This is a genomic window from Nocardiopsis sp. SBT366, assembly GCF_001083815.1.
Classification (GTDB): domain Bacteria; phylum Actinomycetota; class Actinomycetes; order Streptosporangiales; family Streptosporangiaceae; genus Nocardiopsis; species Nocardiopsis prasina.
In genome coordinates, this window is record NZ_LAVM01000031.1 from 1 (window position 1) to 57,671 (window position 57,671).

43 protein-coding genes and 1 tRNA gene (1 of these 44 running past the window's edge) are annotated in these 57,671 nt (G+C 71.0%); 19 read left to right on the plus strand and 25 right to left on the minus strand.

The features are described 5' to 3' along the window. The first annotated feature begins 167 nt into the window (after positions 1 to 167). The 5 genes from ADX84_RS11565 to ADX84_RS11585 all read left to right on the plus strand — a co-directional run bounded on the left by ADX84_RS11565 (position 168) and on the right by ADX84_RS11585 (position 18,497). A complete protein-coding gene (locus ADX84_RS11565) occupies positions 168 to 554 on the plus strand; it encodes a YbaB/EbfC family nucleoid-associated protein (RefSeq protein ID WP_234003932.1) in 387 nt (128 codons plus the stop codon). Between the two features lie 87 nt (positions 555 to 641). Then, positions 642 to 998: a hypothetical protein gene (locus ADX84_RS11570; RefSeq protein ID WP_049572024.1), complete on the plus strand. Its 357-nt coding sequence runs from the start codon at positions 642 to 644 to the stop codon at positions 996 to 998. Between the two features lie 5 nt (positions 999 to 1,003). Beyond that, a complete protein-coding gene (locus tag ADX84_RS11575) occupies positions 1,004 to 13,390 on the plus strand; it encodes a hypothetical protein (RefSeq protein ID WP_199776556.1) in 12,387 nt (4,128 codons plus the stop codon). 92 nt (positions 13,391 to 13,482) lie between these two features. Beyond that, positions 13,483 to 15,120: a hypothetical protein gene (locus ADX84_RS11580; RefSeq protein ID WP_049572032.1), complete on the plus strand. Its 1,638-nt coding sequence runs from the start codon at positions 13,483 to 13,485 to the stop codon at positions 15,118 to 15,120. Between the two features lie 92 nt (positions 15,121 to 15,212). Next, positions 15,213 to 18,497 carry a right-handed parallel beta-helix repeat-containing protein gene (locus ADX84_RS11585; RefSeq protein WP_049572035.1) on the plus strand — a complete coding sequence of 1,095 codons (3,285 nt, stop codon included), beginning with the start codon at positions 15,213 to 15,215 and terminating at the stop codon, positions 18,495 to 18,497. Between the two features lie 356 nt (positions 18,498 to 18,853). On the opposite strand, the gene ADX84_RS11590 is transcribed toward ADX84_RS11585, so the two are convergent. Beyond that, positions 18,854 to 19,903: an acetylserotonin O-methyltransferase gene (locus ADX84_RS11590; RefSeq protein WP_234003933.1), complete on the minus strand. Its 1,050-nt coding sequence runs from the start codon at positions 19,901 to 19,903 to the stop codon at positions 18,854 to 18,856. A gap of 124 nt (positions 19,904 to 20,027) precedes the next feature. Between ADX84_RS11590 and ADX84_RS11595 the strand changes: the two genes are divergently transcribed. The 3 genes from ADX84_RS11595 to ADX84_RS11605 are packed head-to-tail and all read left to right on the plus strand — an operon-like array spanning position 20,028 to position 21,595. Beyond that, complete coding sequence (locus ADX84_RS11595) at positions 20,028 to 20,585, plus strand: nitroreductase family protein (RefSeq protein WP_049572039.1); 558 nt, start codon at positions 20,028 to 20,030, stop codon at positions 20,583 to 20,585. Continuing rightward, the gene (locus ADX84_RS11600) at positions 20,566 to 20,883 is read left to right on the plus strand and encodes a DUF6092 family protein (protein ID WP_049572043.1); all 318 of its coding nucleotides are present in this window, start codon (positions 20,566 to 20,568) and stop codon (positions 20,881 to 20,883) included. Before ADX84_RS11595 ends, ADX84_RS11600 begins: the two co-directional genes overlap by 20 nt. Continuing rightward, entirely contained in the window at positions 20,867 to 21,595 is a 729-nt protein-coding gene (locus ADX84_RS11605) for a tRNA-dependent cyclodipeptide synthase (RefSeq protein WP_234003934.1), read from the plus strand. The genes ADX84_RS11600 and ADX84_RS11605 overlap by 17 nt, the downstream gene beginning before the upstream one ends. Positions 21,596 to 21,629: 34 nt before the next feature. On the opposite strand, the gene ADX84_RS11610 is transcribed toward ADX84_RS11605, so the two are convergent. From ADX84_RS11610 to ADX84_RS11625, 4 genes are all read right to left on the minus strand, one after another. Further along, positions 21,630 to 22,688: a methyltransferase gene (locus ADX84_RS11610; RefSeq protein ID WP_369801072.1), complete on the minus strand. Its 1,059-nt coding sequence runs from the start codon at positions 22,686 to 22,688 to the stop codon at positions 21,630 to 21,632. A gap of 253 nt (positions 22,689 to 22,941) precedes the next feature. After that, positions 22,942 to 24,324 (minus strand): NAD-dependent succinate-semialdehyde dehydrogenase, encoded by a 1,383-nt coding sequence (locus tag ADX84_RS11615; protein ID WP_049572046.1) that lies wholly within the window; start codon positions 24,322 to 24,324, stop codon positions 22,942 to 22,944. A 174-nt stretch (positions 24,325 to 24,498) separates the two neighbouring features. After that, the gene (locus ADX84_RS11620; RefSeq protein WP_017544378.1) at positions 24,499 to 24,888 is read right to left on the minus strand and encodes a DUF2267 domain-containing protein; all 390 of its coding nucleotides are present in this window, start codon (positions 24,886 to 24,888) and stop codon (positions 24,499 to 24,501) included. A gap of 108 nt (positions 24,889 to 24,996) precedes the next feature. Then, positions 24,997 to 26,391, minus strand: coding sequence for a hypothetical protein (locus ADX84_RS11625; RefSeq protein WP_049572050.1), 1,395 nt, complete (start codon positions 26,389 to 26,391; stop codon positions 24,997 to 24,999). A 189-nt stretch (positions 26,392 to 26,580) separates the two neighbouring features. On the opposite strand from ADX84_RS11625, the gene ADX84_RS11630 reads away from it, so the two are divergent. Together ADX84_RS11630 and ADX84_RS11635 are read left to right on the plus strand one after the other, a co-directional pair. Then, positions 26,581 to 27,966 (plus strand): molybdopterin-dependent oxidoreductase, encoded by a 1,386-nt coding sequence (locus ADX84_RS11630; protein WP_049572052.1) that lies wholly within the window; start codon positions 26,581 to 26,583, stop codon positions 27,964 to 27,966. Beyond that, on the plus strand, positions 27,963 to 28,463 hold the full coding sequence (locus ADX84_RS11635) for a hypothetical protein (protein WP_199776557.1): 501 nt from the start codon (positions 27,963 to 27,965) through the stop codon (positions 28,461 to 28,463). The genes ADX84_RS11630 and ADX84_RS11635 overlap by 4 nt, the downstream gene beginning before the upstream one ends. A 51-nt stretch (positions 28,464 to 28,514) precedes the next feature. Here ADX84_RS11635 and ADX84_RS11640 read toward each other — a convergent pair whose 3' ends face one another. From ADX84_RS11640 to ADX84_RS11665, 6 genes are all read right to left on the minus strand, one after another. Continuing rightward, positions 28,515 to 29,186: a bifunctional 2-polyprenyl-6-hydroxyphenol methylase/3-demethylubiquinol 3-O-methyltransferase UbiG gene (locus ADX84_RS11640; protein WP_049572055.1), complete on the minus strand. Its 672-nt coding sequence runs from the start codon at positions 29,184 to 29,186 to the stop codon at positions 28,515 to 28,517. After that, positions 29,183 to 29,854, minus strand: coding sequence for a DUF2064 domain-containing protein (locus tag ADX84_RS11645; protein ID WP_049572060.1), 672 nt, complete (start codon positions 29,852 to 29,854; stop codon positions 29,183 to 29,185). The genes ADX84_RS11640 and ADX84_RS11645 overlap by 4 nt, the downstream gene beginning before the upstream one ends. Then, a complete protein-coding gene (locus ADX84_RS11650) occupies positions 29,851 to 30,618 on the minus strand; it encodes a glycosyltransferase family 2 protein (protein WP_049572063.1) in 768 nt (255 codons plus the stop codon). Before ADX84_RS11650 ends, ADX84_RS11645 begins: the two co-directional genes overlap by 4 nt. Positions 30,619 to 30,688: 70 nt before the next feature. Next, positions 30,689 to 31,762 (minus strand): NAD(P)-dependent oxidoreductase, encoded by a 1,074-nt coding sequence (locus tag ADX84_RS11655; protein WP_049572065.1) that lies wholly within the window; start codon positions 31,760 to 31,762, stop codon positions 30,689 to 30,691. A 138-nt stretch (positions 31,763 to 31,900) separates the two neighbouring features. After that, a complete protein-coding gene (locus ADX84_RS11660; protein WP_199776558.1) occupies positions 31,901 to 32,605 on the minus strand; it encodes a GPP34 family phosphoprotein in 705 nt (234 codons plus the stop codon). 57 nt (positions 32,606 to 32,662) lie between these two features. Further along, positions 32,663 to 34,549 carry a S9 family peptidase gene (locus ADX84_RS11665; protein ID WP_049572066.1) on the minus strand — a complete coding sequence of 629 codons (1,887 nt, stop codon included), beginning with the start codon at positions 34,547 to 34,549 and terminating at the stop codon, positions 32,663 to 32,665. Positions 34,550 to 34,963: 414 nt separating this feature from the next. Between ADX84_RS11665 and ADX84_RS11670 the strand changes: the two genes are divergently transcribed. Continuing rightward, entirely contained in the window at positions 34,964 to 35,818 is an 855-nt protein-coding gene (locus ADX84_RS11670) for an NmrA/HSCARG family protein (RefSeq protein WP_049572071.1), read from the plus strand. Between the two features lie 243 nt (positions 35,819 to 36,061). On the opposite strand, the gene ADX84_RS11675 is transcribed toward ADX84_RS11670, so the two are convergent. Together ADX84_RS11675 and ADX84_RS11680 are read right to left on the minus strand one after the other, a co-directional pair. Then, complete coding sequence (locus ADX84_RS11675) at positions 36,062 to 36,985, minus strand: LysR family transcriptional regulator (protein WP_049572074.1); 924 nt, start codon at positions 36,983 to 36,985, stop codon at positions 36,062 to 36,064. Positions 36,986 to 37,191: 206 nt separating this feature from the next. Next, positions 37,192 to 38,424: an MFS transporter gene (locus tag ADX84_RS11680; RefSeq protein ID WP_199776559.1), complete on the minus strand. Its 1,233-nt coding sequence runs from the start codon at positions 38,422 to 38,424 to the stop codon at positions 37,192 to 37,194. A gap of 353 nt (positions 38,425 to 38,777) precedes the next feature. Here ADX84_RS11680 and ADX84_RS11685 point away from each other — a divergent pair, with 353 nt between their 5' ends. Then, positions 38,778 to 39,218, plus strand: coding sequence for a GNAT family N-acetyltransferase (locus tag ADX84_RS11685; RefSeq protein ID WP_049572077.1), 441 nt, complete (start codon positions 38,778 to 38,780; stop codon positions 39,216 to 39,218). A gap of 173 nt (positions 39,219 to 39,391) precedes the next feature. Here the strand turns inward: ADX84_RS11685 and ADX84_RS11690 are convergent. Together ADX84_RS11690 and ADX84_RS11695 are read right to left on the minus strand one after the other, a co-directional pair. Beyond that, positions 39,392 to 39,478: transfer RNA gene (locus ADX84_RS11690), tRNA-Ser, on the minus strand. Between the two features lie 503 nt (positions 39,479 to 39,981). Next, on the minus strand, positions 39,982 to 40,509 hold the full coding sequence (locus ADX84_RS11695; protein ID WP_156208063.1) for a SigE family RNA polymerase sigma factor: 528 nt from the start codon (positions 40,507 to 40,509) through the stop codon (positions 39,982 to 39,984). A 458-nt stretch (positions 40,510 to 40,967) separates the two neighbouring features. On the opposite strand from ADX84_RS11695, the gene ADX84_RS11700 reads away from it, so the two are divergent. Beyond that, positions 40,968 to 41,930 (plus strand): hypothetical protein, encoded by a 963-nt coding sequence (locus ADX84_RS11700; RefSeq protein WP_199776561.1) that lies wholly within the window; start codon positions 40,968 to 40,970, stop codon positions 41,928 to 41,930. 3 nt (positions 41,931 to 41,933) lie between these two features. Next, a complete protein-coding gene (locus tag ADX84_RS11705; protein WP_049572081.1) occupies positions 41,934 to 42,923 on the plus strand; it encodes a MauE/DoxX family redox-associated membrane protein in 990 nt (329 codons plus the stop codon). Here ADX84_RS11705 and ADX84_RS11710 read toward each other — a convergent pair. Then, positions 42,898 to 43,617, minus strand: a complete 720-nt coding sequence (locus ADX84_RS11710; protein ID WP_049572084.1) for a hypothetical protein — start codon at positions 43,615 to 43,617, stop codon at positions 42,898 to 42,900. The genes ADX84_RS11705 and ADX84_RS11710 overlap by 26 nt on opposite strands. Positions 43,618 to 43,725: 108 nt before the next feature. On the opposite strand from ADX84_RS11710, the gene hisC reads away from it, so the two are divergent. Beyond that, positions 43,726 to 44,808, plus strand: a complete 1,083-nt coding sequence (gene hisC / locus ADX84_RS11715) for a histidinol-phosphate transaminase (protein ID WP_049572087.1) — start codon at positions 43,726 to 43,728, stop codon at positions 44,806 to 44,808. A 114-nt stretch (positions 44,809 to 44,922) separates the two neighbouring features. Here hisC and ADX84_RS11720 read toward each other — a convergent pair whose 3' ends face one another. From ADX84_RS11720 to fbaA, 7 genes are all read right to left on the minus strand, one after another. Then, complete coding sequence (locus ADX84_RS11720) at positions 44,923 to 46,188, minus strand: hypothetical protein (RefSeq protein ID WP_017544398.1); 1,266 nt, start codon at positions 46,186 to 46,188, stop codon at positions 44,923 to 44,925. A gap of 250 nt (positions 46,189 to 46,438) precedes the next feature. After that, entirely contained in the window at positions 46,439 to 47,734 is a 1,296-nt protein-coding gene (gene murA / locus ADX84_RS11725; RefSeq protein WP_017544399.1) for a UDP-N-acetylglucosamine 1-carboxyvinyltransferase, read from the minus strand. 372 nt (positions 47,735 to 48,106) lie between these two features. Next, positions 48,107 to 49,012, minus strand: a complete 906-nt coding sequence (locus ADX84_RS11730; RefSeq protein WP_049572090.1) for a phosphoribosylaminoimidazolesuccinocarboxamide synthase — start codon at positions 49,010 to 49,012, stop codon at positions 48,107 to 48,109. Positions 49,013 to 49,536: 524 nt separating this feature from the next. After that, positions 49,537 to 50,787 carry a phosphoribosylamine--glycine ligase gene (purD, locus tag ADX84_RS11735; RefSeq protein ID WP_017544401.1) on the minus strand — a complete coding sequence of 417 codons (1,251 nt, stop codon included), beginning with the start codon at positions 50,785 to 50,787 and terminating at the stop codon, positions 49,537 to 49,539. 47 nt (positions 50,788 to 50,834) lie between these two features. Further along, positions 50,835 to 52,118, minus strand: a complete 1,284-nt coding sequence (locus ADX84_RS11740) for an adenylosuccinate synthase (RefSeq protein ID WP_049572093.1) — start codon at positions 52,116 to 52,118, stop codon at positions 50,835 to 50,837. A 346-nt stretch (positions 52,119 to 52,464) separates the two neighbouring features. Further along, on the minus strand, positions 52,465 to 52,881 hold the full coding sequence (locus tag ADX84_RS11745; RefSeq protein WP_049572139.1) for a DUF3151 domain-containing protein: 417 nt from the start codon (positions 52,879 to 52,881) through the stop codon (positions 52,465 to 52,467). A 415-nt stretch (positions 52,882 to 53,296) separates the two neighbouring features. Continuing rightward, positions 53,297 to 54,319 carry a class II fructose-bisphosphate aldolase gene (gene fbaA, locus ADX84_RS11750; RefSeq protein WP_017544404.1) on the minus strand — a complete coding sequence of 341 codons (1,023 nt, stop codon included), beginning with the start codon at positions 54,317 to 54,319 and terminating at the stop codon, positions 53,297 to 53,299. A 421-nt stretch (positions 54,320 to 54,740) separates the two neighbouring features. Between fbaA and ADX84_RS11755 the strand changes: the two genes are divergently transcribed. Next, entirely contained in the window at positions 54,741 to 55,124 is a 384-nt protein-coding gene (locus ADX84_RS11755; RefSeq protein ID WP_017544405.1) for a RodZ domain-containing protein, read from the plus strand. Between the two features lie 48 nt (positions 55,125 to 55,172). Here the strand turns inward: ADX84_RS11755 and pyrE are convergent, their stop codons facing one another. After that, on the minus strand, positions 55,173 to 55,706 hold the full coding sequence (pyrE, locus tag ADX84_RS11760; RefSeq protein WP_049572096.1) for an orotate phosphoribosyltransferase: 534 nt from the start codon (positions 55,704 to 55,706) through the stop codon (positions 55,173 to 55,175). A 69-nt stretch (positions 55,707 to 55,775) separates the two neighbouring features. Here pyrE and cutA point away from each other — a divergent pair, with 69 nt between their 5' ends. From cutA to ADX84_RS11775, 3 genes are read left to right on the plus strand one after another with little or no spacing between them, the layout of a single operon-like run. Further along, positions 55,776 to 56,117 carry a divalent-cation tolerance protein CutA gene (gene cutA, locus ADX84_RS11765; RefSeq protein WP_049572099.1) on the plus strand — a complete coding sequence of 114 codons (342 nt, stop codon included), beginning with the start codon at positions 55,776 to 55,778 and terminating at the stop codon, positions 56,115 to 56,117. After that, positions 56,114 to 56,680, plus strand: a complete 567-nt coding sequence (locus ADX84_RS11770; protein ID WP_049572102.1) for a hypothetical protein — start codon at positions 56,114 to 56,116, stop codon at positions 56,678 to 56,680. The genes cutA and ADX84_RS11770 overlap by 4 nt, the downstream gene beginning before the upstream one ends. Before the next feature lie 42 nt (positions 56,681 to 56,722). Beyond that, positions 56,723 to 57,379, plus strand: a complete 657-nt coding sequence (locus ADX84_RS11775) for a GNAT family N-acetyltransferase (protein WP_049572105.1) — start codon at positions 56,723 to 56,725, stop codon at positions 57,377 to 57,379. 1 nt (position 57,380) lies between these two features. Here the strand turns inward: ADX84_RS11775 and ADX84_RS11780 are convergent, their stop codons facing one another. Further along, positions 57,381 to 57,671, minus strand: the 3' portion of a protein-coding gene (locus tag ADX84_RS11780; protein WP_049572108.1) for a hypothetical protein. 252 nt of this gene lie beyond the right edge of the window; 291 of the gene's 543 nt are visible here — the last part of the coding sequence; its start codon lies beyond the right edge, outside the window — the gene reads right to left on this strand; its stop codon occupies positions 57,381 to 57,383.

Genomic DNA, 57,671 nt, shown 5'->3' on the forward strand with positions numbered 1-57,671 from the left:
GCATGCCGGGGGTGCCAGGACCTCCGCCCGTGGCGGAGGCCAGGAACGCAGCCGCACCACGTGGCTCTCGGAGGACGAGAAGGTGTGGGGCACCACCGCACGGGGCGGCCCCGCCTCACTCGGACGCCCCGGAACACGAAAAGACAAGGGAGTGAGCAGCGTTGGACATGTCCCTGCAGGGTCAGATGGAGAGGTCACTCGAACAACTTCGCCAGAGCCAGGAGCGGCTGGCGGAGGCAAGCGCAAACCTGGAGTCGGTTACCGCCGAAGCGGCGTCCAAGGACCGGATGCTCAGCGTGACGGTGAACGCGAGAGGCGAGATCGCTGAGATGCGGTTCCACACCGAGAAGTACCGGATGATGGCACCCGCCGAACTCGCCGCCGCGATCATCGAGGTCGTCGAACGAGCCCGGCGCGACGTGGCCCAGCAGGTCTCCACGGCCATGGGCACACTGGTGCCGGGCGACTCGGCGGCACGGGAGCAGGCGGTGGCGGGCGACCCGACCGCTCTGCTGGAGGAACTGGGTCTGGGCAACGTGCGGTCGCCCAAGTGACGGTCGGCCGGGAGCGGGGGAGGAACGTGCCTCCCCCGCTCCGGGCCATGACGACGGAGACGGGACAGGACGAGCAAGGAGGGGAACATGTCGGAACGCATCTCGATCGACCCTGAGGCGGTAGCCAGGGACGGGGCCGAGATCCACCAGCTCGCCGCCATGGTGGGGGCGATCGACCAGTCTCACACCACCTCCGCCGACGCCCTGGGCGAGTGCTGGGGTGAGGGAGACGCCGTCGCCAAGTCGTTCGAGGCGAACTACCTCCCGGCGCGTGACGAGTTCGCGGTCTTCCTGAAGACACTCCGTACGGCGTTCGAGGACACCGCCGAGGCCACCATCGACACGGCCAAGCAGTTCGGCCGCTCCGAGCAGTACGGCATCGACACCGCGGCGCGCCTGGGCGGGATCCAGGGCGGTACCGGTGGTACCAGCGGGAGGCACTGACCCCCATGGGAATGGAACTGCCCGCCGAACTCCGCAACCTGTTCTCGGTCCTGACAGGTTCGGAGTGGCCCACCGCCGACGAGACGCGGCTGTGGGAGCTCGCCCAGGTCTACGGCACCACCGCTGACCATTTGGAGGTCGAGCTCCCCCAGCTCGTCATCCGGATCAAGAACAAGGTGCGGGAGAACTTCGACGCCACGGCGGCGGACTTCTTCGACCAGTCGGTGGACGAGTTCACGGCGGGGCAGAACAACTACCTCGGTGAGGGGACGAAGGTCGCCCGGGGTCTCCAGGAGTACGTCCACAACGCGGGCACACAGGTGCAGTACGCGAAGTGGATGATCATCGGTCAGCTCGTCCAGCTGGCAGTGGAGATCGCCTGGGCGATCGCCATGGCGCCCTACACCTTCGGCGCCTCCCTGGCCAAGATCCCGATCTTCCAGGCGATCGCCCGCACCGTCATCGGGCGGGTCATGTTCCGGCTGCTCTCCACGCTGCTCCAGCAGATGGCGATCAGCCAGTTCTTCGCCCTCACGCTGGACGCGCTGATCCAGCGCATCCAGATCGACCAGGGCAACCGCAACGGGTGGGACCACAAGCTCACCGAGGACGCGGCCAAGGGCGCCATGCTGGACGGCCTGTTCGGCACCGCCGCCGTCTTCGGCGGCAGCGCTCTGTCCAATCAGTTCAACAAGCTGCTCGGCAACACCACCGGGCCCTCCATCACCAAACAGCTCGACGACAACTTCCCCACGGGCAGCGTCGGCGGCGGCCCCGGCGGACTGCCCGATGGGATCGGCGGCGTGATGGGCCGTAACAGCGACGAGTTGCTGCGGCCGTACGGCATGGACAACCGGCCCGGGTGGAACCGCCCGATCGACGGCGAACGCTTCCGCACTGACATGGGAGACCAGTTCGCCAACTCCCTGGGCGGCTCGATGGGCAAGGACCAGGCCCGCGACTTCGGTGAGCGCTACGCCGACGCCTTCACCCGGAACTGGGGCAGGGACGGACTCAACGACGCCCTGAACGACGTCGTGAGCAAGTACGGGCGGGGCCTGGACCCCAACATGCGCGACTTCCTGACCACGGGGGTGCCCACCGGGGTGCGCGACGGGCTCTCCGACGTCGGCTCCCACTGGAAGAACTTCCTGTCGCAGCTCGGCGGCCAGGGCATCGCCAACGCCGCCCAGGGCACTCTCAGCGAGGGTTTCTTCAACCTGCTCTTCAGCGACCAGAAGACCTTCACCGTCACCTGGCTGTCCGGGGTCTCCGGACTCGTCTCCGGTATGGTGCAGCAGAGTCTCACGACGGGCGGATTGCTGCTGCTCGACCACCTCAAGAACGCCGGTCTGCCCCCGGGCGTCCCTCCGCCCGCCCCGCAGCCCGGCCCTTCCGACGACGGTGTCAACGACAACCGCAGCGTCGGTGGCGATGTCGGCGGTTCCCCGGACGGGAACGGGAACGTCAGCACGTCGGATTCCGGATCCTCTTCGGGCGACTCCGCGTCGGACGCGTCCTCCTCGAACGGCTCCTCCCTGTCAGGGGAGGGCGATCGCTCGCGCGGACAGGGCAACGACTCGACCAACGACCCCACACGGGGCTCGACCCCACCGCCTCCCCCACCGCCCCAGCAGGTCACCACCGAGTCCTCCGACACGAACGGTCGGTCCGAGAACGGTTCCTCCCTGCCCGAGACACCGACCAACGAGAACGACGCCTCGAACGGGACGCCCACGACGCAGGACTCCTTCGGGCAGGGTTCCGAACGGCCCGTCAATCCCTCGAACGAGAACGAGAGCGGCAACGACTCCGACCACCTGAACCGGGGTGGACCGGAGAACACGTCCGTGGAGGACGACGGGGCCGGGGACGGGGCCGGGGACGGGCCCGTCCCCGGTGGCCAGGACCAGAACACCGGGGGCCAGGACCGCTCCCCCGAGGAGACCGGTGACGGCCAGGGCCCGGCGGTGGTGGACGGGCCCGAGACGACGACCGGGAGCCAGGACGGGTCCGAGAACCCGCCTGTCCGGGAGACTCCGAACCAGGAGCAGCCGCCGGTTCAGGGGAGCCCCGACCAGAACCCGCCTGCCGGGCAGACGCCGAACCAGGACCAGCCGCCTGTCCAGGGGAACCCTGACCAGAACCCGCCTGTCCAGGGGAACCCTGACCAGAACCAGCCCGTGCAGGAGGCCCCGCCCCAGGGGGCCCCGAACCCGAACCCTCCCGTCCAGGGGAACCCTGACCAGAGCTCGCCGGTTCAGGAGTCTCCGGTGCAGGGTGAGCCCTCCGGTGACGGTGTGGTGCGGGACGGGGGTGGTCCCGCGCAGGAGAATGGTGGGAACTCCCCGGTGCGGGAGACGCCGGTCGGGGAGCAGCCGCCCGTTCAGGCGGGTCCGGACCCGAATTCCCCTGTCCAGGAGTCTCCTGTGCGGGATGAGTCCTCCGGCGATGGTGTGGTGCGGGACGGGGGTGGTCCCGCGCAGGAGAATGGTGGGAACTCCCCGGTGCGGGAGACGCCGGTCGGGGAGCAGCCGCCCGTTCAGGAGAATCCTGACCAGAACCCGCCTGTCCAGGAGGCCCCGACCCAGGGATCCCCGAACCCGAATTCTCCTGTCCAGGGGAGCGCTGACCAGAACTCACCGGTGCGGAACCCGCCTGTGCAGGGCGATTCCTCCGGTGACGGTGTGGTGCGTGACGGGGATGGCCCCGTGCGTGAGAACACCGCTGAGGACACCCCCGTTCGGGACCAGCCGACCCAGGAGACCCCAGCTCAGAATCAGCCGATCCAGGACGCTCCGAACCAGGGTGAGCAGGTTCGGGAGACCCCGAACCAGAACTCCCCGGTGCAGGGTGAGTCCACTGGTGACGGTGTGGTGCGGGAGACCGGTGGTCCTGAACGTGAGAACGGGCCTGAGGACACCCCTGCCCGGGACACCCCTGTCCGGGAGACCCCGAACCCGGGGGAGTCGGACCAGAGCCCTCCGGCCCGGGAGGTCCCGAACCAGGAGTCGGACACTGACGGATCCGCCCGACCGATCGACAACCAGGTCCAGTCCTCCGACCAGAGCCCCCCGGCTCAGGGGCCAACGGACAACACCAGTACCAACGGGCAGCCCCCGCCCGGCTCGACCCCGAACGCGACCGGGCAGGGTTCGAGCGACGGCAACACGAACACCCACCGCCCGAACGGACGCGAGGGCGACTCCGAGACCGCCCCGGACAACGAGTCCGGACCCAACGACACCCGCACCACCCAGGACGACACCGGTTCCGACGTCCGGTCTCCCGGAGACGAGCGCTCCGGTGAGCAGGACCCCGGTGCGACCGTGCACCAGAACGGTGACCAGCAGGGACCGCTGAACGAGGACGGCTCCCAGGGCTCCACACGCGACGAGGACGGTTCCGGGGCGCCCGTCCGCCAGGACGACGGCTCGAACGAGGCGACCGCGCGACCCGACGGCACCCCCGTGCCCGTCGTGATGGCCCCGCCGCACAACCCCGCCGCGCAGGGCGGCCAGGAGTCCACGGGGGACGGGCGCCGCAACCAGACCAACACCCCACCGGTGTCCCGCCCGCGCCCCAATCCCGACGACCCGGCCCCCGTCTCCGACCGGACGCGTCCGCCCACGGACTGGCAGGACACGCGCGACAGCGTCGAACCCACGCGAGTGGGCGGCAACCGCGACCGCTCAGGTGTCGACACCGACGGCGTCGAGATCCTGCACGGATCCACCAAGGACAACCCGATCACCTCGATCGCGGAACGCGGCTTCGACATCCGTCGCGTCCCCCTGCCGGATCCCGGCCCCGACGGGCCGACGCACGTCACCGAACTCACGGTCCGGATGAACTTCGAGGCAGGCCCCGACGTCAGCCGGTCGGACGCGAACACGGCCCAACAGGTCTTCCTGAACCGGCTGAACGACGTCGTGAACGAGCGCTACCGTCTGCCCGACAGCGGGGACCAGCTCCACGTCCGTGTGGAGCCGGTCGGTCCCGACGGTCGTCCGCACGCCGACGTCACGTGGGTCCACGACAACCCGGACCTGCCCGGACGCAGCGACACCTCCAACTGGCGCCTGGACGACGGAGCCGACGTCTGGCTGCACGAGACCCTGCACCAGCTCGGCCTCAACGACGAGTCCCAGGACCGTTCCCAGGACGGGTCCGGCCGCCCTCGTGCCGTGCTCCGTGACTCACCGGACTCCACCGCCGTCCACGAGGCCGGCGGCTACATGGACTCTCCCGGCGGGCGCGACAACCGGCCCCCGCAGATCCTCAACCACTACCTGGAGCAGATCGAGACCCAGGCGAACGGGGCGTCGCGCTACGACCCGCCCGCCCGCGTGGGAGACCTTCCCGACTCCGTGCACCAGGATCTGTCCCAGGTGCTCGACCCCGACGGGAACCGCGACCACTCCGACAACGTGGCCCTGTTCGGTGCCGCGTACGACAGCCGTGTACGCGGTCGCGACAACGACCAGGTCCGCGCCGATCTCCCGCCCCGGCTGCGGGACGATTTCGACCGTACGGTCCAGGAGTGGACCACTGACGGGCGTTGGGACCAGGCCCTCGACACCGCACGCGACGCGGGCATGGACGCGCCGTTGTCGCAGATGCCGAGCGGACCCACGCCGGTGGCCACACAAGGCGGCGGAGACCACCGGGCCGCGTCACCCTTCTACAACCCGTTCAAGTCCAAGAGCGGGAGCAAAGACGGCAACAGCGGAGGCAGTGGCCGCAACAACGGGGGGAGCAGCCGGAACAACGGAGGCAGCAGCCGCGACGGCGGAGGCAGTGGACGGGACCGCCGAAGGCCCGAGAGCCACCGGATGCAGGACCTCACCAACCAGCGGGACAACGAGGGTGACCGTGGGGACCGTCGGCGGCCTCGTCGGCCCAGGGTCACCGACGACGGGGGCGAGGGATCCTCCCGTGCACCGCGCGGGAACAACCCGACCACCACGGGCGAGACGCCCCCGCCACCGCCACGGGTCCAGGACGGGACAGTGGCGCCCACCGACACCCAGCAACAGGTCGACGGTGACGACACGCGCCAGGACCCGCCGCAGATCGTGGTCACGCAGACCGACCTGACACCGCCGGACCCGCCGCCCGTGACCAGGCCGGTCACGCAGGAGACGACGGCGGTGCTCGACGCTCTCGCCGACGTCGGTCCCAACGTGGACTACGGCGGCTACTCCGGCATGCGGATGAACCCCGTCGCCGACGTCGACGGGTTGGAGCAGCGTCTGCTCGGCCAGATCACGCAGCACGGCGTGGAGCCGCACGGCCGGGCCTTCACGGAGGCCATCGAGCGCATCAGCGGAGGCCGCACTGTTCCGGGTGAGGCGATCGACGTCCCCGTGCACGTTCCCAACCCCAACCGGGACGGCGACGGCAACGACCAGAATCCTCCGCCCCCGCGAGGGAACGTGCGGTTGACGGTGGACCGCACGTGGCGCGACATCACGGACTCCCCCGACCACCGCGTCAACGCCGGGGACGCGACCGAGAACCGTGCCAAGACGGTGGGCAGCGGATCCCAGCAGAGCCGCAAGAGCGTCAACGTGGCGGCTCCCGTAACCATCATCGGCAAGGCCCTCGCCAAGCCGGCGTTGATCACCACCCGTTTGAAGGGGTCGTTCGCGGTCCGACAGCGCGGCACCGAGTACCAGACCAGCTCGGAACGCCGACACAAGAGCAAGGTCGACGTGGACGGGGACGGCCCCGCCCACTTCGCCGGCGATCTCGTCGTGAACGCGACCCTGGACGTCACGCCGTTGCCGCAGCCGCCCAGACCGGCCGGGGGGCAACAGGATACGGGCGGGCAGCAGCATACGGGTGGGCAGCGGCAACCGGGCGGACAACAGCAGCAGCCCACCGGACAGCAGGGCACCGGCGTGCAGCAGCCCGCCGGACAGCAGGGCACCGGCGTGCAGCAGCCCGCCGGGCCGCCGGTCCGGGTCAGCTTCTCCGACCGCTTGAACGACGCGTTCGACTTGGTCCTGGCGGGTCATCTGAGTGACAACAACGGTGACGGGGGCACCACCACCGACCGTGCGCCCCAACAGTTCCGCACCGACGATCCGGCCTCACGCGACGGTGACGGGGACGGGATCCCGATCCGCGCCCCGCGGTTCTCACACACACTGGCCGTCGTCGACAGCACACTGCCCGACAGGTTCCCGGTCGACATGCGGACGCTGCGTGACCACCTGGGACGCGCGGACGACGGGGAGGTACTGCGGTTCCCCTACCAGGACGACGCCGGGAACGCGCAGTTCGTCGAGCTCAGCGGCGGCCCCGTCAACTACACGAGGATCGGACCGGAGCTGAAGGACTCGTCCTTCTCCGACACCAACAAGTCGTCCGGCAACGCGCAGTTCAGTGCGGGGCGCACCAACAAGCAGGAGATCCGAGCAGGCATCGGATTCATCGGCACCATCATCCCCGCTGTGGGGGCGGCGCTTCGGGCCGGTACCGAGGTGGGTGGTGGAGTCAAGGGCGCACAGAAGCACACGCGCAGCATCGAATACGGCAGCGAGCGCGTGTTCGGGCCCGGCACCAAGGGTGACTCCGCCTTCTATCAGGTGGAACGCATCTACCGGGTCACGACCACCGAGCAGCAGCCCACCCCGCCCAGGACGGAGAACTCCACCGACACGGGGAACACCGGCAACAACAACACCGGTAACAACAACACGGGCAACACCGGTAACAACAACCAGGAGCGCGGTGGTCGCTCGTCCAAGCCCCAGCCCCAGCCACGAGTGCTGGAGGGAATCCTGGACCTGATCACCCTCGACCAGGTCTCGACATCCGACGCCGTCTCCCTGGCTGCGGGTGGCAACAACCGCGGCACACAGACTCCCCCGGCCGCGCCCACCACTCCCGGTCTCCAGAACGACCGCGTGCAGCACCTGGGTGAGGCGGTTCCGGTGCGGGCCGAGTGGGGAGACGGGCGTCTGAGGGACGGCAACGGCGACTCGCCCATGACCGTCGCGGCCAAGCTCATCCACCAGCAGGTCTTCAACCTTCACCCCGAACTGGTCAACGACCCCTCCGGGGCCCCCGGAGACCGTCGAGGATTCTTGGGGAGTGTGTGGAAGGGGCCGGACCTTCGGGCACAGAACACCTTGGAGATCTACGAGCAGGCCGGGAGGGCGATCGCCGAGTCCGATGGCCTGACAACCGGGGGCGTCGACATCATCCTGCGTACCGGCGGTCTGGGCAACGCGCTGACGCCCGCCCCTGGGAAGCTCCGCGACGCGCTCGGTGTCTTCCTGCCGTCGGTACGCACCGACGACCGGGACGGCGCCGACTTCCTCACCGTTCGGCTGGACGGGCGGTTCGGCGATGCCCGGTTCGAGGGCACGCGAGGCGGCGGCTCCCTGAGTTCAGCGCTCAGCGCCTCGACCGCCCAGGGGTCTGGCGAACAGAACTCGATCGCCTACGGCGCGGAGGTCACGGCCATGATCCAGGCCCGGTTCGGGGCGACGGCCGGCGGTCTGCCCAAGGGCGTCCTCGAAGTGGGTGCCGGATACACCTACGAGCACGAGAACGCGAAGCCGTTCTCCGGCACCCGCAAGGGCGGGGTCGAAGCCTCCTCCAGCGCCAAGGGTGACCTGGAGACCTGGTCCTACGCGCTCGACCTTCGGGCCTCGATCGGGAGCCACGCGCCCATCTCCGTCACCCCGCAGGGCTCGGGCCCCGACGCCCAGCGCCCCCGTGTCGTGGTGGAGGGCCCCAGGACGACACCGGTGCCGGGCGAACTCGACAGTCCCGGCCCGAACACCGACCGCTCGGCTGACCAGAGAGCAGCCCGCGACGCCGCCCAACGGGCGCTCGATCAGGCCCGACGGCACCATGAGGCGGCTACCGCTGCCGAGACCGCGCGAGACGGTCTGAAAGCTCTCGCCGACGCCCTCACGAACAACCAGGACACGCTGGACGCCGCCGAGAAGACGCTGGAGACCAGGAACGAGACACTCGCTCAGGACCGGGAGGTCCTCACGCAGAAGAATCTTGAGCTGTCCCAGGTACAGCAGGCGGTTCAGGACCGCTTGGATGCTGCTCACGCCCAGCAGGCGGCGGCTGATCGCAACGCGAACGCCGTCCAGAGGATGTGGGACTACGTCAAGGCGCTCCGAGAGGCGACCGGCGCCACGACACCAACGGTGCCTGCAGCATCCGACCTCATCACGCCGTTGGGTACGCCCACGCCCGAGACGACGAATCTGTCCACCGCCAACCGCCTCTGGGAAGCGGCTGCCGCCAACTGGGACCGCACTGTCGAGACCAGAGAGGACGCCCGCAGGGCGCTGGAGGACGCTGAGGCGGCTTACAACAAGGCCACACAACCGACTCCCTCGGACGCCAGCGATCCGGCTCGTACCCCGCCGCGGCCGGAGACGCCCCAGGCCATCAGCGAGAAGCGTGAAGGGGCCCTGAGAGCCGTCCGGGAGGCGGGTGACCTCGACACCAGGGCCGATCAGCTGGACAAGAAGGCCGACAAGTCCGAGGGGGAGATCGGCAAGAAGCCCATCGAGTCCGCGGGGGAGAGCGGCACGAAGCCCGTCGAGTCTGCCAGGGACCCGGAGAACGTGGCCCGCTTGAGCAAGCAGACCCCCTCCGAGCTGAGTGCGGAAGTCACCCGGGCAGAGACACAGGTGGACAATTCCCAGACCCTGGTGAACGAGGCTCAGGAGGCCGTGCAAACCGCCACGGGGGCCCGGAACGCATCGACGAACGCCCGAGACGCTCTTCCCGCCAGCGAGCGCGAGCTCACCGAGGCGCGCAATACTGAGCGGCGCACGCACGGCGACGCCGCCACGGCACGCGGGCTGGGGGAGGACCACCGGTTCGCCGTGGAGCGTGACGCGCGTCTGCGCCCACCGAACCCGACGAACAACCCCCCCGCGGCACCGGTTCAGGGGGACCAGGGCAATCAGCAGGCCCAGGGGAACAACCAGGCCCAGGGTGACAACCAGGTCCAAGGCAACCAGCAGAACCAGGATGGTCGGGCTGCCGACAACCGGGACGGAACGCCACGTCCTCGGCCGGACCTCGATCTCGACAGCTTGCCGCACGCGCCCAAGCACTCCGAGTCTCCCGGCCTGTGGGACAACCTCGTGGACTCCGTGAGGTCCGCTCCCGGCTTCACCGCCGCCTCCCGCTCGGGCGAGGCCGTCATGGGCACCTGGCGTGTCCTCAGCTCGCCCCAGGCCCTGGCCGCCCACTCGATGGACGTGCACGACGGTGGCCTCCTGCTCCAGGGCCAGTTCGAGGACTCCTGGACCAAACGCGCCGATCTCTCGCTCAACATCAACGCCGAGCGTGTGTCGGTGCACACGTCGGGAGTGCTGCTCGACAGCGAAGTCGGCCTCACCTTCAAGGCCGAGTCAGACAGGGTCGTGGGCACGAGCGAGAGCTCCTCGCACAATGTGACGATCGGCCTCAAGGGAGAAGCGTCCCCCAACCAGGGCGACACCAGGTACAACCGCGTGCGTGGCACCCTGGGTTTCATCCCCTTCGCCACGAAGCAGACGCAGACGCAGGGCGACTCCACCTCGTTCGGCGAGGAGAACAAGATCTCCCTGCCCGGCAGCACCGTGAACGTGAGGACCGTCGACCGGTACAGCGTGGACACAACGATTCGCACCCGCTGGGCAACCGTTGCCACGCTGCCGTTCAGTACCACCACCGACGGGCACGGCAACGTCGTGACGAGGCCTGCCGGAGGTGACGACACCGGTGACCGCAACCGCCCTGCTGACAATCGGACGCAGGGTGACGACGACCGCACCTCGAACAACCGGACGCAGGACAACCGGACGCAGGGTGACGACGACCGCACCTCGAACAACCGGACGCAGGACAACCGGACGCAGGGTGACGACGACCGCACCCCGAACAACCGGACGCAGGACAACCGGACGCAGGGCGACGACGACCGCACCCCGAACCCCCGGGCCCAGGACAACCGGACGCAGGGCGACGACGACCGCACCCCGAACACCCAGAACCGTCCGGGGGACGAACAGAACCAGGACGGGAACGACCGCGACCGCCCACAGGGCGAGCAGGTCCAGGAGCAGGTCACGCCCACGCACCACGACGCGAACGGTCACACCGACGCGCGTTACCGCGTCCTCGACCTCGCCCAGAATGCGGCCCTGCCAGGCACCGCCGGTCTCGACACCGCATTGACGAACGCCCGCTCGGTGCCCAACGACATCGGGGTCATCCCCGGACGGGAGGGTTCCGGGTACGCCCTCAACAACATCGACTCCCGCGCTGCCCTGGACAGCATCAACCGGGAGGTGCGCGCGAACGGTTTCGAGTTGACCGACCAGAGCCAGCGCGTCATCAGGGCCGCCCTGTCCCCCACCACCACCAGGGGCCTCAACCTCAGGTACCAGTCCGGAGGCCTGGCCCTGGATGTCAAGTTCCGCCACGATTTCATGGGTGAACAGCGTTTCAGCGAGGGAGGGTGGCTGCTGCTCAAGCTGGTGCCCAACGGCGCACCCGTCTTCGGTCCGGTCGAGTCGGGGATGTCCTCGGAGCGTTCCGTCTCGAAGTCCACCGAACACAACGCCTCCGAGGGCGAGCAGAAGAAGCACGGTGTGACCGCCGGCCTGGACGGCTTGGTCAACCCGGTCCCGGCCAGCGGAACCGACAGCAGCGGGGCCGCCACCTTCCCGAATGACCGGTACCAGTCCTTCATCCCGTCCACGGGCACCGGTGCGGAGAGCGGGACCACCAAGGCACACCTGACCTCGGACACCACCACGGAGTCGGAGACCCGAACGGTCAAGGCCCCCGGAGTCACCGGTGCCACGCCGACAAGGCTCGACTTCACCCTGTCGGTGGACGACGGCAAAGTCTTCTCTGGGCACACCGACGTAGGGACCCGAACCGAGGTGTACCAGGCGGGGACCTTCCAGCCCACGCCCCCCGCCCCGACACCCGTCACCTCCCAGCCGTTCGCACCGCCCGCCACCGGGCCGAACAACGTCCAGGCCATCTCCAACGACTGGTTCGGCGGCCTCGGGCGCCCGCAGACCAACCTGCCTCCGGTCGAGGCGGTCGGACGCGGCCCGATCGCGGACGCCGCGGTGATCGCCCAGGCACGGGCCCTGGACTGGCAGCCCGACGCCAACGGACGGAACGTCTCCAACGCCGTCGACCACCTGCACCAGGGGCGTCCCGGATCGCGCGCGCCCATGCTCGGCGCCGCCATCGACCAGCAGGTGCTGACCACGCTGTTCGACTCCTCGTCAACGGGCGATGGCGCGACCCTGGTGGGCCTGGACAAGCAGGGGCCCTTCGCCGTGCCCGGCCTGGAGACGAAGTTGTTCACCCAGGTCGACCCCGACGGCGCCCGTATCGTCGGGGCGGTCGGGGACCTGGGGACCGGCACGGAGAGCCAGGACACGCACCGCGACGAGGACTCCGTCGCCCACGCCGGATCCACCGCGCTCAACACCGGGCTGGACCTCTCGGGTATGAAGGGCGTGGACCAGCCCGCCTCCGGCTTCGACGAGAACCTGGCACTCCTCGGCGGCGGCGCCAACACTGCCGGAGCGAAGAGCTCCGCGGGGGGCGGCAACAAGCAGTCGGCGTCCACCGTGCACACCCACGCCGAAGCCCCCGAGAAGGGGCCCGGGTACCTGGTGCGCTTCCCCATCGATGTGCTGGTCGTCGCGCAGGACACCAAGTCGGGTACCCCACCGAAGGCGGAGAGCACCACCTCAACGGTCGACGTCTGGCTGAGCCTGGACCAGGTCCGTCAGATCGCCACCGGCGTGAGTGCCGAATCCATCGCCGCGTGGGACACTGTCGCGGAGCGCCAGACCGCCGCCGCCGACACCGAGAAGGCGCTCGGCACGGCGCTCGACAACGAGCTGGGGCTGGACCGGTCGGACGACTCCCGTGCACACGCCCGGGAAGCCACCGACCTGCTCGCACTCGGACCGGAGATGAACCCGAGGTCATGGTCGGAGCAGACCGTGGACGGCGTCCAGGCGATCCGTGAGTACCTCGGCTCGGGAGCCGACGACCGCGGATGGAACCGTCCGGCTGACGTGACCGCGGCGCAGCACCGCGCCGCCCTGGACGGACTGGACTCGCTCCGGGACGACGCCGGGACTCCCCGGGACCTGTCAGAGGAGATGGTGGTGGCCCTGCGCGAGCTGGTCGAGCGCCGCCACGCGCTCCACGAAGCCCTGCACACACATCGGACCTCCCTGGACTCCTTCTTCACGGCCCTGCGGGATGCCTTCCGGCCGCCCGCTCCGCCACCCCCGCCGCCGCCAGCGCCCAACACCACGGGCGTCAACCCGGTGATGCAGGCGAACTTCATGACCGCCCTGAACCCGAGCTGACGGGCACACAGACCATCCCCACCAGTGCCGCTTTTCGCGGCCGCCCCCGATACGCCGGAGGACCTTCCGGTTTCCGAAAGGAAGAACGAAGAATGACCGACAACACCGAGGCACCGCGCGGTCCCCACCGCACGGGGCCCGTGCTGAGCTCGACGGGGGAGGCGCCCGCGGCCGTGGCCCGGGACGCCATCGGGGCCCCGTCGGAGCGAGGCCCAGGCCAGACCGCGCCCCACCCTGCCCCCGCCCCCATCCCGGCCGCCTCCACCTCCGAAGCGGTCGAGGCGAAGCCCGACACCGAACGCGGTCGCAACGCCCTGCTCGCGGCGCTGGCCCTGCGCGGCGGCGCCGCCCGGACCGCTGACGGCACCGAGAAGGCCGAGGAGGAGCGCTACCGCCCGAGCCGCCCGACCCTCGCGGTCGCGGCCATCGCCGGTCTGATGCTCGTCGCCGCCCCGTTCGGCCTCTCCGCCGCCAAGGAACACCAGGCCGGTGCGCCGCTCCAGACCGACCTCGCCTCCGGCAGCTTCGCGGACCCGTCCAGTGCCTCCGCGTCCGCCTCCGCCTCGGGGACGGGCGTCCAGGGATACGTTCCCGAGGTACAGCCGAACGCCCCCGTCCTGCCCGGCGCGGACACCGGGGCGGACCCGGGTGCCGTCCCGGACCCGGCCTCGGCCGGTGCGGGCGCCCCCGGGGGATCGGGCGGCGGAGGCCTGCCCGAACGCCCGGTGGACCCCTCGTCCGGGGGCCCCGCGGGCGCCCCGGTCGCGGGTGTGACCGAGGATGACGACGAGGACGGTGGCGAGCGCGGCGGCGACGGCACCGGTGGGGGCGGCGGCGGTGCCGGCGAGCCCCAAGGAGTGACCGTCGAGAAGGGCTCGCTGCTCGAAACCCTCCTGACCGAGCGCAACAGCAAGGGCGAGGAGGACACCGAGAAGTCCGAGGAGTCCGAGTCCGGCAAGGGCAAGGGTTCCGAGGAGGACACCGAGGGCGACGTCACCAAGGCCGACACCAAGGCGGACGACGAGGCTGACGGCGCCGAGGGCGACGCCCCCGACGGCGCGGAGTCCGAGCCGCTCAGCGCCCAGACCGGGCAGAGCCTGGAGCCGCTCAGTGAGGGTGTCGAGGCGGAGGAGCAGCGTTCCACGTCCGCTCCCGAGCCCCGGTCCGCTTCCGAGCAGGAGCCCCAGTCGGCTCCCGAGCCGGAGCCTGAGCCTGAGCCTGAGCCCGAGCCCGAGCCCGAGCCCGAGCCGTTCCGCGCGGTCGCCGGTCCCGGCTGCGACTCCGAGGGGGCCCGCTACCAGATCCACGGTGACGGCGTCTGGCGCTCGGGGCCCGCGGGCTACGACGGGGCCGGATGTGACGACGGCTACGATGTCATGGCCGTGAGCGGCGACCCCGACGGTGGTAACACCTCCGCGGAGTGGACGTTCTGGCCCGGCGGCGCCGGCTCGACCTGCACGGTCAAGATCCTCGTGCAGAACGGTCCCGACCCGCTGTGGGCGAACGGCGTCCCCACCCACTACGAGCTGTTCGACGGCGAGAACGCCGGCGGATCCTTCCGCGGCGGTTTCGAGGTCACCCAGCCCGACGACGGCCGTTACTGGGCCCTGACCGAGCTCCAGGACGTCGGGGACTCGTTCACGCTGCGCGCACGCAACAGGGGCCCCATCCCCGAAGGCGGCGAGGCCCCGCAGCTCCCGCTGTCGGTGGTCGAGGCCGAGTGCCGCTGACGGGAGAGTAGCCGCCGGTAACCCCGTACCGGCAGTTGGACAAGCCCGCGGGCCTCACCGGCCCGCGGGCACAGAAAGGAAGACGACAGGCGATGAACCGTCACGTGCGCGCGGTCGACCCCACCGGCGGAGCCGAGTTCCGCACCATCGGCGAAGCCCTCGCCGGCGCCAGTGACGGCGCCGTACTGTCACTGGCCCCCGGACGCTACGACGAACAACTCGTGCTCTCGCGCGTGGTGACGCTGATGGCGGCCGAGGGCCCCGGAACCGTCGAGATCCTCTGCTCCTCGGGCACCGCCGTCACCTCGGTGGCCGAGGCGGTCAAACTCACCGGCCTCGTCCTGCGCGGCCGCGACTCGGAGGCCCCGGTCGTGGACGCCGCCGCCGGTCAGGTCGAACTCGCCGACTGCGAGGTGGAGGGGGCCGCCTGGGCGGCCGTCCTCGCCCGGGGCGAGGGCGCCCTGGCGCTCCGGGGCTGCACCGTGCGGTGCAGCGCGGGGGCGGGCATTGTCGTCACCTCCCCCCAGACCAGCGTCATCGAGGACTGCGTCATCGAGGACGTCGGCACCAGCGGTGTCGTCATCAACGACAAGGGTGCCCCCGAGGTGCGCCGGTGCACCATCCGCGACGCGGGCGCCAACGGCGTCTACGCGGCGGGCAGCGGCGCCGGGCACATCAGCGACTGCACGGTCTCCGGAACGACCAAGGCCGCCGTGGTGGTCGACGAGCACGCGGCCACGGGCCTGAGCGACCTGCGCGTGAGCGGGGTCGCCGACGACGGCGTCGTGATCTCGACCCGGTCCCCCGTGACGGTCAGCGACCTCGTCGTCGAGAAGGCGGCGGGCCGCGGCCTGGTCCTGCGCGCCGGGACCGACCCCCGCGTGGAGCGGGTCCGCGTCACCGGCAGCGGCGGCGTGGGCATCCTGGCCGAGGACAAAGCAAGAGGCCACCTCCGGGACTGCGAGGTCCGGGACGCGGGCGCGGAGGGTGTCAGCGTCACCGGCCGCTCCTCCACCACCTTCAGCGGTCTGACCGTGCACGGCACGGAGGCCGCCGGAATCCACGTCACCGAGGACTCCACCGCCGAGTTCGACCGCGTCAACGTGGGACGTACGGCGGGGCCCGGTGTCGAGATCCTCTCCGGGGCGGCGCCCTTCCTCCGCAACGGCACCGTCACCGGGTCCCGGAGCCACGGCGTGCGCTGGGAGGGCGGCGGCGGACGCGTGGAGGACTTCGAGGTCACCCGCTCGCGCCGGACCGGCGTGTACGCGGCGGCCGGAGCGCGCGCCTCCCTGAGCGGGGTGCGGGTCATCGGCGCCCGCGAGAACGGGCTCGCCGCCACCGGCGGTGCCGTGCTCGACCTGCGCGACAGCGAGGCCTCCGAGTGCGGCGGCGACGGCGTGGCCGCGCACTCCGAGGGGGAGATCACCGCGCTGCGCGTGCGCTCGCACGAGAACACCCGCAACGGCGTCCTGGTCGCGGCGGGCGCCCGCGCGGTGCTGCGCTCCTGCGAACTGGTCGGCAACGGCGGCGACGGGGTCCTCGTCGGCAGCAGCGAGGACGTCGTCCTCGAGGGCTGCACCGTGCGCGCGAACGCCCGGGCCGGGCTGCGCCAGACCGTCGCCGGAGGAAACGTCCAGGCCAACTCGCTGGTCAGCGAGGGCAACAACGCGGAGGACCTGTACGGGCCCGACGCCGTCGCCGAGACCGCGCCGGGAACGTCCTCCGAGGACGAGGAGGACGACGACGAGGAGCGTGGCCCGCTGGCCGAACTCCAGGCCCTCATCGGCCTGGAGAGCGTCAAGGACGAGGTCACGACCCTCATCAACCGCAACAAGATGGCCCGGCACCGGGCCGAGATGGGCCTGCCCTCTCCGCCCGTCGCCCGACACCTGGTCTTCGCCGGTCCTCCCGGAACCGGCAAGACGACCGTGGCCCGGCTCTACGGAAGGGTCCTGGCCGACCTCGACGTGCTGCGCTACGGGCACGTCGTCGAGGCAGCCCGCGCGGACCTGGTCGGCCAGTACGTCGGCGCCACCGCCATCAAGACCAGCGAGGTGTTCGAGAAGGCCCGGGGCGGCGTGCTGTTCGTCGACGAGGCGTACACGCTCTCCTCCGAGGACAACGGCGGTTTCGGCCAGGAGGCCATCGACACCCTGGTCAAGCTGATGGAGGACCACCGCGACGAGGTGGTCGTCATCGTCGCCGGATACGCGGCGGAGATGGACGGATTCCTGTCCTCGAACCCCGGTCTGGCCTCGCGTTTCGCTCGAACCGTCATGTTCCCCAACTACCAGGCCGAAGAGCTGGTGAGCATCGTCGAGCGCCTCGGCGCCGTCCACCAGTACACGCTCTCGCCGGACCTGCGCCCGCTGCTGCTCCAGCACTTCGAGGCACTGCCCAAGGGGCCCGCGTTCGGTAACGGCCGTGAGGCCCGCAAGGTCTTCGAGGAGATGGTGGACCGCCAGGCCCACAGACTGGGCGAGGACCCGCCCGCAGACCCCGCCGAACTCACCGTGCTCAACCCCGACGACCTCGGCGCCGTCGCCGCGCAGTCGGGCGGGCCCGGCGGGGACGACGTCGCGGGCCTGCGCGCCCAGCTCGACGCGCTGACCGGTCTGTCCGAGGTCAAGTCCACCGTCAACGACCTCGTCAACGTGCTGGTCGCCGCCGAGCGGCGGCGGGCGATCGGGATGCCGGCGCCCAGCCTCAGCCATCACCTGGTCTTCGCGGGACCGCCCGGTACCGGTAAGACCACGGTGGCCCGGCTCTACGGCCAGCTGCTGCGCGCCCTGGGCGTTCTCCCCACCGGTCACACGGTGGAGGCGGCCCGCGCGGACCTGGTCGGGCGCTACATCGGTCACACCGCGCAGCTCACACTGGAGACCTTCGAGAAGGCGCGCGGCGGCGTGCTGTTCATCGACGAGGCCTACACCCTCACCCCGTCCGGGGCCGCCAACGGTGACTTCGGCCAGGAGGCCGTGGACACCCTGGTCAAGCTGATGGAGGACCACCGGGACGAGGTGGTCGTGATCGTCGCCGGGTACAACGCGGAGATGCAGCGCTTCCTCGACTCCAACCCGGGTCTGGCCTCGCGTTTCTCCCACAACGTGCGGTTCGAGGACTACTCCGACGACGAACTGGTCACCATCGTGGGGCGTATGGCCACCGACAGCGGGTTCACCGTCCCGGAGGAGACCGTGGCCGCGCTCGGGCAGCACTTCTCCGGGGTGCCGCGCACGGAGTCCTTCGGTAACGCCCGCTACGCGCGGCAGGTCCTGGAGCGCATGATCACCCGCCAGGCGGGACGCACCATCGCCCTGACCGACCCCACCCGCGACGACCTGACCCTGCTCACCCCGGCCGACGTGCCGTGACGCGCGGTGGCGCCCACCGGCCGGTGCACGACCGGCACGGGTGGGCGCCACCGTCCTCCGGTGGTCCGCACCGGAGTCCTGGGGCGTGTGCTCGGATCGGTCCTCGCGGCGCCCGTCACCGCCCTCAACGGACGCCTGTCGCGCGACGGCCTCGCGATACCGCCAGGCTGCCTCTCTCCGCGCCGATGAAGCCCGGACAGCCAACCCCGGGGCGCGGGTCCCGTTGTGCGACACCGCGCCCGCATGGCAGCGCGCAGGAGGGGCAGCCTCGCTCCACGACCCGCGAGCGATCGCCGGGCGGCGGCGCGCATCGATGACGGCTCCACCGCCCGGCGAAGGCACCAGGAAGCCACGCCCTAGGCGCGCACCAGCTCCACGACGCTGACCCCGAGGCCCGGGACGACGCGGTTCAGCCGCAGACCGGAGCGCTCGGCCACCTCGGCGAACTCGGACCGGGTCCGCTGCTTGCCGTCGCAGTGGACCAGCATGCTGAGGTCCATGAACTTGGCCGTCCGCGCGGGTTCGGGCCGCTCCGGGACCAGCACCTCCGCGAGCAGGACCCGGCCCTCGGCGGTCATGGCCGTGCGGCAGTGGGTGAGGATCCGGACGGTGTCGGCGTCGTTCCAGTTGTGGATGACGCTGGCGAGCAGGTAGGTGTCGCCTCCGGCGGGCACGGAGTCGAGGAAGCTCCCGGACTCGACACGGCAGCGCTCGGCCACCCCCTCGCGCCCCAGCGCGGGATCGAGCTGGGAGACCACCTCGGGCCGGTCGTAGAGCACCCCCCGCAGGTGCGGGTTGGCCGCGAGGATCAGGGACAGCAGCCGCCCCCGGCCGCCCCCGACGTCGACCAGGCACTCGCTGTCGGCGAAGTCGTACTCGTCCACCAGGGAACGGGTGAGCTGCGAGGAGATGTCGGTCATGCCCTGGTCGAACACTGAGGCGGACCGAGGGTTGGCGCGCATGTAGTCCCAGACCGGGACGCCGTGGACGGCCTCGAACACCGGACCGCCCACGCGCACCGCGTCGGCGAGGTGGGCCATGGTGGAGCGCTCCGCCGGGCTGCCCAGCCAACGCGCGAACCCCCGCATGGAGTCGGGCGCGTCCGAGCGCAGGGCTCGGCCGAGTTCGGTGAGCGCGTAGTTGCGCCCCGGATGCTCCTCCACGACGCCCAGGTCGGCGCAGGCACGCAGCAACCGGTGGAGGGCGTCGGTGTCGGCTTCGACCAGCTTCGCGATCTCGTCGACGTGGGTCGGTTCCCCGGACATCGTGTCGGCTACACCCAGTTCGGCGGCGGCGCTCACGGCGGCCGCCACCCAACTGGAGGTGATCAGCTCGAAGAGGTGCACGGCTGGGCCGCTGAGCGGCGTCGGACCGCCGTGCACCGGGGAGAGGGGAGGAGTGGACACAGGTGTCTGGGACCTTTCGACGACTGCCCTCGACCTGTGGTCGGCCGGGGGGCGCAACGGCCTCCGGAAGGCCAGGCGACACGCTATATTACTCCCTGGATTTTAACCAATACAGAGAGTGGGTATGGCTGTGGCGGTCGAAGAACCGGGGTCCTCCGCCGAGAGCCGGGCCTCACAGGCGCTCCACGTCCTGAACACGAGGACGGTGGTCCGCTCCTTCAGCGACAGACCCGTGGAGGACGACCTCCTGAACCCCCTCCTGGACGCCATGCTCGCGGCCCCCTCCGCCTCGAACAAGCAGGCGTGGGCCTTCGTCGCCGTTCGCCGCACGCGCACCCTGAAGCTGGTCCACGCGTTCTCACCGGGCATCATCGAGCGCCCTCCCCTGGTCGTGGCGGCCTGCTTCGACCGCTCCCGCGCGGTGGGCGGCGGCGCCTGGGACGAGGGCATGCTCTGCGTGGCGATGGCCGTGCAGAACCTGCTGCTCGCGGCACACGCCCTCGGGCTCGGGGCCTGCCCCTCCGCCAGTTTCCGCAAGGGCCCGGTGAGCAGGTTCCTCGGCCTTCCGGACTATCTCCTGCCACTGCTCCTGGTGTCGATCGGGCACCCGGACCGAACCCCCGAGACCGCGCCGAGGCGCGGCCGGAACGAGGTGATCAGCCATGAGTGCTGGGGTCAATGACGACCGCGTCGGTGAGGAACTGGTCCTGCTCGCGGCCTACCTTCTCAGCAGCGGGAGAGGGCTGCTGGAGGAGCCGGCCGCCTACGGGCCCCTCCGCTGCCTGGACGCCGCTCGCCGCGTCCTCTCCCTGCGGTCCCGGATCGGGGTTGCCGACAGCCCGGAACTCACCGACCTGCGTGCGCGCATGGACGACGTCATGTGCGGGGCGATGGCCGACCGGGAGCTGGACGTCCTGCTCGACGAGTTGTGTGACCGGCTCGCCGCAGCCCTGGAGGAGCCCGGTGCCGTTTCAGCCTGAGACAACGCTGCCCGCCGAGGAACCCGGTGCGGGCCGGGAGGTCCGACCGCGGACGGGCGAGGTGTTCGAGGCGAGCTGGTTCACCCCGGCCTGCGAGCTCCTGCTGGAGCGCGGCGACCACGCCCTCATCGGGGTCAGCGCCGGGAACAGCTACTTCAGCCAGCAGCGGCTCACCCAGCTCCTGACCTGGACGGGCTGGCGGTTCGCCGCCGTGGACCTGCTCTACACGGACCTGCACCTCGACACCATGTACCTGGCGTCGGGCGACGACCAGGCGCAGGCCGCCAGGAGGACCACCCGCGCACTGCGGGACGTGCGGCGTCGCGTGCGGCGTGCGATGGAGGCGGCCCCCCGCGTACCCGCCAGGGTCCGTGCCCTGGCCCTGTCGGAGACGGTCGACCTGCCGGGGTACCGGTCGGCCCTGGGACGGATCGACCGTGAGCTCACCGAGAACCCGAGGGTGCGGCGCGCGTGCGAGGAGCACGTGCGGCGGATCGTCGGCGGTGGACCCGGGTCGCCGGAGGCCCGCTTCGCGGCGGGGTTGTCCTACCTGCGCGCCGAACTGCCCTTCCTGCTCGGCACCCCCGAGGTACTGGGAGTGCCCTCGTCGGTGTGCTGTTACCACGAACTGCTGCCGCTCCTGGTCGAGCTGGAGGGGGACACGTCCTGTCTCCAACCTGGCCAGGGGCATCTCGTCCTGAGGCCGAGGTAGACCAACGGGGCGGGGGAGACCCCGCCCCACGGATTCAGGCGGGGCGTACGTCCATCACTGACTCCCCGTCCGGCACCCGGTGCACCGAGTGCAGGGCCAGGCCGACCTCCGCGAAGAGCCGCTCGTACTCCTCCGACGAACGCGGGGCCGCCCCGTAGAGCACGAACATGCTCAGGCCGATGGCCTCCACGAACGCGCTCGGCCGGGCACGCTCGGGGAGGTGCCCGACGATCAGCAGCCGCGACCCCGCCGTCATCGCCGCGCGGACGTTGGCCAGGATACGGACCGCGTTCCGGTCGGACCAGTTCTGCATCACGCGGGCCATGACGTAGACGTCGGCTCCCTTGGGAACCCCCTCGAAGAAGCTGCCGCCCACCACGGAACACCGGTCGGCGACCCCCTCCTCACGCAACAGCCGGGGGGCGCCGGCCACCACCTCCGGGAGGTCGAAGAGGACTCCCGTCGCCTCGGGGCGGGCCCGCAGGACGGCGGCGAGCGTGGCGCCCTCCCCGCCGCCGAGGTCCACCACGGTCCCGGCACCGGCGAGGTCGGCCGCGTCCAGCAGGGTCCCGGCGGGGGTGGAGGCGTTCATCGCCCGGTTGAACACCTCCGCCGCGTCCCGGTTCTCACCCAGGTAGTCGAAGAGGTGGCTGCCGGTGTGGATCTCGAACGCGGTGCGGCCCGAGCCCACCGAATCGCCCAGCCGGGTCCACGCCCGGAAGAGGTCCCCGTAGGTGCACATGCGGAAGAGGTCGCGCAGGCCCAGGGGGTCGTCGGCGCGCAGGTGGTTCCCGGAGGGGCTGAGCGCGAACACTCCGGGCGCGGTCTGTGCCACGAGTTCCGTCGCCGTCACCGCCCGCATGACCACGAGCAGGCGTTCCTCAGGTACGCCGACCTCCCGTGCCAGGTCGGCGACAGCGCGGGGCCCGTCCGCCAGCGCCTCCACGACGCCCAGTTCGACCATCGCCGAGACCGCGTGGATCAGCATGGCCGAGGACACGAGCCCCGACAGCGGCGCCTCCGTCCGCTCCGGCGGGGTGGCGGCCCCGTCCACCCGTCCCACGTCGACCAGCACACCGTCTCCCTCGCGCACAGCGGCCCCGTCCCTCGTCCGAATGTCAGTCACAGGAAGTGACGATGCCAGGTGGCGGGGGTGTCCCGTGGGGTTTTCGGGGAGCGGCGCCGGGGCCGCTCCCTTGTGCGCACGATCGTCGCCCGCGGCGTTCGGTCGCCGCGTCACCGACCTCCACGACGCCGCCGTGCGGATCGACGTGATCGCGCGGCTCAGCCGGGAGTTCGACGGGTCGGGGCGGGGTCACCCCGCCCCGACCGGTACGTCCGACCGCCTAGCCGGTCGGCATCACGTTGATGAGCTTCTTGTTGACGAACTCCTGGATGCCCGCGGCGGAGAGCTCCTCCCCGTAGCCGGACCTCTTGGTGCCGCCGAAGGGCAGGGACGGGCGGGTCAGGGTCGGGTGGTTCACGAAGACCATGCCGGTGTCGATGCGCCGGGCGACCTCCGCCCCGCGGGCGATGTCCTCGGTGAACACCGAGCCGCCCAGTCCGAACGTGGAGTCGTTGGCGATCCGGACCGCGTCCTCCTCGTCCTCCGCTCGGAAGAAGAGGGCGACCGGGCCGAAGAACTCCTTGTCGTAGACCGGGTTGTCCCTGGTGAGGCCGGTGATGATCCTCGGCTGCGCGAACGCGCCCTCCTCGGGCACGGGATCGCCCGGGGTGACCACCGTCGCTCCGTGCTCCTCGGCCTCGTCCACGAGTTCCTGGAGGTCGTCCGCGGCGCTCTGCGACGAGAGCGGTGGCAGGGTCGTCGCGGAGTCGAACGGGTCACCCGCCCTCAACCGCGCGAAACCCTCGGCGAAACGACGCAGGAAATCGTCCGCCACCTCCTTGACGACGATGATCCGCTTCGCGGCCACGCAGCTCTGCCCGGCGTTGTTGAGCCGACCCGAGAGCGCGCGCTCGACGCTGACGTCGAGGTCGGCGTCGCCCAGCACGATGAGGGCGTCGCTCCCCCCGAGCTCCAGGGTGCTCTTCTTCAGCTCCTCGCCTGCCTGGGCCGCGACGCTGGCGCCCGCCCCCTCGCTGCCGGTGAGGGCGACGCCCCGCACGCGCGGGTCCCGGATCGCCCGGGTGACCTGGTCCTTGTTGGCGTAGACGTTGGTGTAGGCGCCCTCGGGCGCTCCGGCCTCCCTGAACAGGGACCCGAAGGCCGCCGCCGACTGCGGGACGATCGAGGCGTGCTTGACCATCACGACGTTCCCGGCCATGAGGTTGGGGGCGGCGAACCGCGCCAGCTGGTAGTAGGGGAAGTTCCAGGGCTGCACACCGAACAGCACCCCGATCGGATCGCTGACCACCACGGCCTCACCCGCCTGCGGGTCCTCGGTCGCCACCCTCTCGGGGGCGAGGAACTCCTCGGCGTTGTCGGCGTAGTAGTCCAGGATCGAGGCGGCAAGCTCGACCTCGCCGCGGCTCTCCTCGAAGAGCTTGCCCATCTCCAGGGTGAGGAGCCGGGCGAAGTCGTCGGGTCGATCGCGAAGGATCTGGGCGGCGCGCCTCACCACTCTGCCGCGTTCATCGAAGGACTTCGTGCGCCACGACTCGAAGGTGGCATGGGCAGTGCCGATGGCACGGTCCAGCTCCTCGTCCTCGATCTCGGCGAAGGTCGCCAGGGTCTCGTTCGTGTAGGGGTTCGTGGTCGCGTAGGCCATGGTGTGTTCCCTCCGTCCGGGGCGCCAGCCAGCGGGGGCCGGGCCTTCGAGGAGCGCGCCGCGCGCTCCGCACGGGTTCGGTCTCGTAGGGACCCTGCTCGTTCGAAGGGGAGTCCGAAACATGCCTTTTGTGGCTTTGTGGTGGTTTTGCGGTTCGGCTCGCCGTCGCCGAGGTCAGGCCAGCTCGGGTTTGCCGAACATGACCGCGTACCCGGAGGGCAGATGGCTCAGCAGCTGGTTGAGTTCGCCGCCCGACACCGCCTTGGCCACGGTGCTGAGAACCGCGCCGGAGTCCTGCTGGGCGGTCAGGGGCCGGGCCCCGGTCTCCTCGGCCACGCGGCTGTGGAATTCCTCGACCCCGAACGGCTCCGCCTCCAGCTGGTCCTCGGGCCGGAGGGCCTCGTCCAGCGGTTCCGGGATCTGCGCGGCCAGGTGGTCCAGGCTGGTTCCGGGCAACCGCTGCGCCAGGACCGAGAACACCGCGCGCGTCACCTGCTCGGCCTCGCGCTGGTCCTCGTACTCTCCCGCGTCACGGACCTCGGCCAGGAACTCGTCGTAACGCATCCTTCCTCCTCGTCAATCGACTTCGAGTGCCTTGGGGACGAGCCTGCCCGAGTGTGCCCGCGCCAATCACGAACACCGGGAGCGAACCGAGCGCGGCGGAACCCGTGCTCACCAGCCGGTGAGGAGCAGGTGGTTGACCAGCAGCGCCGTGCCCGCCTGGACGGTGAGCCAGGCCCTGTGGTGGTTCACCGGAAGGAGGGCGGTGGCGGGCACGAGCCACAACACGAACGGCAGCCAGATCCGCTCGGTCTCGCCCTTGCTCATCCCGGACAGGGTGGCGGCGGCGACCGCGCAGAGAGCGGCGGCCACCAGCAGGGCCGTCACCGCGTCCTCCCGCGAGGGCGCCCGGCGCAGCCCACGCACCGCGCCCGGCACCCGCGCCAGGGCACGGCGCGCCCCCACCACGGCCGCCAGCCCGGCCGTCAGGCACACGGTGGCCAGATTCGCCCAGACCCAGTAGCCGTAGGGCCGGACCGCCGCCACCCCCTGGTAGTAGCGCTCCACGAGCAGCTGGTACCCCTCCCACCACCAGAACCCCGACGCGGTGAAGGCGGCGGTCACCGCCAGGGCGCCCGCCAGCGCGTAGGGGAGGGGGCGCGCGGTCCGCGCGCACAGGAGCACGGTCACGGCGAGGACGCCGATGAGCACGAGCCCGTACGACAGGTACACCGACCACCCCAGGAGCACGCCCGACACCAGCGCGGTGGAGCGCGGAGCCCGTGCCCGAGGCGAGGACGCCACGGCGAGGAGGGCGAGCCCCCACGCGGTGACCGCCGCGAAGTAGCCGTCGGCGGAGACCCCCACCCAGACGGCGGAGGGCACCAGAACCAGGAACGGGGCCGCCCGGCGGGCCGCCGCCTCGGCTCCGAGCGCGCGCATGGCCACCAGGACCGCCGCCCCGGCGGAGGCACCGACCACGATGCACCAGATCCCGGCCCACGCCCCGCCGCCCAGACCGATCCGGTCCAGGGCGACGAACGTCAGGACCGCGCCCGGCGGGTGCCCCGCCACGTGCGTGGGCCAGTTGTCCGGCTGCCCCACGAGGATGTGCTGGGTGAACGTGTTCAGTGCGGCGCCCACGTCGTGGAAGCGGTCCACCGACGCCAGGTACTCGTAGGGCGACAGGAGACGGTCGGCTATGCCGCGCCGCCAGCCGTCGACGAGCGCCAGAGCCGTGGTCCACAGCACGGACACGCCCCAGACCGACCACACCAGGGGCCGCCAGGGCAGCGCACGCGCCGTCGAGGGACCGTGGAGGACCACCACGAGGGCCAGGGCTATGGCGGGCAGCGTGCCGGGCCCCACATGGGGGAGCCACGTCGCGTACAGCGGTGGCCAGGCCACGTACAGGACACCGTGGGTGCTCTCGATCCAGGTGCCGACCACCGAGGCGGTCGCGAAGAGGAGCACGGCCAGGGCGGCCACCAGCGCGTCGGCGCGGAACTCGGAACGGCGCGCGTCGCCCCCGTCCCGGACCTTCCTGTGGAGTTCGGGCTGCGTCACGTCGTCACCGTAGGTCAGGCCTGAGCCTTGAACCGGTTGCTCCGGGGCGTGTCGCCAAGGCCGAGGGAAACCCCTGTTCGGAGCGGCTTCGAGCGGACACACCGTGGGGTCGGCGGTCCGCCCCGGCGGGTCGGGCGCGGCCTAGCATGACCGCGAGTTGGCCCGTCGGACCGGGAGGCGACCGATCGCGTGAACGAGGACGACCAGGGCGGGAAGACGCCTTCAGAGGCGCCGGGCGACCACGGGGGCGCGGGGGCCGACGATCCGACGCCTCGCACGCGACGGGGGCGGCTGCCGGACGCGCTGCGGAACGGTCCTCCCGTCGGACCCACCAAGCCGGGCTTCTGGCGGGGCCCCGCGCGCGGTCCGTGGCTCACGTCGCTGCTGGGGTCGATCCTGCTGGTCGGGATCCCGATCCTGTTCGTCACCGGCCTGCTCTCCTACGCGGCCTACAACCCCGACCTGGTGTCCAACGACAAGACCCCCGACAAGGGTCTGCTCGGGTTCTACCTGTTCCCCTGGCCCACGGACCCACCGTGGCTCTACCGCCTCACCCAGGGCGTGCACGTCACGCTGGGCGTCACGCTGGTCCCCGTCCTCCTGGCCAAGCTCTGGTCGGTCGTTCCGCTCCTCTTCCGCTGGCCTCCGGCGGTCTCCCCGGCCCAGGCCCTGGAACGCCTGACGGTCCTGTTCCTGGTGGGCGGCGCGCTGTTCGTCTTCGCGACGGGCATCCTCAACATCCAGCTGGAGTACGTCTTCCCCGGCTCCTTCTACCCCCTGCACTTCTACGGCGCCTGGGTGTTCGTCGCGGCCCTGTTCTCACATGTCGTCCTGAAGCTGCCGACCATGGTGAGGGAACTGCGCGCACGCGGAATCCGTGAGGCGCTGGGCGACCCCGGCGACCGGGGGAGGGACCGGGACCCGGAGCGGGGCGAGTTGGTCGCGCCGGACCCCGACCCCGGGGCGGCGTCGCGCCGCACCGTGTTGGGCGCGGTGGGTCTGGGCTCGCTCGCGCTCCTGCTGACCACGATCGGGCAGAGCCTCGGGGGCGCGCTGCGGCCGACGGCGCTCATGGCCCCGCACGGACGGGTGCCGGGGGAGGGTGCCGCCGCCTTCCCGGTGAACACGACCGCCGCCTACGCGGGCGTCACCGAGGCCGACACGGGACCCGACTGGAGGCTCACCGTACGCGGGGCGGGCCGCGAGGTCGTCCTCACCAGGCAGGACCTGATCGCCCTGCCCCAGCACCGGTCCGCGCTGCCCATCGCCTGCGTGGAGGGGTGGTCCACCCGCGATCTCGACTGGGAGGGTGTGCGCCTGGCCGACCTCGCCGGCCTGGTCGGGGCGCAGGGGCCGCCCGGAGTATTCGTGGAGTCCGCGCAGGAGTCCGGGTCCTTCGCCAGCGCCGCGCTCCGCGACAACCAGGTCGCTGATCCGCGCTCCCTCCTGGCCCTGCGTGTGAACGGCGCGGACCTGACACCCGACCACGGCTACCCGGCCAGGGTGATCGTGCCCGCCAGCCCGGGCGTGCACAACACCAAGTGGGTCACCCGGCTGAGTTTCGGTGCGGTGTGAGGGCCTCCCCGCGCCGCTGGTACGGCGCCTCACCGTGGCACCTGGTCCTGATGGCCGTGACGCTGGCGGTCATCGCCTACGCGGGCGTGCGTCTGCTCCACGGCGGTGATCCGTGGGGCATCGCGCTCTGGTTCGTGGGCGCGGCCCTGCTGCACGACCTCGTCCTCGTCCCCGCCTACACGCTGGTGGGCAGGGTCCTGCGGGCCGTCGTCGGAGGCCGTCGCGGGCGTGCGGGCGGCGCCCGTCCCACACCCGGTCGGGTGCGGGCGGTCCTCCTCGACCACGTGCGCGTCCCCGCGCTCGCCTCCGGGCTCCTGCTGTTGGTCTACCTCCCGCTGATCCTCGGCCCCTCCGACACCTACGTCACCAAGACCGGTCTGACCGGGGAACCGTTCGCCGCCCGCTGGCTCCTGGTGAGCGCCGCCCTGTTCGCGGTCTCGGCGCTGGTGGGGGCCGTCCGGGCCGGGCGGGTGGCTCGCCGGGCCCGCACGACCTGATCACCCCGCCCTCCAGTACCCTCCCCGGAGGCCCCACCGGAGCCGAGACGTTCAGAGGGGCGCGCGCAGCGCCGCGAACCAGCGCCCCCGCACCTGCCAGGACTCCGACCACCTCCACCCCGTGGCCTCCGCGTGGGCCCGCAGGGCGGGGAGCCCGAGCCGTGCCCACACGAAGGGGGCGCCCGGCTTCCCCCAACCGTCCGTGACCTGCACGGTCACGCACTCGTTGACGTCCCGGTCGGCGGCCTCGACGATGAGCAGACCCTGGGGCAGCACCAGCTCCCGCATCCGCGCGAGCAGACGCTCCGGGGTCCCGCCGATGCCGATGTTGCCGTCGACCAGCAGCGCCGTGTTCCAGCGGCCCTCCTCCGGCAGGGGGTCGAACACCGACGCGCGCACCGCACGCCCACCGGCCTCGACCACTCGCGCCACTGCCACCGGGTTCATGTCCACGCCCAGCGCCCGGTGCCCCCGGGCGGTGAGCGTGAGGACCATGCGGCCGGGTCCGCAGCCCGCGTCGAGGGTGTCACCCTCCGTACGGTCCAGGACGCTCTCGTCGGCACTGTCGGTGGCCCCGCACCAGCGCTCCACGTCCAGGGGCAGTATCCAACCGTCGGACCGTCGCAGGTACAGGGGGCCGTGGCCGTTGACGAGCGCCCGGGAGTACGGGTCGCACAGCCACGGGGCTGCGCGGGTGTCGACCCCCATCTCCGGCGCGCTCATCGTCGGGCCCCCGTTCCACAGACCCTGACGACCTCGCCGAACCGGGTGTCGGGCGCGAGCGCGGCCACGGCGGCGGCGTCCCGTGGGGTGTCCACGTCCCTGAGCGGGTCCAGGTCGCCCACGCGCAGTCCCGCGTCCACGAGCCGCGCCCGCTGGACACGCCCGGTGCGCGGGGTGGACATCGGTACGCCGCGCACCAGGTCGGGGTCGGGCGCGGCCATCCCGAGCGCCCAGAACCCACCGTCCTCGCTCGGGCCGAACCACGCGTCGACGTGTTCCCAGGCATCCGGGGACAGGACGGGCGCCAGGTGCCGTTCGGTGAGCTGGGGGGTGTCCATACCGACCAGGAGCGAGGGACCCGAACACGCGGCGAACGCGGCCGCGAGTCGTTCGTCCAGCCCGCCGCCCGACTGCGGCACCACCTCGAAGCCCGACTCGGGCAGCCAGGGTCCCGGCCTCCCCTCCAGCACCAGCAGCCGTCGGCGCGCCGGAAGACGCAGCACGGTCTCCAGGGTGTCCGTCAGGGCCGCCTCGGCGACGGCGGCCGCCTCCTCGGGTGAGTACTCCGGGGTCAGCCTCGTCTTGACCAGGCCGGGGACGGGTTCCTTGGCGATCACCAGCAGTGTCGTGATCCCGGCGCGCCGGTCCGCCCGACCGGGCCGACTCATCGTCTTCCTTCCTCCGCGCGTGTGCGTTCCCCGGTCGGCGGCTCGCGCAGCACCGAGGTCATGTCGCGCACGGCGGTCCAGGTCCCGCGCCACGTTCCGGTCACCTTGGACGCCCCGGAGCGGGGCAGGTAGGGGACGTCCACCTCCGTGATGCGCCAGCCCGCGTCCGCGGCGCGCACGACCGTCTCCAGGGGATAGCCCGAGCGCCGGTCGGTCATGCCCAGGCCCAGCAGGCCCGACCTGCGGGCGGCCCGCATCGGGCCGATGTCGCGGACCCGCACCCCGGTCCGGGAGCGCAGCATCCGCGCGACGGCCGCGTTGCCGATCCGCGCGTGAGGAGGCCAGGCACCCCTGCGTGTGGGGCGCCGCCTGCCCATGACGAGGTCCGCGTCACCCCGCCGGACCCGGTCCACCAGCCCCGGGAGCAGGCTCGGGTCCAGGGAGGCGTCGCAGTCGCAGAAGCAGACGTACTCGGCGGTGGCGGCCGACAGGCCCGCGTGGCACGCCGCGCCGAACCCCCTCCGCGACTCCGGGACCACGACGGCTCCGAGCTTCTCGGCGATGGCGGCCGATCCGTCGGTCGAACCGTTGTCCACGACGATCGCCCGCCAACCCGCTGGGACGCGCTCCATGACCCAGGGGAGCGCGGATGCCTCGTTCAGACAGGGGAGCACCAGGTCGACCGGCGGTGGTCCGGCACCCGTGGATTCCGGGTGTGCCCGCGCCTGTTCGTTCCGGTCGTTACCGTGCGGTTCGTTGATCACCCTGATTACGTTACGAAGTCATAAAGGTGCAGTCAGTGAATGGACCCGCGACACGCTGGCGTGTCGGCCGTCAGCCCGCCGGAATGCCGGTGTCGACCGACCCGCGCAGCTCGGAACGGGCGAACTCGGCCATGCCCTCGGCGAAGCCCACCCGGGGGCGCCAGGACAGCTCCTTCATCAGCCGGTCCGAGGAGGCCGTGATGTGCCGGACGTCCCCGAGCCGGTACTCGCCGGTGACCACGGGCGCGGGGCCACCGTGCGCGTCCGCCAGCGCCGCGGCCATCTCCCCGATGGTGTGGGGGGTTCCGCTGCCGGTGTTGAAGGCCGACAACACGCCCGGAGCCCGGTCCGGCAGTGCCTCCAGGGCCGCCACGTTGGCGCGGGCCACGTCCCGCACGTGCACGAAGTCGCGTCGTTGGCGCCCGTCCTCGAACACCCGGGGGGCCTCGCCTCGGGCCAGCGCCGACCGGAAGAAGGACGCCACGCCCGCGTAGGGAGTGTCGCGCGGCATACCCGGGCCGTAGACGTTGTGGTAGCGCAGGGACAGCGCGCGCCCGCCCACCGCGCGGGCCCACGAGGCGCTCAGGTGCTCCTGCGCCAGTTTCGTGGTGGCGTACACGTTGCGGGGGTCGCTCGGCGCGTCCTCCCGCACCAGGCCGGGAACGAGAGCCGTACCGCAGCGGGGGCACGGGGGGTCGAACAGTCCGGCCCGGAGGTCGGACTCCGCCCTCGGGCCGGGGCGGACGTCGCCGTGCTCGGGGCACGTGTACCGGCCCTCTCCGTAGACGACCATGGAACCGGCCATCACCATGTGGCGGACGCCGGTGCGGGCCATGGCCGCCAACAGGACCGCGGTGCCCAGGTCGTTGCAGTCCACGTAGTCGGGCGCGTCCAGGAAGTCCGACGAGCCCAACCCGACCATCGCCGCCTGGTGGCAGACCGCGTCCACCCCTCGCAGGGCCCGTTCGACGGCCTCGCCGTCCCGGACGTCGGCCACGACCTCGACGGTCCCGTCGGGGCCGCGCCCTCCGTGCGCCAGGGGCAGGTAGGCATCGAGGGTCACCGCCTCGTGCCCGGCCAGGCGGAGTTCCTCCGCCACCCGCGATCCGATGAACCCGGCACCACCCGTGACTAGTACGCGCATGGGGTCAACCTACGCCGCGTGCGCGCGCCGCCACCGAATGTGTTTCGGTGAGTCGTGCCGCCACAGGAAGGCCCGGAGCGCGCGGCCCCGCCTCAGGCCGACCCGCCGTCGGCGAACACCACCTGTGCGTTGAGGTCCTCACCTCGCCGCGAGCACGGTGGAGGTGACCAGGGTGTTGATGACCACGGCCGCATTCGTCCGGAGCACCGCGGCCCCCGCCGCGCCCGCACCCCAGTCGCCCTCCTCCAACTCCCTGGTCCGCCTGATCACGGCGGAGCTCCAGGGGATCCTCCTGTCGAGGTGGGGAAGCGTCCCACTCGCCGCCACCAGAGCGGTCACCGCCGCGATGTGCGCCGTCGGCTCGGCTCGGTCGACGAGTACCGAGCGCACCTGTTCGAAGAGCTCCTCGTGCCGACCGGTGCCACCGAGCTGCAGGACGCTCCGGGGAAGGAAGCCCAGCATTTTCCGGTCCTCGCGGTCGATGTCCCCGTACCGCACGAGCCGGTCCAGCAGCGGAGCCCGCAGCCCCGGCCCGATCGCGGCGAGCACGGCGTGCGCGCTCCGCGGTTTCCGGTCGGCGTAGTCCCACGCCGACCTGAGCACGTCGTCCGTCGGCGCCACGGATCCCGCGTGGACCACGGGCCCGCGCAGGCGCTCCTCGCGCACCTCGACGTGACCGCGCAGAACCAGGTCGGTGAGGACCGCGCCACCCAGCACGTGGAAGAGCACGTTCTCGCCCGCGATCGTCCCCGACGCGGGCTGGAAGAGCATGAGCAGGACGTCCTCCGCGAGCGAACGCGTTCCCTGGTCTTCGGAGCTGTGTACTCCGGGAGTCTCCGACACGGTCCGTGCCCTTCTGTTCGTGGTGTCCATCGTCCCCCGCCGCCTGTGCTCTCGCGGTCAGGCGTGTTCGGCGCGTCCTCCCAGGTGCTGGGCGAGGAAGCGGTCAACGGCGCCGAACAGGGCGGTCTGGTTCTCCGGGTTCACCACCCCGTGCCCCTCGTCGTCGAAGACGAGGTACTCGACCTCGACACCACGGGAACGCAGCGACTCGACGAGGTTGTCGGACTCGGCCCGGACGACGCGGGGGTCGTTGGCGCCATGGGCCACGAACAGCGGGGCACGGATGGCGTCGATCCGGCTGATCGGCGAGCGGGCGAGCATGTCGGCCTCCTGCTCGGGGACCTCCGGGTCGCCGACGTACCGGTGGAAGTTGTTCACCAGTCCGGGACGGACGAACACCGGCTGGGTCCGCAGGAAGTTCGCCAGGTCCGAGATGCCGACGATGTCGACGGCCGCCGCGAAACGGTCCGGTGTGAAGGCCGCCCCCACCAGAGCCGCGTAGCCACCGTAGGAACCCCCGAGGACGGCCACCCGGTCCGGATCGGCGTAACCCCGCTCCACCGCCCAGTCCACGCCGTCGATCAGGTCGTCGTGCATCCTGCCCGCGAACTCACCGATCGCGGCCTGGGTGTGCGCCTTGCCGTAGCCGGTCGAACCGCGGAAGTTGACCTGGAGCACCGCGTAGCCCCGGTTGGCCAACAGCTGGACGGTGGGGTTGAACCCCCAGGCGTCACGCATCCAGGGACCGCCGTGGACCATCAGCACCATCGGCAGGGCGGTCGGCTCCACACCGACGGGGAGGGTCAGGTAGGAGGGCAGCTCCAGCCCGTCGCGCGCGGTGATCGTGACGGGCCGCATCGGGGCCAGCGCGTCCGGGTCCAGGTGCGGGAAGGGCCGGAAGAGCAGCCGGGACTCACCGGTGGCGTGGTCGTGGAACCAGGTCGCCCCGGGGTCGCGGTCGTGGGTGAAGGAGACGACCCACCGCTGACCGCTCGAGTCGGATGACACGTGCGCGAGATCCCCGTCGGACAGCTTCTCCAGAGCCGACAGGACCTCCGCGAAGTGCGGGTCCACGGCGTGGACGACCTGGCGTTCACCGAGGTAGCGCACCCCGAGTAGGGCGCCCCGGCGGTCACGGATGAGCGGCGCCGGAAGACCCGGGTCGACGAGTGCGCGGGTGTCGACGTCGAGGGTCGGGTGGCCGTCGACCTCGGTCTCCTCGCCGGTGGCCAGGTCGACGTGGACCAGACGGGTGCGGTCGGTGCCCCGGTTGGACCCGACCCACAGGCCCTTCCCCTCCGGTGTCGTCTGGAGCGGGAAGGGACCCAACGGGTAGTCGGCGCCGTCCATGACCATCAAGGGCCGTTCCTCGCCGGACTCGTCCAGGCGGGCGAGGGCCAGGTCGCCCTCGGCGGTGAGTTCGGTGGAGTACCAACCGCCGTCACCGGTCTGGAACATCGCTTTGCCCGGTCCGGGGCTCTTGACCACCATCGTGAGCTCACCGGAGGCGACGTCGAGTTCGTAGGTGTCGAACTCCGCGAGGGTCCGGGCGTTGAGTAGCAGCGTCATCCGGCCCGGCCGCCCGATGGAGGGCTCGAAGCCCACGACTCTGGCCCCGGGGAAGGGGGTGAGGTCGACCGCGGCGGACCCGGGGGAGTCCAGGTCGACCCGGTACAGGTGCCAGTTCTCGTCGCCGTCGTCGTCCTGGAGGTAGAGCAGCAGACCCGGGTCCTCGGCCCACTCGTAGCTCAGCACGCTGCGGGTCTCGTCGGAGGTCACGGGGCGGGGCTCGGAACCGGGTTCGAGGTCCTGGACCCAGACATTGAGCCGGTTCCGCCACGGCGCGAGGAAGGCGATCCGCGTGCCGTCGGGCGAGATCCTCGCGCCGGTGCGCTGAGGCGATCCGTACAGGTCGTCGATCGTGTGGAGTTCCGGCAGTGCCATGTCGTTCCCGTCCTGGTCTGGAAGGCGGTCTGGGCGGTCGCCGCGAGAAGCGGTCGTCGCCCGTCCTGCTCTTCGATCCAAGCCGCCGGAGCGCGCGCCGGACAGTGGCACCGCGTCAACACCCGCGTGTGACGTGGCGTCACCACCGGGGGATGCGAGGTGAACGACCAAGGGGCCGGAGAAGGACAGCGGACGCACCGTGAGGATGTCGCCTCGATCCTCGGCAGTGGTGCCCTGTTTCGGGTCCTTTCCGATGTCAGCGTGCATTTCCCACCCCGAGAGGACAGGGTGCAACTCCGAACCGGCATGCATCCATCTCGTATCAAGATCGATGAAATGAAAAATGGATATTGGACTTGTTCGCCGCCGCAGAGGATGCTTGATCGCGTATAACAGTCGCGAAAGGATATTGGTGTGCAAGAAAAGAAAACTGTTCTGGTCACGGGCGCGACCGGTGGCCAGGGCGGAGCTGTTGCCCGCAGACTGATGGACGGCGGCTGGCCGGTGCGGGCCCTGGTCCGAGACCCGGACAAGCGGGAGGCTGAAGAACTCAGGACTCTCGGCGCGGAACTGGTCGCCGGTGACCTCGACGTCCCGGAGTCGCTGCGGACCGCCATGCGGGGCGTGGACGGCGTCTTCGGCGTCCTGCCCGCGGACCTGGGGAATCCGGAGCCCGAGACCGAGGTGCGCCGGGGCAGGAACCTCGTGGACGCGGTCAGTGCCGCGGGTGTCGCGCACCTGGTCTACAGCTCCGTGGGCGCCGCCGAGCACGGCTCCGGGGTCGCGCACTTCGAGACCAAGGCGGAAATCGAGGCCTACATCGACGCCGTCGGCGTCCCGGCCACAGTACTGCGACCGGTGTTCTTCATGGAGAACTGGCAGTACATGCTGCCGGAGGCGGAGAACGGAGAGCGGGTCGTCCCGTTCGCGCTGGACGCCGAGACCCCGTTGCAGATGATCGCGCTGGCCGACATCGGCCGGATCGCCGCGGAGGCGTTCGCCGACCCGACCGAGTTTCTCGGCCGCAAGATCGACATCGCCGGTGAGGAGATGACCGTGCGGGAGATCTCCGAGGTTTTCACCAAGGTCGACGATGTACCGACCCGCTTCGAGCGGCAGGCCATCGAAGAGGTGCGGGCCGGGAGCCGGGAGTTCGCGGCGATGTTCACCTGGCTCAACGACAAGGGATACCAGGCCGACGTCACCGCCCTCCAAGAGCGGCACCCCGGTCTGCTGACCCTGGAGGCGTGGCGTAGTCAGGGAGCCTGAGCTCCTCGTGAACGCGGCCCGGGTGTGTTCAGGCAGGTCACGGTCGCGTGGCTTTGAATGGACGACTCGTCTCGATCCTTGTGTCCTCACTTTGCATGTGGCTGGGTTGGGAATCGAGGGCGATGCTTCTCCTGTGGGATACGGGGGCCGAAGAGATCGCCAGCCAGGCGTCTCCTCTCGGTCGGCGGTGTTCTCACTCGGGAACGCTGGTGTCCGCGCCAGTGCGCCTGCGGGGAGGCTGCCTCACTCCACGGGCGTCCGCCCCCCGTCCCTCGGCGCCGGTGTCCTGCTTTGCACGTGGGGGATCCCGAGGACCGTGAGGAAGGCACTGGCAGCGGGCGTGCAGGCGGCCCGGCTCCAGATGACGTGCTCCACGCGGGTCGGTGCGTCGGTGACCTCGATGGTGGTCACCCCGGACAGCTGAGGCACGTAGGTGGAGGGGAGCAGCGCGACCCCCAGACCCTCGACGACCAGGCGGGCCATGTAGTCAGCGGAGGTCACTTCGAAGGTGACGTCGCGGCTGAGACCAGCGGCCGAGAAGGCCTGGTCGGACTGGATACGACCGGCCGTCCCGGCGGGCAGGTCCACGAAGACCTCCGTGGAGAGACGGTGCAGGCTCACCGACGACTCCTCGGCGAGCAGGTGGTCCGGTGCGACCACGGCGACGAGTCGGTCGCGCGCGAGTTCGCGAGAGTTGACGCCCTGGGGGCGTGCCGTGGTCGGCAACCCCAGGAAGGCGACTTCCAGGTTCCCTTCTCTGACCTGTTCGACCAGGTTGTCGCTTGCGCCCACGCAGAGCCCGATGCGCACGTGCGGATACCGTCGGCGGAGATCGCGCAGAGCGCCCGGGATGTCGACGGCGGCGACGGTGGGAATGAGTCCCACCGCGAGCCGCCCACGCACCTCGCCGACCGCGGCGGCGGCGTTGGCGGCCGCGAGTTCGGCCGCGTCCAGACACTGGCGCGCGGCGGGCAGGAACGCCGTGCCGGCCGGAGTCAGCCGCACTCGGCGGCTGGTGCGCTCGAAGAGTTTCGCGCCCAGTTCCCGTTCCAGCCGTGCGATTTGGTGGCTGAGGGCAGATTGGGCGACCAAGCAGCGTTCAGCGGCCCTGGTGAAGCTGTTCGTCTCGGCGATGGCGACCACGTAACGCATCTGCTGGAGTTCCATGGACTCATCGTATCGACCGGGCTCCGATTATCCGGTTGTTCGAGATGGCGACAATGCGCTTGACCGGAACAAGGTGAGTACGAATTTGAGTCATTGATGAATCCGTCAACTCAAAGGTGAGAGTTCCTTGGTAGAACACATTCGGGGCTCAGAGTGGAAGGGTCCTGGGATGGCCTGGCGGGAACGGTCGCGACTCGTCTCTCGAACTACCGGTGGGCGCTCTGAGCAGCCCGTCGGCGTCGCGAGAACGCGGCGATGAGCAGGCCGATTCCGGCGAGGGCGGCGCCGAGCAGGCACGTTCCGGTCCAGTGGGCGTTGACCCAGGCGATGGGCGCGAGGGCTCCTCCGATCGCGCCACCGGCGAAGAACAGGGTCATGAAGACGGCGTTGATCCGGCTGCGTGCCTCTGGCCGGAGTTCGTAGCAGGTCGTCTGGGACGCGTTGAGCATGGCCGTCTGTCCCACGTTGATCAGGACCACACCGATGATGAGCCAGATGATCTGCCCGTTCTGCGCTGGCAGCATAACGACCCATCCGACAGCGGCGGAGAGCAGTCCCGTCAGCAGGACGGCACCCGAGTATCCGCGGTCGACGAAGTGTCCGGCCAACGGCATGGAGAGCGGGCCGATCGCACCGATGAGGCCGACGAGACCGATGGTCGCAGGGGACCACTCGTACGGCCGGTCGACCAGGAGCAGGGTGATGGCCGTCAGGTGGATGGTGAATGAGGCCATGGCCAGTGCGGCGATCGCGATAGGCCCCCGCAGCCCGGGGAGTTCGATGAGCAGCATCGCTGTGGACCGCCACAGGCGAAGCGGGCGGGTCGCGTCACTGGTGTCGCGCTCGCCGTCCGGCAGAAGCCGCAGGACGAGGAGAGCGGTGACCACCAACAGCACCGCGGTGATCCAGTAGACGGCTCGCCATCCGGCGAGCTCGGCGACGATACCGGAGAAGGCCCGCCCCACGAGCCCGCCGCCGAGGACTCCGGCCATGACGATGCCGATGCTGCGGGCACGCCGGTTCGGCGCGGTGATCTCTGCGGCGAACGGAACGAGCACCTGTGCGCCCACCGAGGTCACAGCGGCCAGGCCGGTGGCCATCAGCAGAACCGATCCACCGGGTGACGCACCGGCCACTCCCAGAAGCAGGCCGGTGCATATGAGCAGGAACGCGGTGAGGCCCCGGCGCGAGTACCGGTCTCCGAGAGGGACCAGGAGGCCGAGTCCGAGCGCGTAGCCGACCTGGGCCATCGCGATGGTGAGGCCGGCGGTGGTGGTACTCATGTGCAACTCGGAGCGCAACAGTCCGAGTAACGGCTGAGCGAAGTAGTTGCCCGCCACGGACAGGCCCGCCGCCACAGCCATGATCATCAGCACAAACGACGGGTGCGGTGCCCGAGCGGGGGCTGCCTGGCCCGTGGAGGCATTGATTTTGGTCATGCCCTCCATGTTCTACATAAAGCAGCGATGAGTCCAACTCATTCTATTCATAGATTGCATCGTGAATTTCGATGCTTGCGCTGACGTCATCGAATCTTCGGCGAGGGGGGATCGGAGTGGTCGGGTGTCGCCTGTTCTGTGTCTCGGCCATCGTGTTTCGGGTCCTACGGGGCGTGGGCACGCCGAACGTGCAACCTGATCGGCTCGGGGGTCAGCTGCTCAGTCGTGCGCTGGCAGGGGAGAGAATGTCGCGGCATCGAGTTTCGTGGAAGAATACGAATCCATCTCGTATGGCTCAGCAGACTTCGATACACTGATCCGACTTGGTCGAATCAGGGAGAATGAGGAGGGCGATGGGAGACTATTCCTGGGGTCAGCGTATCGACACCGTGGATTTCGATGAGTTGTCGCTGCTGTACCGGATCGCGCCGTTGGGAAACAAGCCGCCGGGGGAACTCGCCACGGTATTCGGCAACAGCATGTTCCTCTGCTTCGTTCGCGACGGTGAAACGCTCGTCGGTGCGGGGCGGGTACTTGCTGACGGTGTGGACTGCGCCTATATCGCCGATGTGGCGGTCCACCCTGACCACCAGGGGCGGGGGCTGGGCTCGGGCATCATCCGCAGGCTCGTGGACCTCGCCCGCGGTCACAAGAAGATCATCCTGTACGCCAAGCCGGGCGCCGAGGCCTTCTATGGCGAACTCGGTTTCCTGCGTATGAACACCGCGATGGCGATCTGGAACGACCCGGACCGCGCGGTTGGTTCCGGGCTGCTCAGCCGGGAGCCCCGTTAGCGTGAGCGGGCCGGTGGCCCGCCGCAGCTCCTTGAGGTCTCGTCACTGGTTGGTGAGGCGTACGGTCGCGACCAGCCACCGTCCCCGATGTGTGCCGACGCGCGTGGCGACCCTCGGGCCTGCGGAACGACGAAGGGGTCCCTACCACGTGGGCAGGGACCCCTTCTTACCGGCGGAGGATATGGGATTTGAACCCATGAGGGGGTTGCCCCCCAACCGCATTAGCAGTGCGGCGCCCTAGGCCTCTAGGCGAATCCTCCTGGCTGCGACCAGCCTACAGAGCGCGGGGTCCCTGCGCAAAACGAATCCCCCGCGGGGGAGGACCAAGGGGCGGCGGGGCCCTCCCGCCTCAGGTCAGGGGGCGCGGGGCCCTGGTGCGGGCGGGGTGCCGTAGGTGCTGGCCTGGAGGTCCCACAGGTCCCGGTACGGGCCGCCCTCGGCCATCAGTCGGGCGTGCGCGCCGTGGGCGATCACGGCCGCGTTCGAGCACCACGGCGTGGGTCGGGCATCCGTGCCGAGGCCGGTCGGCAGGGCGTCCAGGGGAGGCCCCGGCGGGTTGCGGTCGGACCGGATCGCGGGCCGGTGGGAGGAGGCGTTCGGCCGAGCGTGCAGTGGGAGCGGTATCGCGCGGCGGATCCCGGGGGTGGGGGGCGGGAACCGAATACCTGCACGCATCGGCCGCGCCCAAAGCCCCGGAGGAGGGCGCCGGTGACTGGCGGGCCGGTGTCCGCGAAACGGGGCCTGGCGGAACCTGGCGGCCAGGTCAGGAGGTGGTGCGCTCGATGACGAGGTCGGCGTCGCCGCGCAGTTTCTCCACGGCCCGGGACAGGGTGCTCTTCACGGTGCCGATGGTCACGCCCATGCGCTCGGCGATCTGGGCCTCGGTGAGGTCCTCGTAGTAGCGCAGCACCACTGTGGTGCGCTGCCGGGCGGGCAGGCGATCGATGGCGCGCCCCACGACGTCGGCCAGGTCGCTGCGCCAGGTGGGGTCGTCCAGCCGCTGCTCGGGGATCTCGTCGGTGGGGTACACGTCGAGGCGTTTGCGGCGCCACTCGGAGATCTGGGTGTTGACCATGGCCCGGCGCACGTAGCCGTCCCGCGCTCGGGGGTTGGCGATGCGCCCCCAGGCGAGGAAGGTCTTGACCAGCGCGGCCTGGAGGAGGTCCTCGGCGTCGGCGTGGCTGTTGGTGAGGGAGCGCGCCATGCGGAGCAGCGCAGTTCCGCGCTCGGACACGTAGTCGGTGAACTCCTCGGACCCGGGTGTCCGTGTCGTTCCGTTCACGTCCGTCACCGCCTCGACCCCGTCGCGTGCCGCCAGCGTGCGCACCGCTGTCGCGGGCCGCTCTGGACTCTCACTCTCACACAGCGAGCGCAAATCCCCAGGAATCTGGACACCACGTGGCAACAAATCGCTCGATCAGCGAACAAACCCCCGTGCGGCAGGGGGGAGGGTGCGGCGCTTTCAGGAGCCGGGCGTGTCGGAGCGCGGACCTTCCAAGGGCGCGCCGAACGCCTGGCGGACACAAAGTGTGTACAAATGCTTGCGTGCGGTGACGGAGAATCGTGGGTGGGCGGAGGGGAGTTCCCCCTTGTCCGCAGGCGAAGCGGTCACTTCCTCCCTGGCGCGGCGCCCCCACCGACACGAACCGACACGTGTCGGCGTGTGCACGGCCGATCCGGGAGGCGGGGGAGACAATGGGCACAGACGGACGAGTCGGTCTACAAGGGGGCGCGAAGGACATGTCAGTGATGACGGACAGTGGTCGGGACCGACGGCGGTTCACCGCCGCCGTGCTCGGCGCCGGGGCCGTACCCGAGCCCACACCGGTCCACCGCCGCGTCGTGCGCGGCGTGGTCGTCGACGCCACCTCGTACATGCTCTGCGTCGCCACGCCCGAGGGGGAGGAGCGCTTCCTCTACGAACGCGTCACCTCCTTCTGGAGCGGTGGCGAGGTACTGCCCACCGAACTGTGCCCCGGCGACGACGTCGTGGTGCTGTGCTCACACGACGGCCGCCTGGTCGCCGAACGCGTATGGGCGCGGGCCGCCCGGGCCACCGGGGTCATCACCGACTGCGAGGGCGACACCCTGCGGATCGACCCCGGTCACGGCCGTCCCCGTCTGACCGTGATCCTTCCCTACCGCTCCTCCGGACGCATCGGGGTGCGCCACCCCAGGCTGGAGGCGGGCTACCTGTTCGACGCCGTCGGCGTCTGGCGGGGCGCGGAGATCGAGGCGACGCGGCCGGTCACCACCCAGCCGCCCTACCCGTTGAACTCCACCCCGCGCCGTCCTCCCACACGGGAGCACTCCACGACCCTCAGCGGGATCGCCACCTGGTACGACCCCGCCTGGGGGCGCGCCAGCCATCAGGACCCCAGGGCCGTGGCGGCGGGGGCCGCCTACCCGGCGCTCGATCCGGTCGGCCACGAGGGGCCCTGTGACCGGCGCACCTCCTGCGTCCCGCTTCCCCTGCTGTCCACCGGGGCCACGCTCCACCTGCGCAACGACTGCACGCAGGACGCCGCGGTCGTCCCCGTCGTGGACTGCGCCGCCGCCGACAGCTGGCTCTGCGACCTCTGCCCGGCCTGCGGGAGCCAGAGCGCGGGCCGCCTCGCCTCGCTCACCATGACCTCCTTCGTCGCCCTCGGCGGGCGGCTGGAGGCGGGCTGCTTCAACGCGACCATGACCGTCGCCAACCTGGAGGGCTGACCGATGTTCCCGGAGGTTCTCGAAGCGGTCCGCGAGGTCCAGCTACCGCTCCTCGCGGCCCTGCTCCTGCTCGGCGCCGCGGCCAAGGCCAGCCCGCGCGCGGCGGGGACGGGCGTGTCCGTCCTTCTGCCCGAACGTCTGCGCCGCCCCGTCACGCTCGCCACCTGCCTGCTGGAGGTGGCCCTGGCGGTGGCCCTGCTGACCGCGACCGGCCTCCTCGGCGAGGCGGCGAGGGTGCTCACCGCCCTGATGTTCGCGGCGTCCGTCGTCCTGCTGCTGGTGGCCCGCCGCCGCGACCCCGAGGCCGGTTGCGGCTGCTTCGGCGGCCTGAGCCAGACGCCGATCGGCTGGCGCACGCTCACCCGCGCGGGCCTGCTGGCGGTGGGCGCGGCCGCCACGGTCGGGCTGGCGCCCACCGGCTGGGAGGTGGCCTCGGGCCCCACCGCGACCCACGGCGTGGTCCTCGGCGTGCAGCTGCTCGTGCTGGCGATGCTCAGCCCCGAGCTGCGCGAGGCCCTGGACCGGTTCACCACGCGTGAGCCCTGCGCGGTGCGCGAGGTCTCCGAGCGCCGCACCCTGCGCCGCCTGCGCGGCAGCGAGGTCTGGCGGACCAACGCCAAGGTGATGCTCAAGAGCGATCCCGAGGAGACCTGGCGGCACGGCTGCTGGCGGTTCCTTCGCTACGACGGCCTGCGCCACGGCCGTCGCGTGGACGTCGTGTACGGGGTGCGGATCGACGGCCCGCGCCGGACCGGCGTGCGCGCGGTCCTGGTGGACAGGGAGAGCGGCACCGTGATCGCCTTCTTCGGCGCGGTGACCACGCTCGACCTCCAGGGGCCGCCGCGCAGGCTGCCCCGGCCGCGCGAGGCGGCCAGGCGCGACGAGGCCCAGGGCCGGGGCGGAGCCAGGCCCGGGACCCTCGCCAAGGAGTTCCCGGGCGAGTCCGGGCGCGGCCTCCCCGACGAGGTCAGAGCATCTGGCCCTGCCGTGTGATGGCGGCCTCGGTGAAGTCCAGGAGCAGCTGCTCGTAGTCCTCGGCCTCACCGGGGCCCATCACGGAGGTCGTGCCCAGCAGGTCACCGTTGCGGTACATGACGGTGTACATGTGGTTCTCGCCCCCGTCGTCGTTGACCTGGATGGCGAAGGAACGCGACTCGTCGCCCACCGGGGGGACGTCGAGGTCGGTGACGCCGTACTCGGAGCTGCTGCCGTCCTCGTAGGTGGCGGTGTACTCGGCGCAGGTCTCCGGGGGCTTGACGGCCAGCGCCTCGGCGGCCGCGCCCTCGTCGAGTCGTACGAGGATGTGCGAGACGTTGCCCTTGTCCCACTCGTAGGCGGCCACCGAGGTGGGGGCGTCGCGCACCGCCTCCAGGTCGCCCCACCGGTTGGCGGCGTCCATGCACTCGGGCTTGTCCAGTTCGGTGGAGGCCCGGACCTCCTCCGAATACTGCACTGTGACAAGCTCGGAGTAGGTTCCGGCCTCGCTGCTCTCGGGTAGCAGGGTGACGTCCCCGACGTTGATCGGCTGCGCGTCGTGCAGCTGGGCGGCGGCCTCGGCGTTGGGGTCCTCGCTCTGCCCCTCGTCCGTCCCGCCGCACGCGCTCAGGACGATCACCGAGGTCAGCGCGACTGCGGCGGGCAGGGACACGCCCGCTGCGGAACGGGCAGAACGATGACGCAAACGCATGGTGGTATCTCCTCGTTTGTGCGATATTTCCGCTTGGAGCGGTGACCGACCCGGACCTCTCATTGCTGAGAGTGTCGCGGGGTTAGCACAAAGTATTGAGGAAGGACAATGGTGTCGGAGTCGAAATCGCCATATCTGCGGGCGGTACTGGAGTCCATCCCCGCCTACAAGCCCGGCCGCAAGGTCGTCGGGCCGGACGGGCGCTCCATCAAGCTGTCGTCCAACGAGAGCCCCTTCGGGCCGCTCCCGTCCGTGCGTGAGGCCATCGCCAGGGCCGCCGCCGACCTCAACCGCTACCCGGACCCGGGCGCCGCCGCGCTCGTCACCAGGCTCGCCGGGCACCTGGACGTCCCGGAGGAGCACGTCGCGCTCGGCGCGGGCTCCGTCGGCATGCTCCAGCAGCTCCTGGAGGCGGTCGGGGAACCGGGCGCCGAAGTCGTCTACGCCTGGCGCTCCTTCGAGGCCTACCCCCTGTTGGCCGAGCTGTCCGGCGTCACCTCGGTCCGGGTGCCCCTCAGGGACGAGACCCACGACCTCGAGGCGCTCCTCGGCGCGATCACCGACAACACCCGCATGGTGCTGGTGTGCAACCCCAACAACCCGACCGGCACCGCCGTCCGGGAGCGGGAACTGGTCGACTTCCTCGACCGCGTCCCCGACCACGTGCTGGTCGTCCTCGACGAGGCCTACCGCGAGTACGTGCGCGACCCCGAGGTCCCCGACGGCGTGGCCCTGTACCGGGACCGCCCCAACGTCGCGGTCCTGCGCACCTTCTCGAAGGCCTACGGCCTGGCCGCCGTCCGCCTCGGGTTCCTCGTCGGCCACCCCTCGGTGACCGACGCCGTGCGCAAGACCCTCGTCCCGTTCGCGGTCAACCACCTCGCCCAGGCGGCCGGGATCGCCTCACTGGACGCCGAGGCCGAGCTCCTCGAGCGCGTGGAGACCACCGTGAAGGAGCGTGAGCGCGTCCGTGACGCCCTCGTGGCCTCGGGGTGGACCGTGCCCCCCACCGAGGCCAACTTCGTGTGGCTGCGGCTGGCTGAGGACACCCTCGACTTCGCGGCCGCCTGCGCGGAGGCGGGCGTCTCCGTGCGCCCGTTCGACGGTGAGGGCGCCCGGGTCAGCCTCGGCACCCCCGAGGAGAACGACGCGTTCCTCTCCGTCGCGACCGCCTACGCCAAGCGGCGCTGACACACGGCGCTGACACACGCCCGTCGGCCGTGGCCACAGGCGTGTGACCCCGCAGACGCCGACGGGGGCGGCCCCCACGTATGGGAGCCGCCCCCGTTCGGGTGTGCGTTCGGACTACTTGCCCGCCGCGTCCTTGTCCAGCTTCTCCACGATGAGGCGGTAGAGCTGGCGCGGGCGGCCGGGCTGAAGCGTGCGGTTGGGCGGCAGGGGCCAGGCCAGGCCCTCCTCCACCAGGGTGCGCAGCAGGCGCCGCGCGGTCCGGGAGGTGACCCCGAGCATGCGCCCGGCGTTCTCCGCGTCGACCACCAGCGGCCCGTCCTCCTCGGCGATCTTCTCCGAGAGCCGGACCAGGGTCTCGCGGCCCTTGGTGCGCAGCGGCTCGGAGGACTGCCGGGCGGGAGCACGCTGAGCCGGGACCAGCGAACGGCCCTCGCGGTCCACCGCGAAGCTCTGCCGGGAGGCCTGCGCCCGGTTCAGCGCCGCGCGGGCGTGCGACTCCGCGTCCTGGGTGGTCCGGCCCATGCCGATGCCCACCTCGATCGCGATGCCCAGCTCCGCCTTGATGCGCTCCACGAACGGGGGCTGCCGGAACCCCTCGGTGGCGGTCACCAGCGAACCGCGCGTGGCGGTCACCATGAACGAGTGGTCGTCCAGGCGGTGCGCCGTCGCGTTGATCCGGTGGGCCTCCTGCAGCAGCAGCCGGTGCAGTGACAGCCGCAGCTCCTCACGCCAGTAGCGCGGGGTGGAACGCCGGGAGGAGTCGCGCAGCGTGGGCACGTCCACGACGACCACACCGAGCTGGGCCTCCTCCAGGCGGTGGTGCGCGCCCAGCAGACCGGCGGTCTGGAGCGCGCTGCGCACACCGGCGTTGGTGGGCCGCAGCCGGATCACCGGAACCCCTATGGCCTCCAGGCGCTCGGCGACGCCGCGCACGCAGGTGATCGCCATCTTGGTGGCCTTGCGCCGCCACAGCCCCTCGTGGAAGGACGTCAGCTGGGCGGTGTTGGTCAGCTCCTCGTGCACGTGGATGCCGTCCACGGGCAGGTCGACCTCGGAGTAGGCCTCCACCACGTCGGCGCGGCTGAGCACGTCGAGACTGGCTCTGGTCGGGTCGTAACGATCGTCCAGTGTCGCTCGGAGCAGGGCCTCATGCAGGCTCGCCCCGCCGAGCGGCACGAACGTCGCGGGCATGGTCAACACGCCCGCCTTCCGTGCGAACTCGTAGGGGACGGGACTGGCGAACAGGTAGGCGTCGATGGCCGACCCCAGCCTGACGACCTTGTCCGTCGCCTCTTGCTCGTCTCGGTAGGCGGCGGCGATGAGTCTGGCGTTCAGGGGTCCAGTGGACCCCGGACCCATGAGCATGACCCGTTCGACCACCTCATGAGGTCCTATGACGCCGATCGTCAAATCGCCAGTACGCTGCGCACTCACCTCGGGTTGCTCCCCGCTACCATTCCACGCTCTTCACTATGTGCGCCCACTGGTTTCCCGACCCGATCTCTGTCACGGCATGATTGCCGAGATCGTACCCATTGTGCGGGGCCAAAGAAGATCGTTTTCCATATCAACGCCGAAAGCCCGGGTGGGAGGAAGCCCCCCACCCCGGCTTGAACTGCGCCTACGGCTCCTACGAGACGGTGACGCGCTCCACGTCGCCGCCCAGCGCGGCGAGCCGCGTCGCGAACTGAGCGTGACCGCGGTCAACCAGATAACCAGGCGCCACGATTGTCTCACCTTCGGCGACCAGTCCGGCGAGAACCAGGGCCGCGCCGGTGCGCAGATCGTGGGCGATCACCTCGGCGCCGCGCAGGTTCGTGGAACCGTGCACGATGGCGCGGGTGCCCTCGACCTCGATCTTGGCGCCCATCTTGTTGAGCTCGTCGGCCAGGGCGAAGCGGCCGTCGTAGATGGCCTCGTGGATGTAGCTCTCGCCCTCGGCCAGGGTGGCCAGCGCCATCAGCGGCGACTGGAGGTCCGTGGCGAAGCCCGGGAACGGCGAGGTCACCGCGTTGATCGGGCGCAGCGGCACGGACGGGTCCCGCTGGACGTGCAGGACGGCGCCCTCCTGGGAGAAGCCGACCCCCATCTGCTCCAGTTTCCAACGGGCCACACCCAGGTGGTCCAGGTGGGCACCCACCAGGCTGACCTCGCCACCGGTGGCGGCGACGGTCATCGCGAACACACCGGCGTCGATGCGGTCGGCCATGATGCTGTGCTCGACGGCGGTGAGCTCCTTGACGCCCTCGACGGTGATCAGGCCGGTGCCGCCACCGCTGATCTTCGCGCCCATGGCGGTCAGGAAGTTGATGACGTCGATGACCTCGGGCTCAAGGGCCGCGTGCTCGATCACGGTGGTGCCAGGAGCCAGCACGGCCGCCATGAGGAGGTTCTCGGTACCGGTGTGGGACGGGGTGTCCAGGTACAGACGGCCGCCCCGGAGCTTGCTGGCCTCCACGTTGATGTGGTTGCGCTCCAGGTCCTCGGTGACCTCCGCGCCCAGGCGGGCGAAGCCGCGGTAGTGGAAGTCGAGGTTGCGGCTGCCGAGGTTGCAACCGCCGACGCCCTCGATGCGGGCGCGGCCGGTGCGGTGCATCAGGGCCGGCACGAAGAGCACGGAGCCGCGGAAGCGGGCCGCGATATCGGCGGGCAGGACGGCACGCTCGGGGTCGTTGAGGCCGCACGCGTCAATGACGACGGTGCGCTCGGACTCGTGGAACTCCACCTTGGCACCCACGTGCTCGGCGAGCTCGATCGCGCGGTAGACGTCCTCGATGACGGGGACGTTCCGCAGCACGGTACGTCCCTTGGACGCCAGCAGGGCGGCCCCGATCATCGGCAGGACGGCGTTCTTCGCGCCTTGGATGAACGCCGTTCCGCTGAGGGGGCGTCCGCCGCGGACGCGGTAACGAACCTCCTGGCCCATGCTCATGTGCTCCTTCGTGAGGCAGATGTGAAAAAGGGTCACCCTCGTCGGGTCTCGCCTGTATGCGTTTGAGACGCGGGTTCGCCCTGAAACGTTGCGACCGTCTGTGTGTGACCTGCACGGCCGGTGAGCCGGTCGGTTCGCGATGACTCTATAGCAATCGGATCACGTCAAACGGCCCAGAACGTGGTATACCCGCTGATCGCGGTTGAAGTCCCGCCAAACGGCCAAAGAGGCATTACGCCGGAGGAGAGACCATGGGTCGTACGCATGGCTGTCCGTTACTTCGGTGTTGCATACGACCTCACCACCATACGCGCTCCCACAGCCGAAACGTCGTCCCCGTGCGCGGAATCACGCGGCGGGCGTCGGTCAGAGAGCGGGTTTGGTGCCGGTCAAACGCTCATGGATCTCTGCGTAACGGGACAGAGTGCGCTCCACCACGTTCTCAGGAAGCTCCGGGGGCGGCGTGTCCGACGCGCGGTCCCAGCCCGAGGCGGGCGAGGTCAGCCAGTCGCGCAGGATCTGCTTGTCGAAGGACGGCTGGGCGTGCCCCGGGTTCCATTCGTCGGCGGGCCAGTACCGGGACGAGTCCGGGGTGAACACCTCGTCCGCGAGGACGAGGTCACCGGACGCGGAACGGCCGAATTCGAACTTGGTGTCGGCGAGGATCACGCCGCGCTCCCGTGCGACGTCCCGGCCGCGCCCGTACACGCGCAGGGTGAGGTCGCGCAGCTCCGTGGCGAGCTTCTCCCCGTGCCGATCCACCACGACCTCGAACGACACGTTCTCGTCGTGGTCGCCCACCTCCGCCTTGGTGGCCGGGGTGAACACCGGCTCGGGCAGCTCGGAGCCGTCGACCAGGCCCTCGGGGAGGGGGACGCCGCACACGGTGCGGTCCACCCGGTACTCGGCCAGTCCGGACCCGGCCAGGTAGCCGCGCGCCACGCACTCCACCGGCACCATGTCCAACCGCTCACAGACCAGCGTGCGCCCGGCCCAGTCGGCGGGTGCGCCCTCGGGCGGGGTGTCGGAGACGACGTGGTTGGCCACGAGGTCGCCGAGGCGCTCGAACCACCACAGGGACAGTTGGGTGAGCAGACGGCCCTTGCCGGGGATCTCCGTGGGCAGCACCCAGTCGAAGGCCGACACCCGGTCGCTGGCCACCATCACCAGCGCGCCGGAGTCCGTCGAGTACAGGTCGCGCACCTTGCCGGTGTGCAGGTGGGTGAGCCCCGGAACCTCGACGGGCTCGGGAACGGTGACGAAGCCACTCATGATGCTTCTCTCTGGGTCTTGGGCGTGTTCTATGGATCATTCCGCGCTCGTGACCACCAGGCGGCCTCTCGCCGCGCCGACGAAGCCCGGACAGCCAACCCCGGTCGGGCCCCGGTGTGCGACTGCTGAGCTCGCACGCGGTGCACAGTAGGGGCGGTCTCGCTCCACGGCGCGCGAGAGATCGCCGGGCCCCGCTGCGCGAGACCGCGGAGCCTGCCCAGCGGTGCACAGCAGGGGAGAGGGCCGCTCGCACCGGTGGTGGCCGCGCCGCCACCGGCGAAAGCACCCGGAAAACACGCCCCTGTCGTCTGTGTGCCTCAGGGTCCACCGGGCGGTGCCGGGCCCCGGGAGCCGTCGGTGCCCGCTCGGGGCGGACACCTCCAGTATCGCGTTCCCGCCGCTCCACCCGGTCGGGCGGCCCCCGGTCAACACCCGGGGCGGGACGAGCGCGGGGCCCGCAGCCGCATGGCCGCGGACCCCGTGGGAACTCCGTGGTGTGTCGCCCAGAAGGGGCCGGCGCGGAGTCAGACCTCGGCGGCGGCGCGCTCGGCGATGTCGGAACGGTAGAACGAACCGCGCAGCTCGATCCTGCTCGCCGCCTCGTAGGCGCGCTCACGGGCCTGGCGCAGGTCCGCGCCGGTGCCGACCACGTTCAGCACGCGGCCGCCGTTGGCCTTGACGTCGCGCACCCCGTCCCAGGCGGTGCCCGCGTGCAGCACGTAGGCCCCCTCCAGGGCGTTCGCGGCCTCCAGGCCGCCGATCAGGTCACCCTTGACCGGGTCGCCCGGGTAGTTCTCGGCAGCGACCACGACGGTCACCGCCGCGCCCGACTTCCACTGGAGCGAACCGATCGCGCCCAGGCCGCCGGTGTCGGTGGCCTGGAGGACCGCCCCGATCGGGGTGGCCAGCCGGTCCAGTACGACCTGCGTCTCCGGGTCCCCGAAGCGGGCGTTGAACTCCACCACGCGCGGACCCTTCGAGGTCAGCGCCAGACCCACGTAGAGCAGGCCCTGGTAGCGGTGGCCACGGCGGTTCATCTCGGAGACGGTCGGCCGCACGACCGACTCCATGACCTCGTCCACCAGCCCGGCCGGGGCCCACGGCACCGGGGCGTACGCGCCCATGCCGCCCGTGTTCGGCCCCTGGTCGCCGTCGTAGGCGCGCTTGAAGTCCTGGGCGGGCAGCAGCGGCAGCGCGTGGGCGCCGTCGGTGAGCACGAACAGGGAGACCTCGGGGCCGTCGAGGTACTCCTCGATGACCACGCGGCCGCACTCGCGGGCGTGCCGCTCGGCGAGGGCGCGGTCCTCGGTCACCACCACGCCCTTACCCGCGGCCAGCCCGTCGTTCTTCACCACGTACGGGGCGCCGAACTCGTCGAGGGCCTCGGAGACCTGGCTGGCGCTCCGGCACACCCGCGCCTTCGCGGTGGGTACTCCGGCGGCCTCCATGACCTCCTTGGCGAAGGCCTTGGACCCCTCCAGCCGCGCGGCCTCCTTGTCGGGGCCGAACACCGGGATGCCCCGGTCGCGCAGGGCGTCGGCCACCCCGGCCACCAGCGGCGCCTCCGGGCCGATCACGACCAGTTCCGCGCGGATGCGCGCGGCCAGTTCGGTCACGGCCAGCCCGTCCGTCACGTTGATGACGTGGTTCTCGGAGAGGTCGGAGATGCCCGGGTTGCCGGGGGCGCTGTGGATGCTGGTGACGCCCGGATCAAGGGACAGAGCTCGGACGAGTGCGTGCTCGCGGCCTCCGCCGCCGAGAACGAGCGCTTTCACTACAGGGGGCCTCTTCTTCTACTGGAGGAAGGTGGAGTGTCGCCGGGTCAGACCAGGGAACGCAGCTGCAGGGTCTCCTCGCGGCCCGGACCGACGCCGATGGCGGAGATCGGGGCACCGGCCATCTCCTCAAGGGTACGCACGTAAGCCTGCGCGTTCTTGGGGAGTTCCTCGAATTTCCGGGCGCCCGTGATGTCCTCGGACCAACCCTCGAAGTACTCGTAGACCGGCGTCGCGTGGTGGAAGTCGGTCTGCGTCATCGGGATCTCGTCGTGGCGCACGCCGTCGACGTCGTAGGCGACGCACACGGGGATGCGCTCCAGACCGGTGAGCACGTCGAGCTTGGTCAGGAAGAAGTCGGTGATGCCGTTGATCCGGGTGGCGTAACGGGCGATCGGGGCGTCGAACCAGCCGCAGCGGCGGTCGCGGCCGGTGGTCACGCCGTACTCGCCGCCCTGGGTGCGCAGCCAGGCGCCCTGCTCGTCCAGCAGCTCGGTCGGGAAGGGGCCGGAGCCGACACGCGTGGTGTAGGCCTTGAGGATGCCGACGACCTTGGTGATGCGGTTGGGGCCGATGCCCGCGCCCGCGGCCGCGCCGCCGGAGGTGGGGGAGGACGACGTCACGAACGGGTAGGTGCCGTGGTCGATGTCCAGAAGGGTTCCCTGCGAGCCCTCCAGGTAGACCGTCTTGCCCTCGTCCAGCGCCTTGTTGAGGATCAGCGAGGTGTCCGCGACGTGCGGGCGCAGCTTCTCGGCGTAGCCCAGGTACTCCTCGATGATCGGCTCGGCCTCCAGGGCCCGCCGGTTGTACACCTTGGTGAGGATCTGGTTCTTGTCGTGGAGGGCGAGCTCGATCTTCTTGCGCAGGATCTTGGGGTCGAACATGTCCTGCACGCGCACGCCCTGGCGGGTGACCTTGTCCGCGTAGGTCGGGCCGATGCCGCGACCGGTGGTGCCGATCTTGCCCTTGCCGAGGAAGCGCTCGCTGACCTTGTCGAGGGCCCGGTGGTAGGGCATGATCAGGTGCGCGTTGGCCGAGATGACCAGGCGGGAGGTGTCCACGCCCCGCTCCTGGAGGCCGCGCAGCTCCTCGAACAGCACGCCCGGGTCGATGACGACGCCGTTGGCGATGACCGGGACGACGTTCGGGGACAGGATGCCGGACGGCAGCAGGTGGAGGGCGTACTTCTGGTCGCCGATGACCACCGTGTGCCCGGCGTTGTTGCCGCCCTGGTAACGGACCACGTAGTCCACGCGGTCACCGACCAGGTCGGTCGCCTTGCCCTTGCCCTCGTCGCCCCACTGGGCACCCACGAGCGTGATCGCCGGCATTGGTCTCTACCTCTTCGCTCGACACCTGACCGGGGCTTTTCCGACCCCGAACATGGAAGAACCCCTGGCGCAAGGCAGCGACAGGGGCCGTTGCGTATTGAGCGTACACGACCTGCGCATCCGGGTTAAGTGGGGCTTTGCGGCACTCGGGTCGCCGCGTCCCGGCGCCGTCCGTCGACGGCGAGGTGGACCGCGGGCGCCGGGCCCCGTTCCCGTCGGGGGCGTGCGGGTTCCCACACCGTCCGGGCACGGCGCGGACTCCTGGCGCCCCGGCTTCGGAGTACGCCGACGGGCCCGGCCGGAGCGAAGGGGGCTCCGACCGGGCCCGTCACGAGGTGCGCCGGGCTCAGCCGTTCAGGACCTGGTCCGCCTCCGCGCTCGACTCGCGCAGGAAGGTCGCGCAGCGCTCCGCCTCCTCGGTGTCGCCGATCTGCGCCGAGGCCTGGCTCAGGGCGTGCAGGGCGCGCAGGAAGCCCTGGTTGGGCTCGTGCTCCCACGGGACCGGGCCGTGGCCCTTCCAGCCCGAGCGGCGCAGCTGGTCCAGCCCGCGGTGGTACCCGGTCCGGGCGTACGCGTAGGCGGTCACCGGCTGGCCGTTGGCCAGGGCCAGCTCGGCCAGCCGGGCCCACGCGGCGGAGTAGCTCGGGAACCGACCGGCCACCGGGGTGGGGTCGTCGGAGTGGGCGAGGGCCTCGCGTGCCTCGGGGTCGTCGGCCAGGCGGGTCTCGGGCGGCTCGTTCAGCAGGTTCTGGTGCAGGTTCATGCCCCCATCCTGCCACCGGGCCACACCGGTTCCGGGGAGACCGGGTGTATCCGCGGTCACGGTGGTCTCCGGGACGTTCGGGCGCTCCGGGGCGGGCTCAGCCCGCTCGCGCCCCGCGCCTTCGGGGCCCCGGGTGGAGCCGTGCTTGACCGCGTGCGCGCCCACGCGCGTGACCACCGGTCCGCCGCCGACGCGGGTGCCGTCGCCCCGGCCAGCGGGTCCGGGACGGCCCAGCCGTCGGTCCCGCGTACGCGCACGGGCTCAGCCGGTTCAGCGCGGGCGCCGTGGCGCACAACGAACCCGGACGCTGCGCGGCACGTGCCGAGACGTCACCGGTGCCCGGTGAAGAGCCAGGAAAGGACGACGGTGCCCGCCGGCCGAGGCCGACGGGCACCGCACGGGGGGCCGGGGAGCCCTACTTCATCTTGTTCCCGGCGGACTTCAGGTGCTGGGCACCCTCGACCACACGGGCGGCCATGCCGGCCTCGGCGACCTTGCCGTAGGCGCGCGGGTCGTAGGCCTTCTTGTCGCCGATCTCGCCGTCGACCTTCAGCACGCCGTCGTAGTTCTTCAGGATGTGGTCGACGACCGGACGCGTGTAGGCGTACTGGGTGTCGGTGTCGATGTTCATCTTCACGACGCCGTAGTCGATCGCCTCGTGGATCTCCTCCATGGTGGAGCCGGAGCCACCGTGGAACACGAAGTCGAACGCCCGGGCCTTGCCGTGCTTGGCGGCGACGGCCTCCTGGGCGGCCTTCAGGACCTCGGGACGCAGCTTCACGAAGCCCGGCTTGTACGAGCCGTGCACGTTGCCGAAGGTCAGGGCGGTCAGGTAGTAGCCCTTCTCGCCCAGGCCCAGCACCTCGGCGGTGCGCAGGGCGTCCTCCGGGGTGGTGTACAGCTTCTCGTTGATCTCGCCGACGATGCCGTCCTCCTCGCCGCCGACGACACCGACCTCGATCTCCAGGATGGTGCGGGCGGCCTTCGAGGCGGCGAGCAGCTCGTCCGCGATCTGGAGGTTCTCCTCCAGCTCGACCGCGGAGCCGTCCCACATGTGGGACTGGAACAGCGGCTCCTGGCCCTTGGCCACGCGCTCCTTGGAGATCTCCAGCAGCGGACGGACGAAGCCGTCGAGCTTGTTCTTCGGGCAGTGGTCGGTGTGCAGGGCGATGTTCACCGGGTACTTGGCGGCGACCACGCGAGCGAACTCGGCGAAGGCGACCGAGCCGGTGACCATGTCCTTGACCGAAGCACCGGAGAGGAACTCCGCGCCACCGGTGGAAATCTGGACGATGCCGTCGCTTTCGGCCTCGGCGAAGCCGCGCAGGGCGGCGTGCAGCGTCTGGCTGGAGGTCACGTTGATCGCCGGGTAGGCGAAGCCCTCGGACTTCGCGCGGCTCAACATCTCGGTGTAGACCTCGGGACTGGCGATGGGCATGGCTTGACTCTCCCTGGTTCGGCCTGGAGCGAGCGGCCGCCGACGCGAAACCCTCGCGTACCGACGGCACCCCACGTGCGTTTCCCCGGCGGAGGATTCCGGGCCGTCGGGGGTCGGCCCGTGGGCCTCGCGCCCGGAAGCGTCCGCCAGGTGTCGTCCAAGTATCCCGAATACCCGGAGCCGTTGGAAAGGTCTAGACCAAAATGCTCGGGATCGGCGACGTACCCGCAGCTTACGGTGAGGAGAAGGGAGGGCCCGGTGAGGGGGCCCGGAAGAGACGGTGGATTCCCGGCCGATTTCTCACGCCCGGCTCCGAAACCGCGGTTGCTCCAGGTGGCCGCTGTCGCTTTTTGTCGTGATACGCGCTACATTCGTCGCCGTGGGAAGGCATAGGAATGATCCGCGCGGCGTTGGCCAGGTGATGGCCATCGTCGGGGCCGTCGTGCTCTTGGTCGCCATGGTGGCCCTCGGCGGGTACTTCCTGTACCAGTCCCTCCCGAGCAACGCCTCCAGCGTCAGCGTCAACGCGTCCGAGGCAGCGGCCGAGAGTGTGGACCCCGATGACATGGGTGTCCTCCACATCCGCGTGGTGGGCCAGTCCAGCGACGTGTTCGTCCGCGTCCCCGGCGGGGACGTGCTCCTGGACCAGGAACTCGCCCAGGGCAGCTCCGTGACCTACCCGGACAACGACCAGGGCCTCGAGGTCTCCATCGGAGACCCGACCGCCGTCGAGGTGCACGTCAACGGCGTCCAGCGCGACGTCTCCGACCGCGCCCCGGGACACAGCTTCACCCTCAAGCCGTAGACCCGGCCCGTGGTGGGACGCGAACGCCCCACCGCACGGACCCGGCGGTCACACGTCCAGGTCGGAGACCTCGAAGACGGGCCGGTACTCCAGGCCCTCCTCCTCCAGCCGCCCGCGCGCGCCACGGTCGACGATCAGCGCGACCGCCACGACCTCGGCACCCGCCTCACGCAGCGCCTCGACCGCGGTCATCACCGAACCACCGGTGGTGGAGGTGTCCTCCAGCGCCAGGACCCGGCGGCCCCTCACGTCCGGACCCTCGATCCGCCGCTGGAGCCCGTGCGCCTTGCCCGCCTTGCGCACCACGAAGGCGTCCAGCTTGCGGCCGCGTGCGTGCGCGGCGTGCAGCATCGCGGAGGCCACCGGGTCGGCACCCAGGGTCAGACCGCCCACCGCGTCGAATTCCAGGTCCTCGACGGTGTCCAGCAGGACCGAACCGACCAGCGGCGCGGCCTCCCCGTCCAGGGTGATCCGGCGCAGGTCGACGTAGTAGTCGGCCTCCTTGCCGGAGGACAGGGTCACCTTCCCGCGCACGACCGCCTTATCGTTGATCTGACGCAGGAGTTCATCACGTTCGCTCATGACCAGTGAGCCTAGGACACCGGGTGGGGCCGCGCGGACCAGGCCCGCTCCGCCCGAGTTGGGACGACCATGCAGGAGCACACCGGAGCGGTCCGGGTGGAGACCACCGTGGACAGTCGCGAGGGCGCGGAGGAGGTGGCCCGGTCCGTCGTCGGGCACCGGCTTGCGGCCTGCGCGCAGGTGGGCGGGCCGATCTCCAGCTTCTACCGCTGGGAGGGTGAGGTCCAGGCCGACCAGGAGTGGACGGTGGTGATCAAGACCCAGGCGGACCGCCTGGACGACCTCGTCGCTCACCTGGTCCAGACGCACCCCTACGACGTCCCCGAGGTCATCGCCACTCCCGTGACCGGCGGAAACCCTTCCTATCTGGCCTGGGTCAGGGACGAGACCAGGGCGGGCGACCCCGAGTGATCACCGTCCTCCTTCCCCCCACCCTCGGCGCCCCCTTCTCCCTTCCCGACGCCGCCGACCTCGTCCCCTCCCCGGTGTTCCCCGAGATCCAGGACGACGACACCGCGCCCCACGCCGCCCGCTACGTGGCCCGGGCGAGCCTGGAGATCGGCCGACTGGTCGGCGACCGCACCCCCGTCGTATTGGTCGCGGAGGGGGACGGCGGCCCCCTCCTCGGCGCCGTCGGGGCGGCCCAGCGCTCCGCGCACCGCCCGGTCCTCGGCTACGTGCTGGTGAACGCCCCCCTGCCGCAGCCGGGCAGCCCGACCCGCGCCGACCTCGCACGGAACCAGCTGCTCACCGAGGTTCCGGCTCGGGAGGGCGAACCCGCCGCCTACCGCACCGAGCGCCTGCCCACCGTCCCGGACTGGCCGGACGCGCCGTGCGGCTACCTGCTCACCGACCCCGCCTACGCGCATCCGGCGCACCTGGCCGGGATGCGCGGCTGGACGGTCCGCGAGGCTAACGTGGGCCGGTCCGCCGCCGGTGAGCTGGCCGCGCTCGTCAGGGACCTGGTTCGTTGATTTCCGGGTGACAACCCGGGGCGGCTTCCGCAGAATCGGGACATGATCGCAGACCACTTCCCCCCGGCGGGGCTCCGGCTGTACACACCGCGCCTCCAACTGCGGATGCCCTCCGACCAGGACCTCTCCCAGCTGGCGGAGGCCGCCGTCGCGGGTGTCCACGAACCCGAGCGGATGCCCTTCCTCACCCCGTGGACGGACCGGACGCCCGCCCGCCTGGCGCTCGGGGTCATCCAGCACAACTGGGCCACCATGGCGACGTGGACCCCGGAGCGGTGGACGTTCAACGCGGTCGTGGTGCACGAGGACACCGTGATCGGGGTCCAGGACCTGACAGCGAAGGACTTCGGCGTGGCTCGCCAGGTGAGCACGGGTTCGTGGCTCACCCAGCGGTACCAGGGCAGGGGTCTCGGCACGGAGATGCGCGCCGCCGTGCTCCACCTGGCCTTCGCGGAGCTGGGCGCGGAGGCCGCGGTCTCCGAGGCCTTCGAGACCTCGACCGCCTCACGGGGGGTGGCCCGCAGGCTCGGTTACCGACCTGACGGGACCAACCTGCTCGCCGTCCGGGGCGAGCAGGTTCGGGAGACCAGGTTCCGCCTCACCCGGGAGGACTGGGAGAGGCACCGCACGGTCCCGGTCGAGGTCGGGGGACTGGAACCGTGCCTGCCGTACTTCGGCCTGGGCGAACTGCCCGACTGAGTCACCGGCCGCGCGCCACCCACACCACGCCGCCGAGACTGCCGAGCAGCATGCCCGCACCGGTGACGACGCCGCTGACCAGCGGCACCCACTCCGGGTGCCCGGTCAGGGCCATGACCAGGCCGACCACCCCCAGGGCGGTGGTGTACCCGGCCACGACGAGGATCTCCCGCTGTCTCCAGTGCCAGGCCAACGGGAGGAAGTGCAGGCCGACGATCAGGGCCACCCAGGCCACACCGGCCTGGTCCGGAACCCCGTCGAGCCGGCTGATGGTCATCGCGCCGCCGATGAT

What these genes read in the sequence shown, in the direction of transcription:
- ADX84_RS11565 (WP_234003932.1), top strand. Translation starts at nt 168, where the DNA reads ATGTCCCTGCAGGGTCAGATGGAGAGGTCACTCGAACAACTTCGCCAG.
- ADX84_RS11570 (WP_049572024.1), top strand. Translation starts at nt 642, where the DNA reads ATGTCGGAACGCATCTCGATCGACCCTGAGGCGGTAGCCAGGGACGGG.
- ADX84_RS11575 (WP_199776556.1), top strand. Translation starts at nt 1,004, where the DNA reads ATGGGAATGGAACTGCCCGCCGAACTCCGCAACCTGTTCTCGGTCCTG.
- ADX84_RS11580 (WP_049572032.1), top strand. Translation starts at nt 13,483, where the DNA reads ATGACCGACAACACCGAGGCACCGCGCGGTCCCCACCGCACGGGGCCC.
- ADX84_RS11585 (WP_049572035.1), top strand. Translation starts at nt 15,213, where the DNA reads ATGAACCGTCACGTGCGCGCGGTCGACCCCACCGGCGGAGCCGAGTTC.
- ADX84_RS11595 (WP_049572039.1), top strand. Translation starts at nt 20,028, where the DNA reads ATGGCTGTGGCGGTCGAAGAACCGGGGTCCTCCGCCGAGAGCCGGGCC.
- ADX84_RS11600 (WP_049572043.1), top strand. Translation starts at nt 20,566, where the DNA reads ATGAGTGCTGGGGTCAATGACGACCGCGTCGGTGAGGAACTGGTCCTG.
- ADX84_RS11615 (WP_049572046.1), bottom strand. Translation starts at nt 24,324, where the DNA reads ATGGCCTACGCGACCACGAACCCCTACACGAACGAGACCCTGGCGACC.
- ADX84_RS11620 (WP_017544378.1), bottom strand. Translation starts at nt 24,888, where the DNA reads ATGCGTTACGACGAGTTCCTGGCCGAGGTCCGTGACGCGGGAGAGTAC.
- ADX84_RS11640 (WP_049572055.1), bottom strand. Translation starts at nt 29,186, where the DNA reads ATGAGCGCGCCGGAGATGGGGGTCGACACCCGCGCAGCCCCGTGGCTG.
- ADX84_RS11645 (WP_049572060.1), bottom strand. Translation starts at nt 29,854, where the DNA reads ATGAGTCGGCCCGGTCGGGCGGACCGGCGCGCCGGGATCACGACACTG.
- ADX84_RS11655 (WP_049572065.1), bottom strand. Translation starts at nt 31,762, where the DNA reads ATGCGCGTACTAGTCACGGGTGGTGCCGGGTTCATCGGATCGCGGGTG.
- ADX84_RS11665 (WP_049572066.1), bottom strand. Translation starts at nt 34,549, where the DNA reads ATGGCACTGCCGGAACTCCACACGATCGACGACCTGTACGGATCGCCT.
- ADX84_RS11675 (WP_049572074.1), bottom strand. Translation starts at nt 36,985, where the DNA reads ATGGAACTCCAGCAGATGCGTTACGTGGTCGCCATCGCCGAGACGAAC.
- ADX84_RS11680 (WP_199776559.1), bottom strand. Translation starts at nt 38,424, where the DNA reads ATGACCAAAATCAATGCCTCCACGGGCCAGGCAGCCCCCGCTCGGGCA.
- ADX84_RS11685 (WP_049572077.1), top strand. Translation starts at nt 38,778, where the DNA reads ATGGGAGACTATTCCTGGGGTCAGCGTATCGACACCGTGGATTTCGAT.
- ADX84_RS11700 (WP_199776561.1), top strand. Translation starts at nt 40,968, where the DNA reads ATGACGGACAGTGGTCGGGACCGACGGCGGTTCACCGCCGCCGTGCTC.
- ADX84_RS11705 (WP_049572081.1), top strand. Translation starts at nt 41,934, where the DNA reads ATGTTCCCGGAGGTTCTCGAAGCGGTCCGCGAGGTCCAGCTACCGCTC.
- ADX84_RS11710 (WP_049572084.1), bottom strand. Translation starts at nt 43,617, where the DNA reads ATGCGTTTGCGTCATCGTTCTGCCCGTTCCGCAGCGGGCGTGTCCCTG.
- hisC (WP_049572087.1), top strand. Translation starts at nt 43,726, where the DNA reads ATGGTGTCGGAGTCGAAATCGCCATATCTGCGGGCGGTACTGGAGTCC.
- murA (WP_017544399.1), bottom strand. Translation starts at nt 47,734, where the DNA reads ATGGGCCAGGAGGTTCGTTACCGCGTCCGCGGCGGACGCCCCCTCAGC.
- ADX84_RS11730 (WP_049572090.1), bottom strand. Translation starts at nt 49,012, where the DNA reads ATGAGTGGCTTCGTCACCGTTCCCGAGCCCGTCGAGGTTCCGGGGCTC.
- ADX84_RS11740 (WP_049572093.1), bottom strand. Translation starts at nt 52,118, where the DNA reads ATGCCGGCGATCACGCTCGTGGGTGCCCAGTGGGGCGACGAGGGCAAG.
- ADX84_RS11745 (WP_049572139.1), bottom strand. Translation starts at nt 52,881, where the DNA reads ATGAACCTGCACCAGAACCTGCTGAACGAGCCGCCCGAGACCCGCCTG.
- fbaA (WP_017544404.1), bottom strand. Translation starts at nt 54,319, where the DNA reads ATGCCCATCGCCAGTCCCGAGGTCTACACCGAGATGTTGAGCCGCGCG.
- ADX84_RS11755 (WP_017544405.1), top strand. Translation starts at nt 54,741, where the DNA reads ATGGCCATCGTCGGGGCCGTCGTGCTCTTGGTCGCCATGGTGGCCCTC.
- pyrE (WP_049572096.1), bottom strand. Translation starts at nt 55,706, where the DNA reads ATGAGCGAACGTGATGAACTCCTGCGTCAGATCAACGATAAGGCGGTC.
- cutA (WP_049572099.1), top strand. Translation starts at nt 55,776, where the DNA reads ATGCAGGAGCACACCGGAGCGGTCCGGGTGGAGACCACCGTGGACAGT.
- ADX84_RS11775 (WP_049572105.1), top strand. Translation starts at nt 56,723, where the DNA reads ATGATCGCAGACCACTTCCCCCCGGCGGGGCTCCGGCTGTACACACCG.